Below are 57,671 nucleotides of genomic sequence, written 5' to 3' on the forward strand. Positions count from 1 at the left end.
TGCGACCTACCGCCACCCGATGGTGACAAGGACGGTATCCACGACGACGCCGATAAATGCCCCGATACGAAGGAAGGTATAAAAGTCGACGACAAAGGCTGCGACGCCATACCAGATGCTGATCGAGATGGCGTTGCCGATGCTGACGATCTTTGCCCAGAGACTGCTGCCAACACGGAAGTCAATCAGGTCGGCTGCTCCAAAAACGAGAACATCAACTTGAAAGGCGTCATATTTGAAACCGGCTCAGCAGTCCTGACTGCGGACTCATTCCCCATTCTTGATGAGGCAGCTAATACATTAAAACAACACCCCGAACTCAAAATTGAGGTGGGCGGTCACACCGACAGCAGCGGCGACAAAGCAGCCAACGAAAAACTATCCCAGTCTCGCGCAGAAGCTGTGATGAAATACTTAGTGGAAAAAGGTGCGAAAGCCGAACTCCTCAGTGCCAAAGGCTACGGCTCCAGCACCCCGTTAGCCGACAACGCCACACCCGATGGCAAAGCACAAAACCGCCGCGTCGAACTGAAAATATTAGGACAATAGTGAGCCAATACCAACAACACGCCAAAAAACGTTTCGGTCAGCATTTCCTACACGACCGCAACGTTATCGACAACATGCTCCGCGCTGTTAACTTGCAACCCACGGATCACGTCGTCGAAATCGGCCCTGGCCCCGGTGCACTCACCTTCCCGCTGCTGGAATTGTTGCCACGTCTGGATGTGGTCGAAATCGACCGCGACGTGATTGCCTGGTGGCAAGAACAGCCACAAGCCATCGGCAAATTGCACATTCACGCCCAAGACGCTCTCAAGCTGGATATTTCGGCATTGCGCGGTGATGGCGATAGGCTGCGAATTATCGGCAATTTGCCGTACAACATTTCCACTCCGCTGATTTTCCACTTTTTGGAACATCGGGCACACATCCGCGACATGCTGTTCATGCTACAAAAGGAAGTGGTGGATCGCCTCACCGCCGAACCGGACAGTTCAGATTACGGACGGCTCTCGGTGATGGTGCAATACTATTGCGAGCCGCATTATTTGCTGAAAATTGGCCCTGGCGCGTTTACCCCGCCGCCTAAAGTTGATTCAGCGGTGGTGTATCTGAAGCCGTGGGCAACGCCTCCGTACATTGCTAATGATCCGGAGCAATTCGGCAAACTGGTGCAACAAGCGTTCTCGCAACGCCGCAAAACCTTGCGCAATACGCTGAAAGGCTTGCTAACAGCAGAACAGATTGAAAGCATAGGGATAGATCCAGTACGCCGAGCGGAAACGTTAGCGGTTGAGGATTTTGTTAATTTAGCGAATTTTCTAACGGCATAATATCCCCCCTTAGTTGCAAAGAACCGAAAAATAAATACCCCCGCTATTGAGCCGGGGGTTAGAGGAGTCGAAGCATGGTCAGGCAATTTATTGTTATTGATATTTAAGCCTGCTCTCTGCCTCTTGGGGCTTGCTGATAAATTCTTTATGTTGTTTCGCTGTTCTGACTGAAAGAACTATAGCAACCGCCGTGCCAACTCCCACCAAAAAATTAACACATTGATAATCCTAGCTTTGGTAATATTTAGTAAACAACTACCAACTCACTATCCTAGCAATGCTGTCAGAAAGCGACAGGGGTTACGTCAGTGGGTGACAAATCTGCCAGTGCAACAGGCTTTCGGTATATGATTAACAGATGATTTTTCTGATTTTGACAAGGAGCCAGCCATGATCCGCTTCACCAGTCCCGCCGCCGCCAGTGTTTCCATGTTTGAAAAAGATGCGAAAGCCCTGATTCGCATGATGGGGCATAGTGGCACAATCCCCAGTGCCATCCGTACTGAAGACGTGGCAACAGCACTGCAACACCTCGAAGCCGCCTTAAAAGCGGAAGCTAGCCAAACCGACGCTTCCAACAAGCAGCCACCAGCAGACGCTGAACCAGCCGTCAGCACCAATGTCCGCGCTTACCCCTTGTTGGAATTACTGAGAGCCGCCGTTACCACACAGAAAAATGTCATGTGGGAAAAAGATACCGCATTTTTCTAAAATGACAGACAGCAAAAAGGCTCCCAACGGAGCCTTTTTGTTTTTACTGACTTGTCGAAATTCAGTGACCGCGCAACTTACCAATCCGGTGCAGCATTTCGATCTGCGCCTTCGCTGACTCCAGCTCAGTCTGGATCGCCTCATAATCGAGGTCTTCCGGATCTTTACCTTGCAGCGCGTCTTGGGCTTGCTTCATCGCTTCGCGGGCGGCGGCCTCGTCGAGGTCTTCCGCACGCATCCCGGTGTCAGCCAATACTGTCACCACGTGTGGCTGAACTTCCAGCACACCACCGGAGACGAACAGCGATGCCATCGCGCCTTCGGTGGTTTTGTACTGCAATTCGCCTGCACGCAGCTTGGAAATCAACTGCGAGTGACGCGGCATAATGCCCAAGTCACCCATTGCACCCGGTGCAATCACTTCTTCGACTGTGCCGGAGAACAGTGCTTGCTCTGCCGTCACTACGTCCAGATGAAATGTCATCGCCATGATGCCCCCTTAGAGCTTCGTAGCTTTTTCAACAACTTCGTCGATACCGCCGACCATGTAGAACGCTTGTTCTGGCAAATGGTCGTATTCACCGTTCAGGATAGCTTTGAAGCTGCTCAACGTGTCTTTCAGGCTAACGTATTTACCCGGTGAACCCGTGAACACTTCCGCCACAAAGAACGGCTGGGACAGGAAGCGTTGGATACGACGCGCACGACCGACGACTTGTTTGTCTTCGTCAGAGAGTTCGTCCATGCCCAAGATCGCGATAATGTCCTTGAGTTCTTTGTAACGTTGCAGGATCCCTTGCACGCCACGCGCAATGCTGTAGTGTTCTTGACCAACAACCAGCGGGTCGAGCTGACGCGAGGTGGAGTCAAGTGGGTCTACCGCAGGGTAAATACCCAGTTCCGCGATGTTGCGTGACAATACCAGTGTCGCATCCAAGTGGGCAAACGTGGTCGCTGGGGATGGGTCAGTCAAGTCATCCGCCGGTACGTAAACCGCCTGGAACGAGGTGATCGAGCCAGTTTTGGTGGAAGTGATACGCTCTTGCAGTGCGCCCATTTCTTCCGCCAATGTTGGCTGATAACCTACCGCAGATGGCATACGGCCCAACAGTGCTGATACTTCCGTACCCGCCAAGGTATAACGGTAGATGTTGTCAACGAACATCAAAACGTCACGGCCTTCGTCACGGAAGTATTCAGCCATGGTCAGACCAGTCAACGCAACGCGCAGACGGTTGCCGGGTGGTTCATTCATCTGACCGTAAACCAGTGCTACCTTGTCGATAACGCCGCCTTCTGTCATTTCGTGGTAGAAGTCGTTGCCTTCACGAGTCCGTTCACCAACCCCCGCAAACACGGACAAACCGCTGTGTTGCTTGGCGATGTTGTTGATCAGCTCCATCAGGGTTACGGTTTTACCTACACCCGCACCACCGAACAGACCGATTTTACCACCCTTGGCGATAGGCATGATCAGGTCGATAACCTTGATGCCAGTTTCCAGAATGTCGATACCGGATGACAATTCATCATACGCCGGTGGCGCACGGTGGATTGGCATTTTCTTTTCGCAGACAACTTCGCCTGCATTATCAACCGGTTCACCCAGAACGTTCATGACACGTCCCAATGTACCCGGACCAACAGGCACAGAAATCGGTGCGCCTGTGTTTACTGCTTGCATACCGCGCTTAAGGCCATCAGATGCCCCCATCGCGATGGTGCGTACAACGCCGTCGCCCAACTGCTGCTGGACTTCCAAGGTCAGACCTTGGTCGGCTACTGTTAACGCATCGTAGACCGCTGGCACAGCAGAACGTGGGAATTCCACATCAACAACCGCGCCGATGACTTGAACGATGTTTCCAGTACTCATTATTCAGTACCTCACTAAAAATTTAAAATCCGTAACAGCCTTAGACAGCCGCAGCACCTGCAACAATCTCGGAAATTTCCTGAGTAATCGCTGCCTGACGCGCTTTGTTGTAGATCAGCTTCAAATCACCAATCATTTTACCGGCGTTGTCGGAGGCGCTCTTCATGGCGACCATCCGCGCTGCCATTTCACAGGCAACGTTTTCGACAGCACCTTGGTAAATGATTGATTCAATGTAACGCTGCATCAAGGCATCAATAACTTCTTTCGACTCAGGTTCGTAGAGATAGTCCCAATGGTGCTTGATTGAATCCGTGCCTGTGGCAACCAACGGGATGAGCTGAGTCACCTGCGGGCGTTGCGTCATGCTGTTAACGAATTCATTCTCAACCAAGAAAAGGCGATCAATGCGACCTTCTTCGTAAGCATCCAGCATTACCTTAATTGTGCCGATCATATCCGCCACTTTTGGGGCATCGCCCATGTGGGTTTTCTGAGCGACAATCCCATAACGGCGGAAAGCCGCAGACGCTTTTGCCCCGAAAACGCAGATGTCGACTTCAACATCCTGCTTTTTCCATTCGGCAATGCTCTGCAACGCTTTCTTGAACAGGTTGACGTTCAAACCACCACACAAACCCCGGTCAGAGGACATGACGATGTAGCCAACCCGTTTCACGTTTTCGCGTATTTGGGTATAAGGGTGTTTGTACTCAAGATGACCATACGCCACATGGTTAACCACTTGACGCATTTTCTCAGCATAGGGACGGCTGGCTTTCATCCGGTCTTGCGCACGACGCATTTTGGATGCAGCAACCATTTCCATTGCCTTAGTGATCTTCTTGGTATTGCCGATACTCTTGATCTGGGTCAGTATTTCTTTACCAACTGCCATAGGAATAACCTCCCATTACCAAGTGTTGGTCGACTTGAAAGTTTCCAGTGCTTTTTTCATTGCACCAGCAATCTCGTCGTTGAAATCACCTTTCTCGTTGATCTTGTCCAGCAGTTCCTTTTGAGAAGAGCGCAGATAGCTCAGCATCGCGGCTTCAAAGTCCACAATTTTCTTCGCATCGACGTCGTCAAGGAAACCCTCGTTAGCAGCGTAGAGTGAGAATGCCATTTCTGCGACGGACAGTGGGGAGAATTGAGGCTGTTTCATCAGTTCGGTAACACGTTGACCACGCGCCAAAGACTTACGAGTACCTTCGTCGAGGTCAGATGCGAACTGGGAGAACGCTGCCAATTCACGGTACTGCGCCAATGCCAAACGCACACCACCACCGAGTTTCTTGATGATCTTAGTTTGTGCAGAACCACCAACGCGGGAAACCGACAAACCCGCGTTGATAGCAGGACGAATACCAGCGTTGAACAGGTCGCTTTCCAAGAAGATCTGACCGTCAGTGATCGAGATAACGTTGGTTGGAACGAATGCAGAAACGTCACCACCTTGGGTTTCGATGATTGGCAGCGCGGTCAATGAACCGGTTTGACCTTTCACTTCACCGTTGGTGAAAGCTTCAACGTATTCCTTATTGACGCGAGCCGCACGTTCCAGCAAACGGGAGTGCAGGTAGAAAACGTCCCCAGGGTATGCTTCACGACCCGGTGGGCGGCGCAGCAACAGGGAAACTTGACGGTAAGCCCAAGCCTGCTTGGTCAAATCGTCATAAACGATCAAAGCGTCTTCGCCACGGTCACGGAAGTATTCACCCATGGTGCAACCCGCGTAAGGCGCGAGGTATTGCATGGAAGCCGGGTCAGCCGCTGTTGCAGCAACCACAGTGGTGTATTCCAGTGCGCCGTATTCTTCCAGTTTGCGAACCACGTTGGCAACGGAAGAGGCTTTTTGACCGACAGCAACGTAAATGCATTTTACGTTTTTGCCTTTCTGGTTGATGATCGCGTCAACCGCTACTGCCGTTTTACCGGTTTGGCGGTCGCCGATAATCAGTTCGCGCTGACCACGACCGATTGGCACCATGGAGTCAAGTGCTTTCACACCAGTTTGCACTGGTTGGTCAACCGATTTACGTTCGATAACGCCCGGAGCCATACGCTCAATAGGTGCGAAACCGTCGTTGTCGACCGGACCTTTACCATCAATCGGGTTGCCCAGTGCGTCAACAACGCGACCCAGCAAACCACGACCGTGTGGTACTTCCAAGATACGACCAGTACATTTTACAGTGTCGCCTTCAGTGATACCTTTGTAATCACCAAGGACAACCGCACCGACAGAATCGCGCTCCAGATTCAATGCCAGACCGTAAGAACCGTTAGAGAATTCGATCATCTCGCCGGACATTACATCGCCAAGCCCGTGAAGGCGGACGATACCATCCGTAACGGAGACAACCGTACCCTCAGTGCGAGCTTCAGCACCGGACTCAAAGCTGCTGATGCGCTTTTTGATCAGGTCACTGATTTCAGTTGGGTTAAGTTGCATATGCTATTCCTCAATTATCGGCTGGGCTTAACGCGCCAACGCCGCCTTCATATCTTTCAGCCTGCTTTGGATTGAGCCGTCAATCACCAAGTCACCTGCACGAACAATCGCACCACCCATCAGGGTTGGGTCAACTTTAGTGACGAGCTTAATCTCACGTCCCAAGCGTTTTTGGAGTGCCGCAGCAATGGTCTGCTGCTGGTCATCGCTCATTTCCTGTGCAGAAATAATTTCCGCTTCAATCGCACCTTCCGCTTCCGCCTTCATTTGTTCAAAGATGGTGGAAATTTCAGGCAACAACACGAAACGATCATGTTCAGCCAGTGCCTTGAGCAGATTGCGACCTTGCTCGTCGAGTGCATCACCTGCAATCTCGCCGAATACTGTCGCTTTCTGTTCTTTGGTCATACGAGGATGATCCAACAAGGCAGATGAACCTTCAGCCGCGACGACCGCAGACATGGCTGCCAGTTGCGCTGACCATTCGGTCAACTTTCCGGCTTCCTGCGCCATCTCAAACACCGCACGGGCGTAAGGACGGGCAGCGGTTGTCAAATCAGACATGGTTCACCACCTTAAATTTGCGCAGCCAGTTCATCCAATGCTTTAGCGTGAGCTTTGGCATCCACTTCGCGACCAAGAATCTTCTCAGCCCCGGCAATCGCCAGTGCAGACACCTGTGAACGCAAGCTTTCACGAGCGCGGGAAACTTCCTGCTCGATGTCTGCCTGAGCTGCCACTTTCACGCGACCTGCTTCTTCCACAGCAGCATTCTTGGCTTCGTCAACGATTTCAGACGCACGCTTTTGCGCTTGTGCGACGATCTCAGCAGCTTCAGCTTTGGCTTTTTTCAATTCATCTAGTGCATGCTGGCGAGCCAATTCTTCTTCGTGCTTGCCTTTTTCGGCAGCGGCGAGACCATCAGCGATACGCGCTTTACGGTCTTCCAGCACTTTCAGCATCGGTTCCCACAGAACACCTTTGATGAACCAGATCAGGATCGAAAAAACGATCATCTGCCCAATCAGGGTTGCAGTTACGTTCATGTTAACCTCCGAATGTTAGTAACAACGTTTAACAATCGGGGAATTAACCAGCACCCATTGCAGCTTTAGCAGCACCGATGAACGGGTTAGCAAAGATGAACCACATAGAGATACCCAGAACGATCATTGGGAATGCTTCCATCAAACCACCAGTAAACAACATTTGACCGGTCAATTGCGCACGCATTTCAGGTTGGCGAGCGATGCCTTCGATAAATTTAGAACAGATCATCCCCCAGCCCAGTGCTGAACCCAGACCAGCAGCCGCGAGGATAATACCAACGCCTACAGCAGTGTAGGAATAGATCATTGCAACAACTTGTGCATCCATTGTGAAGTCTCCGAAAAGTTAAAAATCAAAAAGTAAAATCAAAAAATCTTAATGGTGTTCGTCGTTCTGGCTGGCCAGCCCCAGATACACAATGGTCAGCAGCATAAAGATAAATGCTTGCAACGGAACCACCAGCATATGGAAGATTGCCCACAATGTACCCAAAGCGATCTGAGCAGGCATTGCCCAAACTGAGAATGCCAATAGCGCAATCAACAGGAACAACAATTCACCCGCGAACATGTTTCCGAACAAACGCAGACCGAGACTGACGGGCTTCGCCACTTCCTCAATCGCCGTCATCACAATGTTAACTGGCATTAGGTAAGGTCCGAATGGGTGAAATAGGAACTGTTTGGTATAACCCCACAGGCCTTTGTGTTTAATGTTATAGAAAATAATCAGTGCGAATACACTTAAAGCCAAACCGAACGTGGTATCCAGATTGGTGGTCGGCACGACTTTCAGGTAAACATGATGCGGGTCAGCACCGAACAGGCTGGCAATGCCACCCGCTAATGCTGGTAACAAATCAACCGGCAGGAAGTCCATCGCATTCATCAGCAGCACCCAGACAAAAATAGTCAGTGCCAATGGCCCGATCAAACGGTCAGCATTTGGAAAAATATCCTTTACCTGTTGATTCACGAACTCAAGCAATGTCTCAACGACATTCTGCGCTCCGGTAGGCCTATCAGGATTCAGATTCTTGCCGATTTTCCAAGCAAAAAAAGCAAACAAACCTGCGAGTAGCACACTGAACAAAAAGACATCGACGTGAAAAACGCTGAAGTCAACAATCTTGACTTGCTCACCGTGTTCAACGCCAACGCTCCAGTTGGTCAGGTGGTGCTGGATGTACTCGACAGGACTTGAGATTGCTGGCGCATTCGATTCGCTCACAATTCACCCCGTACACTAAAGTTAAAAAATCTTGGCTGGCATCACCCGGCTTGGCGAGTTCCCATCAGCATATAAGCCAGTTGCGACACCGTAAACGTGCCTAATAAAGGCACAGGGGACAACTTCAAGTAGCCCAAACCTAAACCTAACGCAACTAACACAAATACAAATCGTTGTACCACACCAAAATACAAAGCATTCACGCTTTGCTGTGGACTGGTTTTTGCTATCTCCCCTGCTTGCACCACGCGACGCGATAACAGCAAGGTATTTGCGAGTGCAATCGCACCGCCGTAAAATGCAGGCAACAATGCTGAATCACCTTGGTATGACCACGACACCGCTACACCGGCCAACATCAAGATAAATTGAATAATGAGTATGCTTCGCATTTGTTCCTCTAGAGCAGGTTAAATTACAACCGGCTCTCGCCTAAATCCCGATGGAGTATAAATACATACTAATATACGGTCAACCACTAGGGCTTACCCTGACCCATTAAACAATAGGGGAGGATTATATATCTCTTTTGGCATATCCCGCCACAACAAAATGCCTTATATTTTGTCTACAAAGTTGAATAATGACAGCGGCTTACCCAAAGGAGGGAAATTCATGCACTCGAACAGGCATTTCACCGTCATACCATTACTAAGCCTGACACTATGGATAATATCACTGATACCTACTGCCTTCGCTGAAGAAATCATTCCCGAAACCAGCGACTTCTATGCTTTACAGCAGGAAATGAAAAGCAAAGGACTACCATTACTACTCGCATTTCGGGCAGATTACTGTGGGTTTTGCAGAAGATTAGAAACCGAGCACCTTGAACCTATGCTACGCAGTGGCAAGTACGATTCTCGCATTTTGATTCGCCGCTTTGATATAGGCGGCAATCAAACGGTTATTGATTTTAATGGTAACAAGATCAATGCAGAGGAGTTTGCGGCAAAACATCAAGCATCACTAACACCAACATTGCTTTTTTTGAATGCGGAAGGCAATGAAGTAGCAGAACGCCTACTAGGGTACAACAGCCCTGACTTCTACGGTGCTTATTTGGAAAGCGCCATTAGCACGGCACAACAAGCAGTTAATTAATCAGCAAAGATAGGGGCGTGAAGCTATCACGCCCCAAATAGGCGAAATTAACGGTTACGCACAAAACGGCGTACTTCAGCCAAGTGGCGACGACTTACTTCCAATTGATCCTTGACGTTATCCAGCACAATTTGAGTACGCCCTACGGAAGATTTCGACAGCCCCGCAATCGCACTTTTAGAAACCAGAGCATTGCGGTGGATACGAATAAAACGGTCGGCCAAGTCCGTTTCCAGTGACTTCAATGACTCTTCGATGATCACCTCGCCTTTTTTATGACGCACTGTCACGTATTTTTGGTCGGCTTGGAAATACACCACATCTTCAATGGGAATCAACTCAAGGTTCCCCCGCATTCTCGCACAAATATGCTTACGTGACAGCAAGTTGCGACCTTCACGGTTTTCGAGCGCCTCCATACGTTGCGCACGGTTCAATGAACGAGCTTGTTCCAGACTTTGTAATAATTGTTCTTGTCTAATAGGCTTCATAAGATACCCTGTTGCTTTTGTTGAAAAGGCTTCTAAAGCATATTCACCATACGCTGTGGTGAATATGACGGCTGGCGGGCTATCCATGCCCGAAATATGCCGAGCGGCCTCCAACCCATCCATACCGGGCATGGAAATATCCATGAGCACGATGTCGGGCTGATAACGTTCGGTCATAATCACTGCATCCACCCCGTTTTCGGCTTCTGCACAAACTCCGTAATCGACCTGGCTTGCCAATAACCCCTTAATGCGAGCACGCGCATACTCTTCATCGTCAACGATTAAAATTTTTAATGTCATAATTTTCTACTCCTTGGGGATGGAAAACGAAACCCGATATTGTTGTACATTCTTCTGGATTTTTAGGTTAGCGCGGTCGCCATAGGCTAGGTGCAAGCGCTTCACCATATTTTCCTGCGCAATATGATTGCCTTTGGTATGTGTACTCATACCTGAAGGTGGCAGTGGATTAGTAACAGAAACATCCAAACGATCACCAGCGTCATACAAACTGACCGTTAACAAGCCGCCATCCTGTCGCGGCTGAATTCCATGGTAAACTGCATTTTCCACCAATGGTTGCAATAAAAATGGGGGAATATCCATATCCAATGGCAAACTGTTTTGATCCATATCTAATTTAACTGTCAGGCGACGCTCTCCCAAACGCAAACCTTCCATACGCAAATACGCCAACGTCAACTCTAACTCTTCTTTGAGTGCAATCCGCGACCGTTTGTCGAGTGTAAGGCGCATAATATCGGCTAGGTCTAATAGCGCTGCCTCTGCTTTATTGGGATCAATGTGCACCAAGTGTGCAATCGTATTCAGGCTATTGAATAGAAAATGTGGGCGCATCCGAGCTTGTAATGCATCGTACTTAGCAGCCGAATCAGACTCAACTGTCTCCTCCCACTGTCCATGAATATAAAAATATCGCAGCAAAACCAAAGTGATAATCAAACTAATCACCAAGTTCTTGAACACGAATAAGGCGCTGGTTAAAATATTGTTTCCCCCTCCACTACCGCTCGACATCAACAACCCCAAGATTGAGGCAATCAATGTAAAACCAGTAACCGTCGCCAAGACAATGACGGAGGCTTGTGATACAGAAGGCTTAGTCAAAAATCGACCAACAAAACACAGCGTAAACATCGAAGCCAGCATTACCCACAATACAAACAAGGAATGCAGCCCAAAATTGACGAAGAAATCTCGCAAATCCATTGCCACCACCAACGCCAATACCATTGCCAATAATTCACCGGCTAAAACTGCACGCAATAGCACCTGAGGAACACAAAGGTTGGGCAAATAATTTAAGGTTTTTCCATTAAATGACGGCATTTTCTGCTCTCAATCAGACTTGATAACGCCTAACTTCACCGTTGTAACGTTTCATTCTGACCCAGTTGTAATTGTTTATATTTTTTATAATTCTCTGACCTGACATAGCAGGCTGAGCATTTCCTTGTATACTACTTGCAACTAACGTTGCACGAATACGACATTGAGAATTGCATTTTTTTATTCTTCCACAATGTGATAATGTTTGGCAACTTTTTTTAACAACCTGATGAAATTTCAACATTAACTCATGAGTCAACAACAATCAGACAATGCCAAGGACAAACCTTGGGGTGGACGTTTCAGCGAATCAACCGATGCATTCGTTGAAGCATTCACTGCATCCATCCCCTTTGATAAGCGCTTATACCGGCACGACATCCAAGGATCACGTGCCCATGCCCGCATGTTGGGTAAAACAGGCTTATTAAACACCACGGAAGTTGAACAAATCCTGAGTGGGTTAGATGAAATCGAACAATTGGCAGAAAAAGGCGAATTAGACTGGAAAATTTCGCTAGAAGATGTTCACATGAACATTGAAGCTCGCCTGACGGATCGTATCGGCATTGCAGGAAAAAAATTACACACAGGACGCTCCCGTAATGATCAAGTTGCCACCGATGTGCGCCTATGGTTGCGCGAACAAATGGATGGTATCAGCCACGAGTTACGTCGTTTACAACACGCCTTAGTCGATCTTGCTGAACGTGAGACCGACACTATTCTGCCGGGATTCACTCACCTACAAGTGGCTCAACCCATTACCTTTGGGCATCACGTGCTGGCTTGGTTTGAAATGCTGCAACGCGATTTTGAACGCCTGCAAGATTGCCGTAAACGTCTTAATGTCATGCCATTGGGTGCAGCGGCATTAGCAGGCACAACCTACCCCATTGATCGCCTCTACACTGCGGAATTGCTAGGCTTTGACTACCCGGCACGTAATTCATTAGATGCCGTCAGTGACCGAGATTTTGCGATTGAATTTACCGCAGCAGCCTCCCTGATCATGATGCACTTGTCGCGTTTCTCGGAAGAATTAATCCTGTGGACTTCCGCGCAATTCGACTTTATTCGCCTTCCCGACCGTTTCTGCACTGGCTCCTCCATCATGCCGCAGAAAAAAAACCCTGATGTCCCCGAATTGGTTCGTGGCAAAAGCGGGCGGGTGTTTGGACATCTGTTCTCACTCCTCACCCTAATGAAAGGCCAACCACTCGCCTACAATAAAGACAATCAGGAAGACAAAGAACCGCTATTCGACACCGTAGACACTCTATTAGGTAGCTTACGGGCTTTTGCTGACATGATGCCGCATGTACAACCCAAACCAGAAAAAATGCGTCAAGCCGCCATGCAAGGCTTCTCGACAGCAACAGATCTTGCCGATTATTTGGTACGCAAAGGCTTACCTTTCCGTGATGCTCATGAGGTTGTCGGCAAGGCCGTAGCACTAGGCGTGGAAACCGGACGGGATTTAAGTGAAATGCGTTTAGAAGAGCTTCAACACTTTTCCGACATCATTAACGCTGACGTATTTGCTGTATTAACACTAGAAGGCTCGGTTGCCGCCCGTAATCACTTAGGAGGCACTGCACCAGAACAAGTAAAACGACAAGTACAAATTGCACGTAGGCTGCTCAGCGCAAACTAAGATAACCCAAAGACAACCATGATAGGAATAGCCTCTATCATGGTTAAGCTCTTAATTTTACGCATCAAGATTCTAAGTCAGAGGTAAATAAACTCAGCAGTACCAATAAAATTGCCCCACAGGTAATCGCAATATCCGCTACATTAAAAATTGCAAAGTGATAATTCTCCATCACAAAAGGAATATCGAAATACACATCAATAAAGTCGATAACCTTACCGTACAACAAGCGATCAATCAGATTACCAATCGCACCACCTAGCACCATAGTTAACCCTACCGCCACCCATACACGACTTTTTTTCAGCTTACGCAACCAGTTAATGATAAAAGCACTGACAGCAATCGCCAAAATAGCAAAAAACCAGCGCTGAACTCCGCCCATATCAGACAGAAAGCTAAAAGCAGCGCCAGTGTTATACGCCAACGTCATATTCAAGTGTGGGAATACCGCAAATGACTCTCCGGGTTCAAGATTTGCCTCAGCCATCCACTTAGTCCACTGATCAATAAACACCAGTGCAGCCGACAGCCACAACCAACCTAACATCCCCGTATCCGCAGAAAGAGAACGAAAACTACGCATACTGACGCACCTCGCCCGTGCCTTCGATGTTCTCAATGCAACGTCCACACAGCTCAGGATGTTGAGCATGACTGCCCACATCCTCACGATGATGCCAGCAACGTGTGCATTTGCCATGTTTGGAGCGTACAACCCTCACAAACACCTGATCCAACACCTCCACTGCATCTTCTGGTACGTCGACTACATCATGTAAATGCACGCCTGACGTAATCAATACGAAACGTAATTCCTCCCCCAATTTCAGCAGCGGATCATGATTCACCTCAACACCTACTTGACGGTAATAAATTACCACCTCAGCATCTAAACCCGCGCCAATTTGCCCGGCAACGCGCACATCCTCCAGTTGCTTGCTGATCAGTTCGCGTAACGCAAACACATAACTCCACTCACCCGCAGACAGTTTGTCAGCCTCATCCAACCTAAACAGTCCATCATACCACTGGGTAAACAGCACAAAATCCTGCGACTTTTCACCCGGCAGACTCTGCCAGATTTCCTCAGCCGTAAAACTCAATACCGGATACAACCAGCGCACCATTGCATTCAAAATATGCCATGCTGCGGTCTGTGCCGAACGCCGCCCGCGACTACCCGCCTGCATAGTGTATTGGCGATCTTTGGTAATATCGAGGAATAAACTGCCCAGCTCTACCGTACAGAAGTTCAACACTTCCTGCGCAATCAAATGGAAATGGAAATTATCGTAAGCAGCCAGCACTTTATCTTGTACTTGCGCGGCTTGATCGACCGCCCAACGATCTAACGGCAACATATCTGCTGCCGCAACCAAATCAGTTGCCGGATCAAAATCATTCAAATTTGCCAACAAAAAACGGGCTGTATTGCGAATACGCCGATAAGCATCCGCAGTACGCTTCAAAATCTCATCGGAGACCGACATTTCGCGACTGTAATCGGTAGAAGCCACCCACAAACGCAAAATATCAGCCCCCAAAGAATCGGTTACTTTTTGTGGCGCAACAATATTTCCCTTGGACTTGGACATTTTCTCGCCCTTACCATCCACCGTAAACCCATGGGTTAACACAGTACGGTAAGGTGCTTCGCCGCGTGTGCCAATCGCTGACAACAACGAAGACTGGAACCAACCCCGATGTTGATCAGAACCCTCCAAATACACATCAGCAGGGAAACGTAAATCAGCTCGACGTTCCAATACCGCCGCGTGAGTAACCCCAGAGTCAAACCACACATCCAAGGTATCGCCTACCTTGTCATAGTCAACTGCATCCTTACCCAGTAACTCTTCAGGCGTTAAGCGGAACCAAGCATCAATGCCCTCTTGTTCAATACGCTGTGCCACGGCTTCAATCAAGGCAGCGGTTTGTGGGTGTAACTCGCCCGTTTCTTTGTGGATAAACAAAGCAATCGGCACGCCCCAATTGCGCTGCCTAGAGATACACCAGTCCGGGCGATTTTGCACCATGCCCTCGATCCGCGCTTTACCCCAATCGGGAATCCATTTTACGCCCTGAATCGCCTCTAGTGCCTGTTTACGCAAACCATTTTGCTCTAAGCTAATGAACCACTGCGGCGTAGCACGGAAAATCAGCGGGGTTTTATGCCGCCAACAATGCGGGTAACTGTGGCGTAATTTTTCCGCTTTCAACAATTTGCCGCGCTCGGTCAACACCTCCAACACATGCGGATTCGCTTTGTGGACTGATTCACCCGCAAACAATTCTGTATTTGGTAAGAAGCAACCATCGCCACCCACTGGGTTATCCACCGGCAAACCGTATTTCAAACCAACCACAAAGTCTTCCTGACCATGCCCCGGAGCAGTATGGACAGCGCCCGTCCCTGCCTCAGTGGTGACATGATCGCCCAAAATAACCGGTACTTGACGCGCATAAAACGGATGTTGTAACAACAACCCTTCCAGCTTGTCACCTGTGCAACGCGCCAATACCGTGTGCTCAGTCATCTCAGCACGTTGCAGCACAGACGCCAACAGGGCTTCTGCCACCAACAAGCGTTCACTCAACGTTTGCACCACCACATAATCCAACGTTGGATTCAATGCCACAGCTTGGTTAGCAGGCAATGTCCAAGGTGTAGTTGTCCAAATAACCACCGACAACTCACCTTGCCCAGCGGCTTCAGGCAAACGTTGCAGCCATTCAGCTTCGTCAGCAACTGTAAAACGTACATCAATCGAAAACGAGGTTTTATCGGCGTACTCCACCTCCGCCTCTGCCAGAGCCGAACCACAATCGGTACACCAATGCACCGGTTTTGCGCCTTTGTGTAAATGCCCATTGGTAGCAATACGCCCCAAGGCACGCACGATGTCCGCTTCAGTTTGGAACGCCATCGTCAGGTAAGGATTCTCCCAATCACCCAACACCCCCAAACGCTTGAAATCTTTACGTTGCAGATCAATCTGTTCCGCCGCGTACTCACGACATGCCTTGCGAAACACAAACGCATCAACCTTATCACCAGCTTTACCCAGCTTCTCCTCAACCTTCAACTCAATCGGCAAGCCGTGGCAATCCCAACCCGGCACATACGGCGCATCGAAACCACTCAAGGTTTTACTCTTAACAATGATGTCCTTAAGGATTTTATTGACCGCATGGCCAATGTGAATCGCCCCGTTCGCATACGGCGGGCCATCATGCAGAATAAACTTGGGACGCCCCTGTGCATGAGTACGCAATTGCTGGTAGATTTGGCGGTTTTCCCACTCTTGCAACATCCCCGGTTCACGTTTTGCCAGGTCTCCACGCATAGGAAATGGTGTGTTTGGCAGGTTGAGAGTGTGCTTATAGTCCGTCATCATTCGATCCTGTTGTCATTCAAGGCTTGTGCCATGCCATAAGTGCCGAAGAATACCAAGTTTTACCTTAAAAACCGATAGATTACCGTCAGATTAAAGTATTTTAACTCCACTGAAGGATACGCTATAGTCCCTTAGATATTTATGTTCCCCGATTTGGGCTATGATTATTTTCAATATGGGACTCAACAAAATGCGCCAAACAACGATTATTACCCGCACGTTTTTGTGCCTTGGCCTTGCCATCTCACCTAGCTTACTGGCTGAAATCAGCATCACGCCACCGCTTACACCACCAGCCACACAAACCGTCACACCACCACCTGCGGCAACAACACCAACTGACACTGCCGTCACGCCAGAATCCCCAGCCCCTACTCAGGCCGAACCAAGCGTTAGCATGACCGTCCTAGAAGACGACGTGCCACCAACTCAAGATGGCTCCGATCCACGTGCGAAAATTAAAGATGCGGTGGTCAAAGTTCATGTGGTACAACATACTTATGATACCCTATCACCGTGGAACTCTGACTCCCAGAAAGGTTCGGGTTCTGGCTTGATCATTGCCGACAACTTGATCCTAACTAACGCCCATGTTGCCTCTGACGCCACCTTCCTAGAAATTCAACGCCACAGCGAAACCAAGCGTTACGAGGCTGAAGTCGTCTATATCTCACACGAATCTGACCTTGCCATTTTGCGCACCAAAGATGCCAATGCCTATAAAAATGTTACCCCATTGGAATTAGGCGACTTGCCCAAAATGCAACAATCTGTGGAAGTGTACGGCTTTCCGATTGGTGGCAATACCCTTAGTGTTACCCGTGGCGTAGTCTCACGTATTGAAAAACAAAATTACGTGCATACCGGCGAAAACCTGATTGCCGTCCAAGTCGACGCTGCCATTAACTTTGGCAATAGTGGCGGCCCCGTTATTTCTGATGGCAAAGTTGTCGGTGTCGCCATGCAATCGGGTTTTCTCACTGAAAATATCGGCTACATGATTCCGACCCCGATTATTCGTCATGTATTAGATGATGTGAAAGATGGCAAAGTGGATGGCTACGGCTTCCACGGCTTCCTCACCCAGTCAATGGAAAACCCTGCCATGCGCCGTAAATATGGCTTAGGTGAAAACCAAACCGGCATGTTGGTATACAAGGTTTACAAAAACTCACCGGCGGATGGCAAAGTTCAGATAGATGATATCGTGACCGAAATTGACGGACATAAAATCGAAAACAATGGCACAGTGGAGTTCCGCCCAGGCGAATTCATTGATCATACGCACTACATTGACATGCACCAGATTGGCGAAAACATCACTTTTAAAATCATTCGCAATAGTCAAGAACAGATTGTCAGCTTACCATTGGACAAGCCGGGTAAAGAATACCTCCTCGTCAAACCTAATGAGTATGACAAACAGCCGACTTACTTTATTTTCGGTGGCCTTGTCTTCATGCCCCTCAATCAAAATGTCATTGATAGTATGGATGGTACGCCCGCTCGCATTGGCGCATTAACCTATGAATCACCTGAAGAGAAGCGTCGTGAAGCGGTTATTCTGACCAAAGTTCTGCCAGCCGACATTAACAAAGATTACCATCACGATAGCAATTTACTGATCGAGAAAGTCAACGGTGCAAATATCCGTGACTTCCAAGACTTTTACCAAAAAATACAATCATCCAGCACTGACTACATCACCCTAGAAACGGCTGATAACTACCAGTTAGTTATCGATCGCAAAGAAGCCATCGAGCGCCAACCCCAAATTCTAGCGCAATACGGTGTAAATGCGGATCGCTCCAAAGACCTGCAAGCCCTGACGCAAGCACCTCAACCAGCCGCTACTGCACCTATTGCAGAGCAAGCGCCTGCTGTTACTCAAACACCTGTGACCACAACCATACCAACACCAGCTCCACCCGTAACAGAAACAGCACCAATTTCTTCTGCGCCAGTAGCACCGACACCGGCTGCACCCGCAACAGAAGCAGCACCAACACCAGCTCCCGTAGCACCAATCGTTGCTCCACCGCCCGTTACGGCACCAATTGGACCGTTTGTTGCGCCACCATCTGCGCCCGTCGCTGTACCACCAACCGCGCCTGTCACTGGCAACACACAACCTTGATGCCAATACGTCAGCTTCCAGCTCATCTCATCAACCAAATCGCGGCTGGCGAGGTCGTTGAGCGCCCTGCGTCAGTGGTCAAGGAATTGCTGGAAAATGCACTCGATGCCGGGTCAACCCGCATCGAGATAGATATTGAGCAAGGTGGCAACAAACGTATTCGCATCCGCGACAATGGCAGCGGCATTCCTCACGAGGAACTCGCCCTTGCCCTAAGCCGCCACGCAACGAGCAAAATCGCCAGCCTTGATGATCTGGAACAAGTGTGCAGCCTTGGCTTTAGAGGTGAGGCTCTCCCTAGCATTGCCTCAGTTTCGCGCCTGATTCTCAGTTCTAGACACACTGATGCCTCCCAAGGTTGGCAACTATTTGGCGACGGTCAGGAAGTTTTCGATGCCCCTGCCCCCGTTGCCCATGCAACCGGCACGACCGTGGATGTAGTTGATCTTTTCTTCAATACGCCTGCACGGCGCAAATTTCTCAAAACCGAAAAAACCGAATTCGGGCATATCGAAGACATGGTGCGTAAAATCGCCCTGAGCCGCTTCGATGTGAGCTTTGAATTGAGCCACAATCAAAAAAACACCCTACGCTTACGCCCAGCGGAAGATCGCAGCGGTGCAGAACGGCGCATTGCCGAGATTTGCGGCAGTGCATTTGTCGAGCAAAGCGTGTATCTGGACTACGAAGCGGCAGGTTTACGCCTATGGGGTTGGGTTGGCCTACCTACCTTTTCTCGCTCGCAAGCGGACTTGCAATATTTCTACGTCAATGCCCGAAATGTACGCGACAAACTGATTACCCATGCGGTAAAACAAGCGTATCAGGATGTGATGTATCACGGACGGCATCCAGCTTTCGTGCTATTTCTAGAATTGAATCCGCAACTGGTGGATGTGAATGCCCACCCTACCAAGCAAGAAGTAAGGTTTCGGGAAGGGCGTTTAGTGCATGATTTTTTGTTTCGCACCTTGTATCAGGCGTTGGCTGATATTAGACCAAGCAATGTGGCCCAAGCCCCCACTCAACTTCCTGTAGGAGCTAGCCCTGCAAGCGATCTTTCTGAAAAATCGTCAGCACCACAGGCTCCCCCATCAACATCAACCAGCCGTAATTATTCCCCGCAATACCAGCAGCGCCTGCAAATGCCGGTGCGCGAACAAATGGCGGCTTACCAGCAGCTGTACCAACCGATTGTGCCATTGGAAAACGTGGGTAGTGATGTCGGGCTGAAGCGCAACCACCTACCATCGGATACCGACGACATGCCACCACTTGGCTATGCTCTTGCACAACTCCACGGTATTTATATCTTGGCGCAAAACACCAGCGGCTTGGTCGTAGTGGATATGCACGCCGCACACGAACGCATTACTTACGAATACCTCAAGCAAAGCATGGCAACCGACGCGCTGCGCTCCCAACCGCTACTAGTGCCCGTCAGTCTCAATGTGAGCCGCAAGGAAGTCGATTACGCCGAGCAACACACCGATACCTTTCGCACACTCGGCTTTGAACTGGATCTATTGGGACAAGAAATGCTCACAATCCGTGCTGTACCCAGTTTACTGAAAGAATCCGATACCGAAGCACTGGTGCGCGACGTACTGGCTGACCTGATTGCTCAAGGCACGAGCAACCGTATCCAGGATGCCATGAACGAAATCCTTGCCACTATGGCCTGCCATGGTTCAGTACGAGCTAACCGCAAACTCAGCATCCCCGAAATGAATGCCCTGTTACGCGATATGGAACGCACCGAACGCAGCGGGCAATGTAATCATGGTCGCCCGACATGGACTCAGCTATCACTAGAACAGATCGACAAACTATTCCTGCGGGGGCGTTAATGTTACCCAAAGCCATTTGCATTATGGGGCCAACAGGAACGGGCAAAACCGACCTAGCAGTGGAATTATGCAAACACTTTCCGCTGGACATCATTAGCGTTGATTCCGCCCTAGTTTACAAGGGTCTAGATATTGGTAGCGCCAAACCCGATGCTGACACATTAGCACAAGCGCCACACCGTCTAATCGACTTTCTTGACCCCGCACAACCCTATTCCGCCGCCGCGTTCCGCTCCGATGCCTTACGTGAAATGGCAGATATCACCGCACAAGGGCGCATTCCGCTATTGGTTGGTGGAACCATGCTCTACTTCCGTGCACTGGAATATGGCTTATCCGATCTACCAGAGTCCGCCCCCGACATCCGCGCCCGTTTAGAGTCTGAAGCCGCAACCCACGGCTGGCAAACATTGCATGATCGTTTGGCACAAGTTGATCCGGCGGCAGCTCAGCGCATTCACCCCAATGATCCACAACGTTTACAACGTGCACTAGAAGTGTACGAACTCACCGGTAAATCATTAACGGAATTGCAACAAGCGGCTTGGCATGAAGCCTGCCCTTATCAATTATTAAAAATTGCGTTGGTTCCAGAAAATCGCGCATGGTTACACTCACGATTAACGCAACGTTTCGATCAGATGCTAGAACGTGGGATCATTGAAGAAGTGCACCAACTCCTAGCACGCGGCGACTTAAATACTCACCTACCTGCAATAAGATCTGTTGGTTACCGGCAAATTTGGGATTATTTAATTAATGAAATAGACTACAATCAAATGCGCGATCGTGCTATTGTCGCAACACGACAGCTTGCTAAACGTCAAATGACGTGGTTGCGTTCGGAAAAGGATGTGTCTTCGTATAACCCCCAAGAACTCAACCTTTCATCGGTCATCAGCAACGTTTCAACGTTTATTGGCGGATGAACGGATACGTCCGACAAACTGGCATTCTGGTGAGACGATAGAACTGATAAGCTTTTAGGCGTCGTAGGAAACAAGCGACTGGCTCACGACCACCCCCCTAGCTTTAGGTGTGAGACCATAACAACCACAAACCCGAGAATATTTTTAGGAGAAGCTCATGTCGAAAGGGCACACATTACAAGAACCCTTCCTTAATGCTCTGAGAAAGGAACGGATTCCTGTCTCTATTTACTTGGTCAACGGCATCAAATTACAGGGGCATGTCGAATCATTTGACCAATTCGTTGTTTTGCTGGGTAATACCGTAAGCCAATTAGTGTACAAACACGCCATTTCCACTATCGTGCCAGCTCGCCCGATCAAGTTGGCATTGGCTCCAGAAGAATAAATCATTCTACTGAAATCATCAGGAAGGTTGCCGATTGGAACTATTTGAGCGCCCCGGCGGCGGTGAAAATGCCGTGCTCGTTCAAATCAGTTTCAACTCGGCAAAGACGACACAAGATGAAAAGGAATTCATTGAATTAGCTGATTCGGCTGGCGCTCAAGTGGTCGGCTTTATCAGTGGCTCACGTCAACGTCCCGACCCACGCTATTTCGTAGGCACAGGTAAAGCTGAGGAAATTCGCCAATTACGCGAAGCTCACAATGCCGATTTGGTTATTTTCGACCATTCACTTTCTCCAGCCCAAGAACGTAATCTCGAAAAGCTGTTGCAATGCCGCGTTCTAGATCGCACGGGTCTAATTCTGGATATTTTTGCTCAACGTGCACGCAGCTTTGAAGGCAAACTGCAAGTCGAACTGGCACAATTAAAACACCTTTCAACCCGCTTAATACGCGGATGGACTCACCTTGAACGCCAAAAAGGCGGAATAGGGATGCGAGGCCCCGGTGAAACCCAGTTGGAAACCGACCGGCGCTTGATTGCAGAACGCATCAAACAAATCGACAGACGCCTAGAAAAAGTACAAAATCAACGCGAACAAGGGCGTCAATCCCGCAAAAAAGCCGAAATCCCCACAGTATCACTGGTTGGCTATACCAATGCAGGTAAATCCACTTTATTCAATGCTTTAACCAAAGCAGAGGTTTACGTCGCAGACCAACTGTTTGCAACCCTCGACCCTACTTTACGTCAAGTACAATTACCTAATCAGCAAGCGATCATTCTAGCCGATACTGTTGGCTTCATCCGCAATCTACCCCACGACTTAGTTGCTGCCTTCCGCTCTACCTTGCAAGAAACCATTGATGCCGACCTATTACTCCACGTCATCGACAGCCACGACGAACAACTTGAACTATTCCGCGAACAAGTAAACAATGTCATTGCTGAAATCGGTGCAGAAAATGTACCGCAAATCGAAGTTATGAACAAAATCGATCTCGGTGGACTCAGCCCACATATCGAAGAAAGCATTGGCACAACGCCTGCCCGCATCTATATTTCTGCCCAAAACAATCTGGGGCTAGAGGCGTTACTGGGCTATTTGGGAAATTACTTTGCCGGAAACATGTTCCGAGACGCATTGACACTCAAACCCCAACATGCACGCTTACGTGCTAAGTTGTATGCTGATAAAGCGATTCAACAGGAAAGCATCACGGATGAAGGCAATTTTAGCTTGGAGGTCGTCATCGACCAACGACGGCTGGAACAGTATCTACGCGAAGAAAATCTAACAATGAAAGACCTGTAGGGGCGTATTGCATACGCCCCTACAATTTAGCCGCGACGCATCACATCAAAGAACTCACTGTTCGTTTTAGTTTTCGACAACTTATCAAACAGTAATTCCATCGCCTCCAGATCATCCATACCATGTAAGAACTTACGCAGCACCCACAACGTTTGCAGTTCGTCTTGTGTGGTGAGCAACTCTTCGCGACGTGTGCCGGAGCGGTTGATATTGATCGCAGGGAACACGCGCTTTTCAGAAATACGGCGATCCAAATGGATTTCCATATTACCCGTACCTTTGAACTCCTCGTAGATAACCTCATCCATCTTGGAACCGGTATCAATCAAAGCCGTTGCAATGATAGTTAAACTACCACCCTCTTCGATATTACGTGCTGCACCAAAGAAGCGTTTCGGGCGATGCAGAGCATTCGCATCCACCCCCCCCGTTAACACCTTGCCAGAAGATGGCACTACGGTATTGTAAGCACGTGCCAAACGCGTGATAGAGTCCAACAGGATGACCACGTCACGTTTGTGCTCCACTAAACGCTTAGCTTTTTCGATAACCATTTCAGCAACTTGCACGTGGCGAGCCGCAGGCTCATCAAAAGTGGAGGACACCACCTCACCTTGTACCATGCGCGACATTTCAGTAACTTCTTCTGGACGCTCATCAATCAACAATACGATCAAGTAGCTATCGGGGTAGTTGGAGGCAATGCTTTGCGCAATATTTTGCAGCATGATGGTTTTACCGGCTTTGGGCGGTGCGATAATCAGCCCCCGCTGGCCTTTACCGAAAGGAGCTACGATATCAATAACGCGAGCAGTAATGTCTTCACGGCTACCGTTACCTCGCTCCATCCGCATCCTCTCATCAGCATGTAGGGGCGTGAGATTTTCAAACGCAATTTTATTACGCGCACTTTCCGGTGGCTCAAAGTTGATCGTATCAACTTTCAATAGCGCAAAGTAACGTTCGTTATCCTTAGGTGGACGAATTTTACCTGATACCGTATCACCGGTGCGCAAACCAAAACGGCGGATTTGGCTAGGTGATACATAGATGTCATCTGCGCCCGCAAGATAGCTGGAATCATCAGAACGCAGAAAACCGAAACCATCTTGGAGAATTTCCAGTACACCGTCACCATGAATATCGACATTATTGGCGGCATTAGCTTTCAGCAAAGCAAAAATGATGTCTTGTTTACGAGTACGGGAGATACTCTCGATACCCATGGCTTGAGCCATTTCGAAGACTTCGGCGGCAGATTTCTTTTTTAGTTCAGACAGGTTCATAGAATAATGAGTTGATGGAGACATTAGGAGTAAACAATCAGGAAGCCCCTGCTCGATGTATGTTTCTCAATCGGGAAATATGACTGAATACCATGCAGTCACCATAAGTGAAGCGAACACCTATGACAGTCTACGCGGGTAATAATTGAGAAAACGAGACAGGATTTTCAGGAATGAATCTGGATGCAAATTCAAGTAGGTTTAAACTAGCACGTCAGTTTCATAGAGTCCAGAAAAATAATACATACAACGCCCCACAGAAGTAAAAATCTCCATGGGGCATTCAGATTACTTAAAGGCTTTGATTCAGAAATGCTGTTAACTGTGACTTGGATAAAGCACCAACCTTGGTTGCCTCCACCTCACCATTCTTAAACAGCATCAGCGTCGGAATACCACGGATACCGTAGCGCGGTGGTACAGCTTTATTGTCATCAATATTCAGCTTAGCTACTTTTAATTTGCCAGCGAACTCAGTGGCAATTTCATCTAGCAAGGGTGCAATCATTTTGCATGGCCCACACCATTCAGCCCAGTAGTCAACCAGCACTGGCACACTGGATTTCAGCACTTCTTGATCGAAAGTGGCATCGGAAAGGTAAATAATGTCATTACTCACAGAAGGGTTCTCCCTGATTTTTGAGGTGTCACGATTGCTATTCTCTAATATTTTGCGCCATCTTTGTAGTATAGCGTTTCAGAACCAACACAGCTTGCTGTAGTCTAATCAGGTCAGTAGCATTTAACCAGAAGGAAACATGCATGAAACGTTTGATTGTTGCCGCAAGCTTGGCCTTATGGGTATCAGCAGGGGCTGCGGCACCAACTGCCTTCCAGGCAAACTATACCGTCACTGCCAAAGGTATCGAGATGGGAACCATGTCTGCCAGCCTACGCTATGACGGCGATGCGTATACTTACCAAAAACTTACTAAGGCCAATGGTCTAGCCGCGTTGCTGAGTGGCGATACCCTTACCGAACGTAGTACCGGTACAAAAAAGGCTGACACGCTCATCCCGGAACACTACCTTCATCATCACCAAAACAAGCGCAAAGATAAAAAAGACCAGTTGAGCTTTACCAGCCCCACGAAAGTGGAGGGTACATTTGATGGCAACGCCTACCAACTAAACGTTCCGAAAGGCACGTTAGATATAGCTGCATTAGAATTGCATGTAATGGATGCGCTCGCAACCAATAAACCTCTCAACTACCAAGTAGTTAGCAAGGGTAAGTTACAAGATTATCGCTTACGTAAAACCGGAAAAGAAACCTTGGAGGTTCCAGCAGGCACATACGAATGCGAAAAAGTCGAAGTCATCCACAACAGCAAAGAACGTCAAACGACATTATGGCTGGCTCCCTCCTTAAATTATGCGATCGTGCAAGTGCGCCACGCAGAAGAGGGTGAAATCATTGAGACACGTCTATCGCAATACCGCTAACAGCAAGGGACGTATAATGTACACTCAACTCACGATAAATAGATATTTTTTAGACTTTTCATAGTTATGTAGCTAATATATTCGCGTATCAGTGTTTAAGCCTATAAATTTTCTGAAAAATGAACCTCATCAATCCCCCGATAAATGCTATAAGCAATCGGCAGATCCTGCTCGTCGATGATGATCTTCTGCTGCATAAGCTATTAGCGGAGTATTTGCTTGGACATCATTACCACCTTCACACTCTGCCTAACGGTGAAGGGATCAGTAACTTTTGCCAACACCAACAACCTGACATCATTTTACTTGACATTATGATGCCAGGTGAAGACGGCATACACTGGCTGAAGTGGCTAAAAGCAAATCACCCCACTATCCCCGTCATGCTATTATCCGCCAAAAAATCAGCACAAGAACGGCTACAAGGGCTAGAAGTTGGTGCTGACGACTACCTAACGAAACCCTTTCATCCGAAAGAACTGCTGATTCGTATGCACAACATCATGCGTCACCAACCCGTTAAACACATACAAACGATCAAAATTGGCAGCAATGTGTTCGACCCTGAACAAGAAAAGTTAGAACGTGATAACACCATTATCAAACTCACCGCTCAGGAAACCAGCCTACTACGCTTTCTCTGCCAGAATGCCGGACAAATTTTGACGCGAGATGCCATCTCCCATGCCATTAACGGCAACGACTATCATCCCCTCAACCGCAGCATCGACATGACCATCAATCGTTTACGCAAAAAACTAGGAGATGATGCGCATTCCCCCCAGTATTTACGCACCATTTGGCGGAAGGGCTATCGTTTAACACTGAATACATAGAGACACCGCTAATGTTCACCACTCTGACTGAAATGCTAGGTAAAGAAGCGGCACAACGTTTTCTAACCGTTGCTCAAACGCAACTTCAGCAATATCAATATGACTTACAGGCTGGTTTACAACAACAAGATTGGCACACTGCTGCTATCATTGCCCACAAACTTTCTGCCACTGCGCATCTGTATGACTCAAGTACCTTACCTGACTTATTAGCACTAATTAGCTCGCAAAATACAGAAGTTTTGCAACAAGCGAATTTCATAGACAAACTTAATCAAGAATTTCAACAAATTACCTCGAACATTTATCTTTTCATTGATGATTATCCCTAACGCCACACAGGCTGTTACATTTTTTTACAATTTTTTACGTTACAAACCCTACTAGGTTCGTTAAGGTTGTGCACAGCAATTTGATTAAATTCATTTAAAGCAACAAAATTAAGTTAATAGGGATATTGTAATCATGGTCAGCGTGCTTCGCCTCCAATTATGCCTATTTGTTGGGTGGATAGTATTCCAACCAGCAATGGCCTTATCAGAAAAAGGGACTCAAACCCTGCAACAAGCCAATAGTAGCGTCACGACAGAAGTTATTGATGTGCAAGATCCGTTAACATCACCCAGCTCAAATGATTTCTTACCAAAACTGCTTGGTTCACACTTGTATTTGTATTTTCTCCAGTCAGATCAATTCATCACCCTACAGGGAGTAGTCGAATCCCTTTGGGCAAAACACATGATAAAAAAACAGTAAGTTCTCCTTACTCGACTCACCAAGCTGCGCCAAAATTGGTGGGTTTTTTGACAGCCCTACTTACTCCCCTGTAGTTAGGGCTTTTTTTTATCACTATTGTCTCTCTGCATAATCGTGAAACCCACACACAGGATGGGTATAATCGTGCCTCTCTTATCCACGCGACACAAAAGGAACCCCGATGAGGCCAAGCGAACGCGCACCCGACCAAATGAGAACGGTCAAATTTACCCGCAACTACACCTGCCATGCTGAAGGCTCGGTATTAGTAGAGTTTGGCAACACCAAGGTGCTGTGCACGGCTACCGTAGAAGACCGCCTACCCGGCTGGTTAAAAGGTAAAGGCCAAGGCTGGGTAACTGCTGAGTACGGCATGTTGCCGCGTGCCACAGGTTCGCGCACTGCGCGTGAGGCGACCAAAGGCAAGCAAGGTGGGCGCACCATGGAAATTCAACGCCTGATTGGACGCGCCTTACGCGCCGTGGTTGACCTTGAAGCACTGGGCGAATTCCAAATCACCATCGACTGTGACGTGATTCAAGCCGACGGCGGGACGCGCACGGCTTCAATCAGCGGTGCTTACGTCGCCTTGTGTGACGCGATTACTTGGCTGCAAAAAAACCGCCGCTTGAAGAAAAACCCATTGCACGGGCAAATCGCGGCGATTTCCGTCGGCATTTTTGACGGTGTGCCAGTGCTGGATTTGGATTACGCTGAAGATTCCAAGGCCGAAACCGACATGAACGTGGTGATGAACGAAGCCGGACAATTCATCGAATTGCAAGGCACTGCCGAGGGTCACGCCTTCCGCCGCGACGAACTCGATGCCCTGCTGGCATTAGCAGAAAAAGGCATTCGGGAAATCATGCAAGCACAACAACAGGCATTGGAATCATGAGTCAACGTATCGTATTAGCCTCCGGCAATGCCGGAAAACTGCGCGAATTCAACGCAATGCTGGCGGATTTAGGCATTGAATTTGTGCGCCAAAGCGAATTTGGGGTGCAAGATGCCGACGAAACCGGTTTAACCTTCGTCGAAAACGCCTTAATCAAAGCGCGTAACGCCGCCCAACACACCGGAATGCCAGCCATGGCAGACGATTCCGGCATTGTAGTCGATGCACTGGGTGGTGCGCCGGGGTTATATTCTGCCCGTTACGCAGGAGAACACGGCGACGATGCTGCCAATAACGCCAAACTACTACAAGCCTTGCAAGACGTGCCGGATGCGCAACGCACCGCACGTTTCTATTGCTGCATCGTTTACTTGCGCCACGCTGAAGACCAATTGCCGATCATTGCCGAAGCCAGTTGGGAAGGTCGTATTCTGCACAGCTTAAGCGGGGCAAACGGCTTTGGTTACGACCCCTTGTTTTACGTGCCTACCCACGGCTGCTCGTCCGCCGAATTACCGCCGGAAGAAAAAAACCGCATTAGCCATCGCGGGCAAGCGTTACGCAAGCTACATGAATTGCTGGAGAAAGCCGGGTGAAACTCATCATCCTTGACCGTGACGGCGTGATTAACGAAGATTCCGATGCGTTCATTAAAACGGTGGACGAATGGATTCCTATCCCCGGCAGTATCGAAGCCATGGCACGCTTGTATCAAGCCGGTTACACCTTAGCCATTGCCACCAACCAGTCAGGCATTGCGCGGGGCTACTACGACGTGACCACCTTGAATGCCATGCACGCCAAGTTGCACGACTTACTCGCGCAACACGGTGGTAAAGTGACTTATATTGCCTATTGCCCTCACCTTAGCAGTGATCATTGCACTTGCCGCAAACCCAAACCCGGAATGCTGCTGACGATTGCCGAACACTTTGGCATAGTACCGCATCAAGCCACCGTTGTGGGCGACTCCTTACGCGATTGGCAAGCCGCAGCAGCCGTTGGCGCAGCGTATGCTCAAGTGCGCACGGGTAAAGGCTTACATACACTCGCGGATGGCAAATTACCGGCTGACATTCCCGTATTTAATAATCTAGCCGCTTACGCCGACTCACTTCTAGGAACAATACCTACATGAATGCACTCAACACGCTTTGGCTAGGCACTCGTGCCGCAATCTTTTGGGTAGGCTTTGCCATCAGCACCCTACTAGCAGGCTTGTTAACCCCGGTGGCATGGCTGTTTCCGCTTAAATATCACTACCCTGCCGCCACCTTGTGGAATTGCTTTAATCTCTGGTGGTTAAAGGTAACGTGTGGCGTGAAATACCAAGTCATCGGACGCGAAAATATACCAACTGAAAGTGCATTCATTATTATGTCCAATCACCAATCGACTTGGGAAACCCTAGCTATCCCCTGTATTTTCCCCCAACAATTAAGCTGGGTAATGAAACGCGAGCTATTGAAAATCCCCTTTTTCGGCTGGGGCTTACGCCTGATTCGCCCGATTGCAATTGATCGTAACGCAGGAAAGGCTGCCGTCAAGCAAATCTCCCAGCAAGGCAAAGCCTTGTTGCAAGAAGGTATTAGTATCGTCATTTTTCCTGAAGGCACACGGGTAGCCCCGAATACTACTGTACCATTTAAAATAGGTGGGGCAATCCTTGCCTCCCATTCTGGTTTTCCCGTCGTACCCGTTGCCCATAACGCTGGTCTGAGCTGGCAACGCCATGCTTGGATCAAAAAACCTGGCACTATTACCATCAGTATCGGTCCGGCCTTTACCACTCAAAAGCTAAAAACGGACGCCATTAACCAGCAAGCTCAACACTGGATCGAGACAGAAAAACGCCGTCTCCCCCCCCCTTGAAAGTAGCAGTGGCAAACGCTTTTATTCGCTTTTATTATTAAAGGACAAAGTAACCGATGAACTTACCAACCATAACGCATTACGACCTGCTCGGTGGAGAAGAAGGCGTGCTACGCCTAGTTAACCGTTTTTATGATTTGATGGATGAATTACCCGAAGCTTGGGAATTACGCAAAATTCACCCGCAAGATTTGCAATCCGCTCGTGACAAACTATTTAAATTTTTATCTGGCTGGTTAGGAGGTCCCGGTTTGTATGAAGCGGAATATGGGCATCCCCGTTTACGAATGCGCCATGCTCCCTTTCCTGTGGATATCCAGATGCGTGATCAATGGTTAATGTGCATGAATGTCGCCTTAGATGAGCAAGTAACAGATGAGTTATTCAAGATGCAATTAAAATCTGCTTTTGCCAACGTAGCCGATCACATGCGCAATCGCACAAACTGAACAATTTTTATTCTGAAAAGCACAATAAATGGATATTTTTGGCATTTCTGCTAAATTCATTTGAGCATAAACATAAATGAGGAAAATTGGATGAATAAATATTTACCTTTGGTAAGTGTGGCAATATTACTATGCAGCAATGCCGCGCTGGCGGGTTCACCTAAAGCACCTTACATCGGTGCAGGGGTAGGGATTAATACATCCGTCGATGACAATGACCTGAGTACCACTTGTGGTGTTGGTGGTGTCGCCTGCCGTGAAGTATGTGATACCGATAAAGCGGTCAATGCCTATGCGGGTTACCCGCTTAGCCCTAATTTGGGTGTAGAAATCGGTTATACCGATATGGACTACACGGCACGTATCGAACAAGAAGGTGGCGCAGTGCGTGGAGACCAACAATCTAAGGCTTTGACATTAAGCGCCGTCGGTAGGAAACCATTAACTCAAAATGTGGGGGTTTTCGGTAAAGTTGGTGCTGCGTATTGGAAAAGTGAAGTCGTGAGCACAGCAGGTAATGCAGATGACTCTGGTGTAACCCCTACCTTGGGCGCTGGTGTAGAGTATAATTTCAGCGAGCACTTCGGTGTTCGTGCAGGTGTTGACCATTTCTTCAAAATGGGCGAGCAGTCCAAGCTGATTGAATCTGGTGTTGTTGGTACGGCTGACACTGGCATTACCACTGCAACCGTTGGCCTGCATTATAATTTCTAAGTCATTAACCTTGGATTGGTTTTGATGTTTGTCTTGAGCCGGGAAATAAATTTTCCGGCTTTTTTATGCATAATCGCCCTCCCCCCCATACCGTCTTCAGATTATTTTTTGAGCTTGTCATTTATCATAAATAAAATCTATTATATGCGACAATAAAATCGACCGAACTAGCGCAATCCTGACAAGATGCACTATATTCAGACTTGGCATTGACAGGGGCGTCACGCCAAGACGCAATAACACGATGGTTGCCACTAAGAAAAAACTCAATGAATAAGAAAAAGACCCATTCATCTTTACATAGCTCCCCCCTGATTCTTCATGGGCAGATCGCGTTTTTATCGAGACATGGGTCTACTTGGTTTTTAGGAAATGCCTTTGCCGCCAGCCTGTTTATCTTATTGCGTTGGGTTGACCGCGATGAAAACATGCTATTACTAATGGTTTGGTATGCATCTATCCTTACCATGAATGTGATGCGCTGGTTATTTGGACAACGATTCTTACCCTCACAGCACTATTCGCTTGAAGAGCTACAGGAGTTTGGGCAGCGTTACCTCACTTATTCAACGCTAATCAGTGCGTTGTGGGGAGTATCCGGCTTCATCCTATTTTCACAAACGATACCCACTCAAGCAGTCCATATTTTATTATTAGCCGGTGCTATCGTTGCTGCAATGCCCGTGTTAGCGTTATCCAGTTTTGCGTTATATGTGCAAATTGGCGCTATTCTTCTACCAGTGACGCTCAATTTATTACTACTAGGTGCAGCTCCGCAACAATCACTCGCCTTAGCAACGATCCTCCTTGCGGTCTTGTTAGTGATGGCATCGCGCTCCATTACCAGTCTACTCAATGATCTTCATGCGGTACAAATACAGGTTCAGGAACAGGCTCATACTGACCCAGTCACCCAAATTTCCAACCGCCGTTATTTTGATAGCACCTTTAAAACAGAGTGGCGACGTGCTGCACGTGAAGGTAAACCACTATCCCTGTTAATGATTGATGTTGATTATTTCAAACGTTATAACGATAAGCATGGGCATCAAGCAGGTGATCAATGCTTACAAATTATTGCGCAATGCATTAAAGCAGTAGCTCGTCGTGCCTCAGATGTTGTGGCACGTCATGGCGGAGAAGAATTCGTCATTTTGTTACCTGATACCAGTTTAGAAGATGCCGTATTACTAGCTGAACGGGTACGCAAAAGCGTAGAAGACCAGCGTGTACCACATTCTGACGGCGCTATTCCTCGCATTGTTACAGTGAGTGTAGGTGTATCCAGTTGTACCCCCAATACTCCCCATAATGCTCAATCCCTACATGAGGCGAGTATTATCTACCCAGCTATGCTCATGAATGCGGCTGATAGGGCTCTGTATCGAGCGAAGCGTAATGGACGCAATCAAGTAGCAAAAGAAAGCTGTGGAGAGGGTATAATCCAGCTTAATCTGCCAAGCACTGCGGTGACTCACGCAGCGTAAGCAAGATGCTCACTTAAATACCTGTTACAACTTGTTACAAAAAGTTTTCTCTTGGTTAGCAGAAATAGCATTTTTATCGTAAAAAACATGCTATACATTACTGCCTCACCTTTTAGAAAAAACACAAGAAACAGGATTTGCTGGCTTCCATGAATATTGATAGAGAACTTGTCATTGCCGAGTTAGAGCAACTTATTACCAGCCCAAGCTTCCGTTCGAGAAAAGTTATCAAATCATTCTTACAATATGCTGTACATGAGACGCTAGCAGGCCGTGGGGATGACCTAAACCAGCAAACTATTGCGATCAAAGCATTAGGCAGACCCGCTGATTTCTCCCCACTTAACAACCCGCTGGTACGTATTGAAGCTGGTCGGTTGCGCAAATTACTTAAAGAATATTATGGGGATACCTCCAATAATAGCTCTCTCATGATCACCATGCCCAAAGGTACTTATCGGGTCGCCTTTACTCTGCGTGCCCCACATCCAAACACCTTCTTACCGGAATCAGAAAGCCTGACACCTCGTATTACTGAAGGGCCGCGCTTATTGGTGCGTTGCCAGATGCTAGAGTCTCCCCAACTCACTAACTACCCTATTTGTTATAAGCTACGTAACGACCTATTAGTGATGTTGAATCGTTTTCGCAATATTCGTATGGTAACAACGGATACACAAGAAAAACCTTACCATGTAGATTACAGTTTAAATTGTAATATTCATCAAACACCTCAGCACCTTGAGTTATTTTTTGTTCTCACACAGGCCATTAGTGATGCATTAGTGTGGGTACATACGTTCCATCTGCCCCTGCAACCTAGCCAAGATGATCTCGATGCAATCGGTTTATGTGTTGCAGCCAATACCGTTGCCGTACACTCCGGCACGATGTTATCCCATTGGGCACATTACCAACAGAGCCTGCCAACCCCCATCCCCGAGCACCACGAGGCATTAGTGCATTACTTAGCATTCCTGCATAACATTAACCGGGATAGTTTTCGTAAAGCTTTAGTGACTTGCCAACGACGTTTAAAACAGTATCCCGACGACAGTAAAGCACTGATTATCTTGGCTCGTCTGTGTGGTTATGATCATGTGCTGCAATACCACCTCATTGAAAACTTAGAAACCACGTGGACGCAAGCAGCACGTAGTGCTTTGAAGCTAGACCCTAGCAACGCCGAAGCACATTCGATCTTTGCGCATAATCGCTATTTTTTAGGGGACTATGCTCTATGTCGTGAAGAACTTGAAATTGCACGAAAGACCAATCCTTTCGACACCTCGATAGAGTACTTATACGGTTTTGGACTTTATATGATGGGCGATCAAGAAACAGGAATCAAAGCCATTCAACGCTTGATGGCTATTCCTTTTCCACAACCAGACTGGTATCACGTACTGCCGTTTATTCACGCATTCAATCATGGGGATTACCAGCAGGCATTGGCACTAGCGGAACGTATTCAACATTTTGGTTATTGGGGAGAAATGGCTCGTTGTGTCAGTTATTTTAAACTGGGTCAGACCGAACGTAGCCTAGGAGAGTATCAAGAATTATTGCGTTATAATGCGATCATTCCTACTCATTCCAACACTGAAAACCGCTCTATTTTTACACATAATGCACTAAAGACGCTCTTAAGTGTTTTACAAGAAATCAACAAATCCAACTTATCTACACTAAAAAAATAAATTAATAATAAGATAGCTATCGCTTCATTAATTATTAATCACTATCAATAAGTTTTACATATGTATTTTTAAAAAAATTGATTTAATTAATTATCGAAATCAGCATATAAATCAGCATAGTTTATCCAAATGCTGATAACGGAGAATTTTTATGAAGTGGGTTCAAGTTGTAGCAGCACTACTAACGGTCATGCCTTACGTAACAGGATGTGGCGAAGGAAGTACCGCAGCTACCTCGCAAACCAATACTGACAACAATACAGCAGCAGCCAACATGACTGTAACAGAACCCAGTCCATCAACACCTGCTGTGTCTAGTGCCAATTCGAGCACGAGCTATACTCTTGTTTCCAGTAGTGGCACAATCATCTCTCCGACAAATAATTCTGCGGCAAACAACGCTGCATCGTTTGGCTCAACCGGTACCGAAGGTCGCCTTGAAGCTGATAACGTAGATCTAACACCGCTGAGTGATGCCGAACGAGCCGCTATAAAAATTACCACACCCACCGCAACAGCACGCATCATTCAAGAATCAATACTAGGCTTTGATAGCCGCTTCCAAGTGATTCCGGCCTCTTACCCAGAACGCGCAGTGACGCTTATCACTTATAATGGCAATACCCACTGTTCAGGCTGGCTGGTCAGCAAAGACACCCTAGTAACCGCTGGGCATTGTGTTCACGGCGGGGGCAGCACCGGTCGTTGGGGTGCTCCGACTGCATTCAAGGTATACCCTGGCTTCTCTGATGGCTATGCGCCATATGGCTCCTGTACGCCCCGGGAGCTTTACTCCACTTATGGATGGATCACAAATGCTGACAGCAATGCCGATATTGGCATTATTAAATTGGACTGCACCGTTGGCAACTCAACCGGTTACTTCAGTTACGCTGTAACGGATACCATTGATAACACCGCTGTAAATATCAACGGTTATCCCGGTGACAAAGCAGGTGGCGGTCAACAATGGGGCAGCAAAGGCATTGTCTTATACGCCACGCCCACCAAAATACATTATGACAATGACACCACAGGGGGTATGAGTGGTTCGCCTGTTTGGGTACAAGACAGCACCACGGCCTGGGCATTTGGCATTCATACCAATGGCGAAAACACACTCGCCCCTGGTAGTAATTCAGGAACACGAATTTCCAAAGATGTTTTTGACCTGATCACCGCAGCGAAAGCCTTACCGTAAGTCAGCCCTGTTTCGTAAGCGACAGGTGAATCCCGCAAGGTGGCGCGTTACAATGCCCGCCTTGCTTTAATGCTTAACGCTGGATTCCTACCTGAGTGAGTACCCTCATCCAAAAACGCGCCTTGCGCCTACAAAATCTGCCCAAACCCGAATACCCGGAAGAACTGCCGGTAGCAGCACGACGCACCGAAATCATCAAGGCGATTGCCGAGCATCAAGTCGTCATTATCTGCGGCGAAACCGGCTCAGGCAAAACCACCCAACTCCCCAAAATGTGCTTAGAACTGGGGCGCGGCGTAGATGGTTTCATTGGACACACCCAACCACGCAGGATTGCGGCGCGTAGCGTTGCCGCACGCATTGCCGAAGAGTTGAAGGTGCAACTGGGGCAGCAAGTTGGCTACAAAGTGCGTTTCCACGACCGCTGTTCCCCCGACAGTTACGTGAAACTCATGACAGACGGCATCTTGCTTGCAGAAATTCAGCAAGACCGTTACCTCAAGCAATACGACACCCTGATTATCGACGAAGCACACGAACGCAGTCTCAATATCGACTTCCTGCTTGGCTACCTCAAATGGCTATTGCCCAAACGCCGTGATTTGAAAGTCATTATCACCTCCGCTACCATCGACCCCGAACGCTTTTCGCAGCACTTTGACAATGCCCCGATTATCAACGTCTCAGGGCGCACCTATCCAGTGGATATTCGCTACCGCCCACTGGTTGATGTGGATGCCGAGGAAGAATTTGAGCGTGACCAAACCCAAGCAATTTTAGATGCAGTGGATGAATTGGGGTGTGAAGCCCCCGGCGACATCCTAGTCTTCCTGCCCGGTGAACGGGAAATCCGCGAAACGGCGGAAGCCTTGCGCAAACATCACCCACCCGCCACCGAAATTTTGCCGCTGTACGCCCGTCTTTCCAACGAAGAACAGCACCGTATTTTCGAGCCGCACGGTCGCCGCCGCATTGTATTATCCACCAACGTAGCTGAAACTTCCCTCACCGTCCCTGGCATCAAATACGTGGTGGATAGCGGTTACGCCCGCATCTCACGTTACTCATGGCGTGCGGGTGTGCAACGTTTGCCCATTGAAAAAGTCTCACAAGCTTCTGCCAACCAGCGTTCCGGGCGTTGCGGACGTGTTAGTAATGGCATTGCCATCCGCCTCTACAGCGAAGACGATTACCTCAAACGACCGGTATTTACGGAACCGGAAATACTGCGAACTAACCTCGCTGCCGTCATTTTGCAACTGGCAACGATGTGGACGGCGGACGTCGAAAACTTCCCTTTCGTCGAGCCACCCGACACACGCCTGATCCGTGACGGTTACAAGCTGCTGTTTGAACTTGGCGCGGTGGATGTGGATTACAACGTCACCCCAAGTGGGCATCAACTAGCCAAACTGCCACTCGACCCGCGTTTCGGACGCATGTTGCTGGCAGCACACGATAATGGTGCATTACGCGAAGTATTGATCATCGTCAGCGCCCTCACCCTGCAAGACCCGCGTGAACGCCCACTGGATAAACAACAAGCATCCGACGAAAAACACGCACGCTTCAAAGACGAACACTCCGATTTCCTAGGTTTTCTGAAACTCTGGGATTATTTTCACGAGCAGCGTAAACACCTATCACAGCGCAAATTCCGCGAACTCTGCCAAAAAGAATTCCTCTCTTACATGCGCCTGCGCGAATGGCACGACATCCATACCCAACTGCATCAAATGGTGCTGGAAATGGGCGGCAAGGAAAATGAAACCGCAGCCAGTTACGATGCCATTCACCTCAGCCTGCTGACTGGGCTACTCAGCAATATCGGCATGAAAGACGAAGAGCGCGAATACATAGGCGCGGGTGGACGCAAATTCCACCTATTCCCCGCCTCCAACTTACGCAAAAAGCCACCTCAATGGATCATGGCTGCCGAATTAGTGGAAACGTCACGCTTATTCGGGCGCACCCTCGCTAAAATCCAACCGGAGTGGATTGAAAAACTCGCTGCCCACCTCTTGCGCCATCATTACACCGAACCGCATTGGGAACAAAAACAAGCGCAAGTTGCCGCCTTTGAACGCACCTCGCTGTATGGCATTACCATCACCCCGCGCCGCAAAGTCAGCTACGGACGCATTGATCCCGTCGTGTGCCGCGAAATTTTCATCCGCCATGCGCTGGTCTACGGCGAATACCGCACCCCTGCCCCCTTCTTCCAACACAATGCCGAATTGATCGCCGCCATCGAAACGTTAGAAGCGAAAGGCCGCCGCCGTGACATCCTCGCCGATGAACATCGCCTGTATGCGTTTTATGACGAGCGTCTCCCCGCCCACATCGTCAACGGACACTCCTTCGAGCGCTGGCGCAAAAAAGCCGAGCAGCACAACAACAAGCTGCTATACCTCAACCGCGATTACCTGATGCAGCGTGAAGCAGGGCATGAAACAAGCGGGCAATTCCCCGATACCTTGTCGATACAAGGCATGATTCTACCGTTACGCTATCATTTTGATCCCAAAGCAGAAGATGATGGCGTCACCGTGCGCTTGCCCTTGTTAGGCTTAAACCAACTGAACCCGATACGCTTTGAATACTTAGTACCGGGGATGCTAGAAGAAAAAATTACTGCATTGATTCGCGCCCTACCAAAACACATCCGCAAACAATTTGTCCCTGCTCCTGATTATGCCCGCGCCTGCATGGAAGCCATCCAACCCAGCGACACACTACCCCTGCAAACGGCGCTGGAAAAACAACTTTTACGCATGACTGGCAACCAAATTCCACCAGAAGCATGGTCAGAAGTCGCTTTGGAAACACACTTGCAAATGCGTTTTGAGATCGCCGATGAAGCAGGCAACGTTATCCGCAGCGGGCGCGATTTGGAAACCTTACGCGGCAAAGTCCGCCAACAAACCCGTGCCGAACTCGCCGCCAAACCCGTGCAATCCATCGAGCGGGTAGGCATTACCACATGGGATTTCGGTGATTTACCCGAATTCTATTGGTTGGAAACAGGTGGCACGAAATTACGCACATGGCCTGCCCTAGTCGATGCCAGCAACAGCGTCAGCATTCGCCTGTTTGATAATGAAGTCGATGCCAACCATGCGCATTGGCAAGGCGTCTTGCGCTTGTTTTGGCTCACCTTGCCTGCTGAAGTCAAAGACGTGCCTAAATATATTCCGCAAATGCAGACCTTGTGCCTGCACTACGCCGCTACTGGCAAATGCGATGAGTTGAAGGAAAGCCTTACCCGCTATGTATTCCGGCAAGTGTTTAACGATTATCTGACTATCCGTAAACAAGACAGCTTTACACACGCATTGAGTGAATGCCGCTCACAGATTTTCCCACAAACCCAAGATACAGCGCGTCTGGTTGCCCCCATACTCGCGCTTTATCACGATTTACGCAAACAACTCAAAGGCAAAGTGCAACCCACTTGGCTCGAAGCCCTCACTGACATCAGCGAACAATTGAATCATCTGGTTTATGTGGGTTTTCTGGATGAAGTATCCCCAGATGCGTTGCGGCATTTCCCGCGTTATCTCAAAGGTATTCAAAGACGTTTACAAAAATTGGCGGAGAACCCGACCAAAGACAGGGCATTACGGATACAAGTACAACCGTATTGGGATCAGTGGAAAACAGCTTCGTCTAGGAACTTAAACGAATACCGTTGGATGCTGGAGGAATTTCGGGTGTCACTGTTTGCACAGGAACTAGGCACCGCGAGGCCGGTATCGGCCAAGCGGTTGGATGAACTCTGGAAAAAGGTGCTTACTGAGTAGCTACCATGGCAGTTTGACTGCTACGCGGGTAGCGGTTCGGATAACCGTAGTACTTGTTGGATACCTCTGGTGATTTCATTTTAGTCAGCACTGCACCAATGATATTGCATTGTGCTTGCTGTAAACGCCCAACAGCATCTTTCAAATTGCGCTTGCGGGTTTGCCCATTAGCATTCACTAATACCGTATTGCTAGTACGGTTGGAAATGATCAACGCATCCGCTAAGCCCATAACGGGCGGCCCATCAATGATAATGTGATCAAACATACCTTCCACTTCACTCAACAAAGCCGTAAAGCGCTCACCAGCCAATAATTCGGTCGGGTTAGGTACAGCAGAACCGGCACAAATAGCGGACAGATTTTGTACTGTCGTCTCCTGAATCAACTCGCTAACATCTTTATCACCGAGCAGAAAATCACTAACCCCAAAACGATTCTCTAAACCCAACTTATTATGCGCTTCTGGATGGCGCATATCGCAATCAACCAGTAATACTTTTTTACCCGTATAAGCAAATACTGTTGCTAAATTAACGGCTGTCGTGGTTTTACCTTCGCTAGGTGAAGCACTGGTAACATTCATCACAAAAGCTAACCCTTGATGAGAAGGCGTCTTCATCATAATCAGATTTTCACGTAGTGACCGAAACGCCTCCAGCATGAATGAACTACCAACCTGCCCACGCAGTGCCAATACATTCTTGTTGTTACGACCTGAAATATAAGGGATAACACCCAATAAAGGTATAGATCCCAGCACACGGCGCAAATCTTCAACACTTCTCAGGCGATCATCCATTACTTCTGCTATCGTGGCAGCCAATAAGCCTAAGAGCAAACCAACAGCAACTCCCATCACCAGATTCAAGGGAATATTCGGTGAAAACGGTTTAGTAGGAACGCTGGCCTCATCAACAATAGCAACGTTACTGGCGCTACTGTCCGCAACTCGACCAATTTCATTCAAACGTTCCAGCAAGCTTTCGTAGTTATCACGGTCTGCTTCAACCTCACGTTGGCGTGTCATATAGTCAACCGACTTGTCACGATTGCCCATCAGCACCGCTTCTTGCTTTTTGACCTCAGCCTTTAACTCACCTTCCCGTTGTTTAGCTGCCTCGTACTCTGCTTGCAGCTTACTACGGGCAGTACGGTCAATACTGGATGATTCACGCTGGATTTCACCACTCAGTTGATCAATACGTGCTTGCAGTTGTTGCATTTCTGGAAAGCTCGCTTTAAACAAACGAGATTGATCACGATACTCAGCTTGCACACGCGCCAACTCTTCTTTCAAGCGCTGTACAGCTGGATTTTCCAACGTTCGATCCGCACCCGCGACATTTTTAGAACGGTTATAAGCAGCTTCAGCCGCAATTCGCGCCCCTGTTGCGTCAGTCAACGCTAGATTGAGGGAGTCAAGTACCCCTGATGCCGAAGAACGATCCCCATCCAAGGTGATAATGCCCTGCTTACGCGCGTAAGCCACTAGCTCATTTTCAGATTTTTCCAATTTACTTTTAGCTTCTTTTAATTTGGCTTCCAACGTTTCTTTCGTATTAGAAACAGCCTCATTACGCAAATTCAAACTCATCTGCTTATAATTTGCTGCTAAAGTATTGACTATCGTGGCACTTAGCTCTGGATCAGTATGATCATAGCTAATTTTAAAAATTTGAGAATCTTCAACAGGATAAATAGAGAGATTACGTCTAAAGTTTTCACCGACATCACTCACTGCATCAGGAGCCTCTCCATCACCTGCAACACTGCGTTTAACGGATGTTAACCAGCTATAGAGTTTCGTATACAAGGAAGTGTCATCTTCAAAGCGTGACGCAATCCCTAACTCCTTAATCGTTTCACTCGTCAACCGTTCACTTGCGAGTAATTCGGTTTGCGTTTGGTAAAACTCCCGCTCACTTCGTGGAGTACGTGCACCTTCAGCACCATCACCCAATGTCACTCTCACCTCTTCAGGCGTCACTTGTAAAGTAGTCGTTGCACGGTAGACATCTGGGGATAAAAAGGTAATAACAGCCGCTAGGATGAAAACGCTCAGAGCTGTTCCTAGTAACAACCATTTACGCCGCATCAACCTCCGCCATAACTCACCAAAACCCACTTCCTCGACTTGAGTTCTGGGAGCTATGTCTTCAATCGGGATATACTCAATCATTTGACTATTGCCCGCCGCTCTCACTTCGAGACTTTTTGACTGGTTTGTGTAATAGTTTTCCATCACTGCTCCTTGAGCCTTGCCGCTAACGGCTGCCTTTTGTTAATGACAAAGGTTTTTGCAATTCAACCAATAATAGTAAGTGGTGTAAAAGCACGCACATACGACTAGGCTTCGTTTCGACCATACTGATCTTCCAGACGCACAATATCGTCTTCCCCAAGGTAACTACCTGATTGCACCTCCACTAACTCCAAGGGTACTTTACCCGGATTAGCCAGACGGTGAGTGCTACCCAAGGGGATATAGGTTGACTGATTCTCGGTCAACAAAAAGGTCTTGTCACCACAAGTCACTTCTGCTGTACCCTTGACGACTATCCAGTGCTCCGCGCGGTGATGATGTTTTTGCAGGGATAGCTTTGCTCCAGGCTTGACTGTAATACGCTTGACTTGAAAGCGTTCCCCTGCATCTACCGAGTCGTAGCATCCCCACGGGCGATTAACTAAGCGGTGAATAATCGCTTCACTGCGACCTTCCGCTTCTAGCGCATTAACAATCTGCTTAACATCTTGAGCCTTACTTTTATGTGCGACTAGCGTGGCATCTTTAGTGTCAATAACAATGAGATCATCTACACCAACCAATGTGACCAACCGATCTTCAGTAAATACCAAGTTATTACCTGAACCATGGGTCATGACATTACCGCGTAACACGTTATTAGCCGCATCACGCTCACTCACTTCCCAAACAGCAGACCATGCTCCCACATCGTTCCAACCAGCAGTGAGTGGCACAGTCGCTGCATGGCGAGTGTGCTCCATAACCGCGTAGTCGATCGAATCAGAAGGGCACTCTCTGAACGCACCCGCATCCAAGCGCACAAAATCTAAATCATGTTGCGCCTGTGCCAAGGTTTTTTTGCAGGCAGCCAATATTTCAGGCTTATAGGTTTCTAATTCATGTAAAAAAGTACTCGCTTTAAACATGAAAATACCGGAGTTCCACAAGTGTTTCCCGCCATTCAAATAGGCAGTGGCAATTTCCACATTGGGTTTTTCAGCAAAAGCTGCCACTTGCCAAGCATTATCAAAGCCGATGATGGCCTCACCTTGTTCAATATAGCCATACCCTGTTTCTGGTGACAGTGGCGTAATACCAAATGTCACTAAATAACCCTGATTGGCTAAGGAAGAAGCTTGCATAATAGCCTGTTGAAAAGCACTTACGTCAGCAATCACATGGTCAGCAGGCAATACCAACATCACCGGATCTTGCCCTGTTTTCTCCAACAAGCTCAATGCGGCGACAGCTACGGCCGGAGCCGTATTGCGACCAACCGGCTCTAACAAAATGCCTTGGTGAGTCTGACCGATACTTTGCAATTGCTCTGCAACCATAAACCGGTGCTCTTCATTGCATACGATGACAGCAGGTTGCTTATCAACAATTCCCTCCAAACGCTCTAATGTCGACTGGAATAGCGTTCGATCTGCTGCAATCAACGGCAGGAATTGCTTCGGGCGCAGCTTACGGGATACTGGCCACAGGCGTGAACCAGAGCCACCAGAAAGAATGACAGGGGTTATTGGGGTTACCATCTCAAGACCTTCTTTAAACTTGTTAAGATTGACGGAAATCATTTTGGTGGCTTAAAAACCATTCATACGTTGACTTCAGCCCATCAGGTAAGGATATTTGGGGTTCCCATCCCAGACTTTTGAGACGAGAAACATCCAGCAATTTACGGGGAGTGCCATCAGGCTTACTCGCATCAAACACAATCTTTCCTTGATACCCTACAACCTCAGCCATCAATTCAGCCAGTTGAGCAATGGTGCAATCCGTGCCGGTTCCGACATTAATGTGTGACAAAGTTTGTGGAACAAGCTGCTGGTAAGCAGCATCATCCATTTCCATCACATGAATCGACGCAGCCGCCATGTCGTCTACATGTAAAAATTCCCGGAGCGGCTTTCCTGAACCCCAAACAACAACTTGGGGAGCGTTTGCCAACATTGCCTCGTGAAACCTTCGCATTAAAGCAGGAATAACGTGCGAGTTTTCTGGGTGGAAATTATCATTAAACCCGTACAAATTGGTCGGCATGACGCTACGGTATTGCGTGCCATACTGACGGTTGTAGGATTCACATAATTTGATACCGGCGATTTTGGCAATAGCGTAAGGCTCATTGGTACATTCCAACTCACCTTGCAGTAATTCAGACTCTGGAATCGGCTGTTTTGCAAACTTGGGGTAAATACAAGACGAGCCAAGGAATAGCAGGCGTTTGACACCTGCTTTCCAAGCTGAATGAATAATATTGCATTCAATCATCAGATTTTCATAAATAAAATCTGCCGGATACGTACTATTAGCATGGATTCCCCCAACTTTTGCCGCCGCCAGATAGACTTGATCAATATTTTCCGTTTGGAAGAACTGCTCAACGTCTTGTTGACAACTTAAGTTCAACTCCTGTCGGGAACGAACCACCAACTCAACCTCAGAACGCTGTTCCAATTGGCGAACTAACGCGGAACCGACCATTCCACGATGGCCTGCGACATAAATGCGGGTTTTTTTCATGCGTATTACTCGTGATAAGACATAATGCGGTGACCGTGATCCTTCAAATGCTTTTCTTTCAGCATCAATTTCAGGTCAGATTCCATCATGTCATTCACCAGTGAATTCAGATCATGCTTAGGAACCCAACCCAACTTTTCCTTGGCTTTGCTTGGATCGCCGATCAACAGCTCGACTTCAGTTGGACGGAAGTAACGTGGATCAACCGCTATCACTTCACGTCCTACTGTTAGCCCATGCTGCTCAGGTGTGCCACCTGTTGCCGTTTCGTACACATCGCGGTCAAAACCAGCAATGATGCCTTTTTCATCAACACCTTCACCATGGAAGTCAATCTTGATACCTGCACGTGCGAACGACATGCGTACAAATTCACGTACTTCGGTGGTAACACCAGTGGCAATTGCAAAATCTTCTGGTTGGTCAGCTTGCAGAATCAACCACATCATTTCCACGTAGTCCTGTGCATGACCCCAGTCACGTTTCGCAGACAAATTACCTAAATACAGGTTTTCTTGTAAGCCCAATGCAATGCGGGAAGCCGCACGAGTGATTTTACGAGTTACAAACGTTTCACCACGTAAAGGCGATTCGTGGTTGAACAAGATACCGTTACACGCAAACATACCGTAGGCTTCACGATAGTTAACAGTGATCCAGTAAGCGTATAACTTAGCCACTGCGTATGGTGAACGTGGATAGAACGGAGTGGTTTCTTTTTGCGGCACTTCTTGCACCAAACCGTACAATTCAGACGTTGATGCTTGATAAATACGAGTTTTCTTGGTCAAGTTGAGAAACCGAACTGCTTCAAGAATACGCAAAGTACCAATACCATCCGCGTTGGCGGTGTATTCGGGCATATCGAAAGAAACGTGTACATGGCTCATTGCCGCGAGGTTATAAATTTCATCAGGCTGCACCAGACCGATAATACGGGTCAGGTTCATGCTGTCAGTCATATCACCATAATGCAGCACGAACTTGCCATCAGAGGTATGCGGATCTTGGTACAAATGGTCGATACGGTCGGTATTCAGCGACGAAGAACGACGCTTGATACCATGCACGGTATAGCCCTTTTTCAACAAAAACTCGGCCAAATAAGCACCATCTTGCCCAGTGATCCCAGTAATTAAAGCCGTTTTACTCATGATTATTCCTTATTTAGATAACTTGATTGTTAGAGGTCGTTTTGCTGCGAATCAGCAAATACAAAGGGTATGAGAACCGTTTCAGATTCATCAAACCAACCGAACGTGCTGCATATACAGCCGACGATGCGGGTGAGCAAAGGCCATTTTCCACCCTTAAATTAAAGTCTTCCTTGATACCAGACAATCGCCGATTATTAGAGACACCTGTCATATCAAAGCGTGAAATGACCATATCTAAAAGTTGCATTTCCGATGGGTGTTTAAGCATTTTTACAGCTTTCACGATATAGTCATAGTCCGACGAAATTTTATACTTAAGATCGTAACGCAACCCGGCATAGCGATAGTGGAAAAACATAGACTGATGACTACAGAACATGCCTTTCTTAAGACTAATTGTATTGCTTGCTTCTTTGATTATTTGCTTACCATCAGCAAACTCTTCGCACATATGCCCGTATACGATCGCAGGTAACTGATTACCGAATGCATGAATAGCCCCATCCAATTGCTCAAGGGTTGTAGGTGCAAACAACGAATCCCCAGAGTTAAGAAAACAGAAATAATCACAAGGCTGAATACGGCTAATTCCCTTATTCATAGCATCGTAAATACCATGATCTGCTTCTGAGATTGAACGAATCTTGGTTTGTATTGCAGACAGTTGCTCTAGATAAGCTGGGGTACCATCCTTTGAACCGCCATCAATGATAACACACTCCCAATTGCTATAAGATTGCGCAAGTAAAGAATCAACAGTTCGTCTTAAACCCTGAAGATTATTATAGCAAATTGTTATAAAAAAGAACTTACTACTCATAAATATATCTCAAAACCTCACGCACCGCATTAAATTCAACCTTTTCATAAGGTTGTAGATGCTGAGTATGTCTATCAATTGCTAGAATAGCCGGTACAATTTCCTGAACATGGTCGCAAACTGCACATAATTTTTGTGACCGCACATAATTCGCTAGCTCAGCTTGGTGCTTATCCGGTCTTTCCACATTAGGAACAACTAATACTCTTTTTTTGTGTTCCAATAACATAAAAATGGTACCTGCCCCCGCATGAGTAATAAAAAAATCATAGTGTGCTAATTTATCTCGCAGGCTTTTATCGAAATCAAACCATGCTTTATATTTGGGGCGATATACACCTTCTCCGATCTGCAAAGTGATTTCATAGTTCTGTTCAAGCTCTCTACTCTCATCAATTTTTCGCACAAGAGAGTCAAACCCAGTAGTACCCGTTATGACTAGGATTCGCGTTTTTTTATTAGAGGCGTCCGGCGAACTCAGCGTCACGATATAACTCCTTCAAAGATTCATTTTGTACAAAAAATTTAGTACTGAAGGGAGAGCACGCCTTACCAGATAAGCTTTTACTGGTAAATCGACACCAATCTTCAAAAAATATACGTTTCTTAACCCCAAGAACTTTGCAAACCATAAAGACAGGAATGCAAATCCCAGGCCCAAAACCAATCACCGCGCGAGGCTTATATTGTCGCACCAGCTTTATGGTTAAGCTTACCGCTTTCAGATAAGCATTCAAGAAAGTGAGCGGATTGAAGGACTCATTTTTATGCCTAATGGGCATCACTGTATAAATATTTTCAATCAACTCAGATTTCATTGTTTCCGTATCCGTTATGTGGATGAAATCAAGTTTAGGATCAAGAGACTGCATCTGCTTCATCAGACGCATAGCCTGATCATGATGACCGCCCTCGCCGTACACAAGCAATATACTTATATCCATGGTCTACTCCTTGCAATCTAATTAATACTATTAATAATGCAAACTCTTCTGCCCCTCTGCCCAAGAAATCTCCAAATGGAATAATCATAAAATCTGCCAATAACATTGCCATCAATATAATTGAAAAATGATTGCGATATTTTTCAGCTAAACGATGCACAATCATAATCATCATAAAAACTAACGGGAAAAAGAAGATACCAAACTTAAACAATAAACCGCCCAAACCAATATCTGATACATACATGTTAATTCCGTAAACTGAACGGAACCCCTCATTAAACTGTAGGGACAATGCGCCATGAGGTAGCAGAAAGTGATTTAGTGCTTCTCCCAACATCACATGTAGTTCTCGATTACGGTGATAATCATAGAAGAACACCGGTTCATTAAATGTGTAGGCATACAAGAAATAGGACAAGTACCCTAGAATAGCCACCGCAGGCACAAGTAACATAACACCAACATTAAAATTACTCAGGCGCTGCCGCAAAATAGTTATCCACAGCAACGTCAGCACAATAGCTAAGCCCAAGCCACGAGTCTGATTGATGAACAACATATATGCTGCTAGCAATACAATGGGCAAAACAGCCTTTAAAAATTGCCCACGAGCAATCAGATAATAAGGGTAAAATGTTATAAGGAACCCCGCTTCTAAAAAGCGAGTATCAAAACGCTCATCAGTTGCCACAAAATCTTCAGCAAACTGCTCTGAGTGTACCGAAAAGGCAAAACCAGAATTACGCGGAATCAGCTCAAAGGCATTCGCAGCAGACCAAGCCAATCCCAAGTAAAACAAATACTTAAGAACAGATTCCAAATCAGCCTCACCGTATGCCTTACGCCCTCCAATCGTCAACATAATTAAAAAGTATACGAAATAAAGTAACGTCCGTCGCTCTTCTAGCAAACCATACTGTAAAGGCTGCTGATAACTGAGATAAGCAAACACTGGCGGAATAAGAAAGAGCAATAACACCATTACTAATAGATACCAATCAACAGTGTCCAACTCCTCTTTTTTTAGAACTAAAACATACCCTACCGCCAACACTGAAAGAACAATGACTCCTTCTCGCAGAAATACCAAGCCATAGCGATGGTCATCGCTCAGAAAAAACAAACCCGACACTAATGCGAATGCTGCCACCATTAAAAACTTATCGTAGGCAGAGGCTATCGCCCCGTTATAATGGGGCACTTTCAGGAATGTAGAGTTAAGCTGCATACAAATCCCCGTTACTTATTGATGACATCCAATATTTTCCTAGCATAGCCTTTATGATCAAAACTGCTAACGCGCTGCCGACCTCGCTCCGCTAGCTCAGATGCTAACGACGCATCGCGCAACAATTGCAGCATTTTATTAGCCATATCTGCGGGATCATTTGGATCAAAAATCAACGCTGCATCACCAACTTGTTCTGGCAAAGCAACCACATTAGAACAACATACAGGTACACCTAAAGCAAATGCCTCATAAATAGGTATACTTACACTCTCGAATAATGTGGGCATAACCAACATCTGCGCCATTTTGTAGAGGTAGGGAATATCCTCATAATCAATATAACCCAAGTGTTTAACGCGGTGTCCAATACCTAATTCTTGTATTTTAGCGACTAACTTAGGGTAATTGTCTTGCTGAGAACCGGATAGAATTAAGGTAACATCTTCATCCGTCTCATTCACAATAATATTAAATGCATCGACCAACTTGATATGATTTTTATGAAACCAACACTGCGCAGGATAAAACACATAGCGCTCTGGTAAACTATACTTACGTTTCACTGAGCAAAAATTCTTCTGATCAACCTCATAACTCAGTAAAAAGCTTGGCGGTGGTGATTGAATAACCGCTATTTTATTACTATCAGTGCCTAAAAAATGCATGATGTCTTGTTTGACATAATTTGATTCACAAATCACTGCATTCGCAGACTTAGTTAATGCTCGATTACGTAACTCCCGCTTGAAACGCTCAATCCATGTAAAAGCATGTGGATAATATTTTTCCTGCATATCATGCAAAGTAAAAACGAACGGCTTCCTCAAAAACAGGTGTGGGTAAACCGAAGTTGCTGGTGACATGAATAAATCAATATCAGCATAGATTTGTTTTTCGTCATTTCGCAAAAAAAATGACCAACGCAATCCCAGCAAAAGCTGAGCAAATATAATAACCTGATTGACACCAGAACGATTACAAGGATTCAGTTTCCTGACCTCTAAACCGTAACCATCAAAGCGTGTATCATTCATGTCAGCAAAAATAATATACGTATTACTCCTATCCGCAACGAGTGCATCAACCATGGATTGAATATACTGAAAAATCCCCCCTCCATGCATAGGATAGAATGTTAGTATACCTATTTTTTTCTTCATAAAAAGCAACCAGATCGTTATTTATTAATATGTTATTCAAATCGAAGTCGTAGTTTTTCCCTAAAAAGGTATAACAATGACACGCCAATAACACCTCCCAAGACGAGGCCATCTATCAAAATAATTAATAGATTATTAAGTATATAATGATGAACTTGGCTCAGGAAAAGAATAATGAGTAGCCCAAAAGTGACGAACAAACTAGTGAGCAATAAATATTCTCCGAACTTATGTCCAACATTACGTTGCACCCACCAGTAAAAGTAGGGCAACGGCAACAACAGTAAGAACAACGACATCGCAGCACCATCATGACCATAATAGTGTGTTAAGAAATACATACCGATTATGTAAGCCAAGGTTCCTAAGAAAGAACTGATTGCCGTTACCTTCGCATTACCCGAACCTTGTAATACCCAGTAAGCGACCACTGTATTGGACTGGAAAAAGAAATACAGTGCAATAATTTGTAGTGTTAACGTGCTTTTAACGGCAAATTCTGGTGATATCCATAGCTCAAGGAATGCACCACCAGATGAAATCAGCGCTACATTGATCCCCATGCTGAATAAGAAAACCAACAACATAGCGTGCTTGTACAAAGCAAGCCGCCCAGCCTGATCGTTCAAACTGGATAACTCGCTGAAGCGGGGAAATGTGATTTGACTGAGAACTTGAATGATACCGTTCGCCATTTGAGCAATCGTGTGAGGAATCTGGTAATAAGTGACAGCTTCAGTGCCTAGAATAGCCCCAATGATAAACTTATCGAGCCTTGATACCACACCACCCAAAAAGTTACTGACAAATGTATAAGCACTAAAACCTATCATTTCAGCAAAAATATGCCTATCAAATGACAGACCTAGCGCAACCCCTTTAGGTAGAATTTGTTTACCCAAAATATAACCTGTTGCCAAAGCCATCACCTGAATAATGACATACCCCCATAAAATGGTCAGCAAGTCATACCCCAGCAGTACGAGTGCTGTTGCAATAACAATTCCGGCAATATTCGCTGAATTTTGAATAACCGCTGGAATATCAAAGCGATGATAAGCCTTGAACACATTCAAGAAGAACTGATTGAGATAGCTCAGTAAAAATGCTAGGGCGGTAATGGACAAAGCCTGCGCAGCTAAGATTGCTTTTGTTGAGTCAAGTGCATTGCTGTAGATCATCCTTCCTAACGGCTGAGAAAACAGCACAACCAAAGCCGCAATGATAACCCCCAAAACAAGGTACATTAGCAATGCAATATCCAGCACAGGTTTGACTTTGACACTTTCCCCTGTTGCCTCATACTGCGAAACATATTTAACAATCGCTTGACCCACACCAAGGTCAACAAAGTTCATAAAACCAATCAACGAAATGCAAATAATGTAAAGACCATAGACATCTTCGCCCATCCCTTTGATCATCAACGGAATAGTGGCTAATGATGCCAATAGCGGCAAAATATAACCGAGACCGCTGAATACAATGTTTCTACGAATATTTTTCATTATTGACTGGCTCTGGGGTTTGGTAAATCAGGCTCGAATCCAAGCCTGATTAATACCGGCATTCTAACTTCTTATTGGAATATTTCCATACATTTCCTGACAGCCGCGCATACACGCTCGACATCACGCTTCTCCATGTCAAAATAAGAAGGAAGATTAATCCCTGTCTTATAGACTTGATACGTCATTGGCGTGGATGTACCCGGATAGTCACCCATTTCGGAGAGGGGATAAAAATAGGGACGGCTATCCACCTCAAGTTCGCGTAACTTTGTCATGAAAACGTCACGTGTTGTCTCATTTGCGCCTGCCAGCTCTGCGGTCACCATCCAATATACATTTTTAGCCCAAGGTGCTGTGCGATTTAAGGTAATACCCGCCACATCACCTAGCGATTCTTGATACCAAACAAATATTTCGTGCTTTTTATCCAAAATTTCTTCGATCCGCTCCAACTGCGCCAAACCCAATGCTGCCTGCAAATTGGTCATTCGGTAATTATAACCCACCTCGGTATGCCAATAGCGTTTGGTAGGACTCATGGCATGGTCACGTAAATATTTGGCTCTCAGATATAATGCCTCATCATCCGTCGTGATCATCCCACCTTCACCGGAGGTAATGACTTTATTGCCATAAAAACTGAAGGAGCCACAGTGTCCCCATGACCCCACTTTTTTTCCGTTCACTTCAGCACCGTGTGCTTCTGCAGCATCTTCAATGACCAGCAAGTTGTGCTTCTCCGCAATTGCCATAATCGCAGGCATATTGGCAGGATGCCCATACAGATGAACCGGAATAATAGCTTTCGTTTTCTTAGTAATCGCCGCCTCAATAGCACCCGGATCAATACACAATGTTTCGGGATCAATATCAACTAAAACTGGCACAGCTCCGACATATTTTGTTGCGTTAGCAGTAGCAATAAATGTCAAGTCTGGCATGATAACCTCGTCACCGGCCTCAACCCCCATACTTACCAAGGCCAAATGCAATGAAGTCGTTCCATTACTGCAAGTAAGTGCATACTTACTACCACAGAATTGTGCGAACTTTTCTTCAAATGCAGTGATGTACTCACCTAACGATGAAACCCAACCGGAGGCAATAGCTGCCGTCACATACTCGATTTCTTTCTTAGTAATGGTTGGCCTAGAAACAGGTAGAAAACCATTGTTCTGTTGTAATTGAGTCATTTATATTATTTCCTATGCTAAACAATCTGTTACTCAGCGAATTTTCTTTTCAAATGACGCACCCTGAAAGTATAAAGGACAAAGCCCATCAGAAAGGTCAAAAAGATAGTAACGTCTTGAAAGTGACTAACATGCATTGCTATGCCTACAACTGCAAAAAATGCCGATAAAGTGCAAATTCTCAAAAGAGCCATGCGCTTATCATCCCCGCCTTGCAATAGAATATGGTGAAGATGTGTACGATCTGCTTTCAGCGGTGATTGCCCACGCATTAATCTATCGATGATCACTCGCGCCATATCCATCAAAGGAAACGCAATCAACCACAATGCTGTAGCTGCGGAAAAACCAACCTCAGGCTTACCGTTAACTGGCTCAATTGGCTGTATTCCCTGAATCAACAACCAAACCACCGTAAATCCAATCAGCATCGACCCAGTATCACCCATAAAGATCTTTGAAAGTCGTTTATCTTTTTCTTGAACGCCCCCCGCGAGATTCGCAATGAGATAAGGAATGAGTGCACCAGAGAGAATCAAAGTCAACGTCATATTGGTTAAGTCTCCCTTGAGGAAGAACAGAATTCCCATGCCCACAAAGGTAATGAGTGACGAAATACCAAGCAATCCATCAATCCCATCAATCATATTGTAGGCATTGATAGCCGCAATGACCGCCAGTACCGTCACTGCATAGCCCAGTGCTCCCAAATTTACCTCACCAAGACCTACAATATTTCCCAAACTATGAATGTAAGTATCACTCCCCACGCACATCAGCACAGCCACCAAGCTTTGCACGAGCAATCGGAATTTAGCGGACAAATCTTTAACATCATCAGCCACCCCAAGGGCAACGATCAAACTAGTGCATATCAGATAAGTCAATGAACTAGAGCTGGGCGTAATGAAGAACGAAATGCCCATCACCAAACCTGCATAAATTGACACCCCACCAATAAGCGGTATGTTGCCATCATGAAACTTACGCTCACTGTTTGGCGCATCAACCAAACCAAATCTCATCGCAAAAGGCGTAAGCAGCAAAATAGACAATGCAGATACCAGAGAGACTAATAAAAAAATACCCGCAAAACTCATTGGAACCTCCTGTTCACAACCGTACTCACACAGTATTGACACAACATAAAAAAACAGACCCCTATACGCTACCGCCCGCTAAGGTGCAATTCTCAGCAAACCAATACGACTATCGTTAGTTATAAAATCAACCACACCGAAAAACCGATGACATTGACACAATGCACGGTATATTGAAGTGAATAACCATTTATTGAATCAAAGTCCTATGACGTAAGATGAACGATAGCTGAAAAGAATTCAGTGATTCCAATCACAGTAAAATACCTAAATGCATAAATTGATGCCATTTTGGCTCTCTCACCTCATAAGAAAACAGCCATTTCAATAAATAATTATTATCATCAAGAGCTGCGCTTGCGATCAACTTTAATCAACTTAATTTATAGTAAAGATATATTAACATGTTTGCACATAGCAACACTCTACTATCAGCAAAACTGGATAATCATATGCAACCTTGAATAACAAAGCATGAAACATTGCGCCAAATATCAAGTAAGTTTATCAAAAATACCATTTCTGCTCATAAAAAAAGCATATGAAAATAAGTAACCTTAATACCTTAGTGTCAGACTATAGTTCGTTTTCACATGATTTCTGCGAATTTTTTTACTTTTTGATTCATTTTTCTGATCATAAAAGAAGAAATGATTTTTTATTACCAAATGCCTACTGCAATGCCTATTAATCAATCTCTTTAAACATGATATCGCGAAAAATAGAAAACACTGAGAGGCACTGGAACACCTTGCGTCAAAACCGCTACACTATCACCATTTCTCATACGGCTAAAACATTGATCTTATGGAAAAACCAACATCACATATCCTCTCACCGCGCAACCATCGTGAAGAGACGTATACAGAGGAACATATTCGCCCACGCCGCTTACAAGACTATATTGGGCAGCCAGTCGTTCGCGAACAAATGGAAATTTTCATCCATGCCGCTCGCCATCGTGGAGAAGCACTGGATCACGTGCTAATTTTTGGCCCGCCGGGTCTGGGCAAAACCACGCTTTCCCATATCATAGCCCATGAAATGGGAGCTAACCTGCGTCAAACCTCAGGGCCAGTCCTAGAAAAAGCCGGGGATTTAGCCGCCCTGCTCACCAACCTCGAACCTCACGACGTATTATTTATTGACGAAATCCATCGACTTAGCCCGATGGTGGAAGAAATCCTCTACCCCGCCCTAGAAGATTTCCAACTCGACATCATGATTGGTGAAGGCCCTGCGGCACGCTCCATCAAATTGGATTTGCCCCCCTTCACCCTAGTGGGAGCAACCACGCGAGCAGGCTTACTGACCTCACCATTGCGTGACCGTTTTGGTATTGTGCAACGTCTGGAGTTTTACAATATTGATGACCTAGCTTACATCGTGCAACGCGCTTCCGGCATCATAGGTGCGCGGATTGATGGCGGTGGTGCACAAGAAATCGCCCGCCGCTCACGCGGCACACCCCGTATTGCCAACCGCCTGCTGCGCCGGGTACGCGATTACGTGCAAGTAAAAGGCACAGGGTTGATTGATAGCGAGATGGCGGATAAAGCCCTCAACATGCTCAATGTTGATAATCAAGGCTTTGATCATATGGACAGACGTCTGCTGTTGGCTGTCATGGAAAAATTTGACGGTGGCCCAGTGGGTGTTGATAGCTTGGCAGCGGCGATTGGCGAAGAACGCGGCACTATTGAAGATGTACTCGAACCCTTCCTCATCCAGCAAGGTTTCCTGATGCGCACCCCGCGTGGCAGGGTCGCCACCCGCAGAGCATGGCAACATTTTGGGCTAAACATCCCCTCACGTTTGAATCTCTCAAACGCCAATACTGACGAAGAAGGCACGAGTTTTGACCTGTTTGAATGAATTTATTCTCCCAGTGCGCGTCTACTACGAAGATACTGACGCAGGCGGCGTGGTGTATCACGCCAACTACCTACGGTTCATGGAACGCGCCCGCACCGAATGGCTACGTACCCTAGGCTTTGAACAAGACAAGTTGGCACAAGAATTAAATATTGTCTTCGTCGTGGCCGGATTGGAAATTGCCTACCGCAAACCTGCCCAGTTTAATGATGCATTGTTGGTTAGTGCTAGCATTGACACCATTGGTCGGGCAAGTATTGCATTTAAACAGGAAATTTGGCGTGAAGGCAGCAATAATTCACGTGAACTCTTGACAACTGCCAGCGTCAAAGTAGTCTGTGTCAGCACGGGCAACTTTCGTTCAACATCTATTCCAACAGCAATCAGGGAACTTCTTCAGTGACAACAGACCTCTCCATACTCAAGCTGATCATGGATGCCAGCTTGGTCGTCAAAATTGTGATGATCTTGCTGGTATTGGCTTCGCTGCTGTCTTGGACTTTAATCATGGTCAAATCCAGCACGATTAACAGCACCCAAAGCAATGTCACCAAATTTGAAGAACGCTTCTGGAGCGGTGTTTCACTGAACTCCTTATACGAAGAGTTGTCTCAGAAAGCACAGCGGCACGGGTTAGAGCGGATTTTTTATGACGGCTTCCACGAGTACAAACGTGCACTCAACGTAGACCCGACATCACGACTATCCGTAACAGATTCCGTGCAACGCTCAATGCGCGTCGCTGCTTCCAAAGAAGTGGATGATTTGGAACAAAATCTAGCGTTTCTTGCCACCGTCGGCTCGACTAGCCCATATGTTGGTTTATTTGGCACAGTGTGGGGAATCATGAACTCGTTTATCTCACTAGGACAAATGCAGCAAGCTACTTTAGGTGTCGTCGCTCCCGGTATTGCGGAAGCACTGATTGCCACTGCGATTGGTCTATTTGCTGCGATTCCAGCCGTCATTGCCTACAACCGTTTCAGTGATAAAATCGACCGTCTGGTCGTGAGTTACGACAACTTCCGGGAAGAGTTCACGGCCTTATTGGAGCGTCACGCCAATACACCAAGGAAAGCGGCATGAGCAGTTCGCGCCGTCGCCGTAAAATCATGGCAGAAATGAACGTCGTGCCGTATATCGACGTTATGTTGGTTTTGCTGGTTATTTTCATGGTCACTGCCCCCATCATGCAAACCGGTGTCACCGTGGATGCACCTGATGCGCAAGCAGAACCGTTAGATGCCAATAACCAACAAGAGCCGTTGACGATTTCCGTTGATGCCAGTGGTAAATTATTTCTGGATGATGGCACAGAAGTTCCTGCTGCCGATGTGACAGAATACGTCACCAGCCAATTGGATGCCAAAGCCGAACGCCCGGTGTATGTGCGCGCCGATAGCACCGTCGAATACCGTCACCTGATGGACGCCATGGTCGCCGTGCAGCAAGCTGGCGCAAAAAAAATTGGCCTGATGGCGGATCCCGCACCGCCTGAGCGCCCCTAACACACCAATGATCTAACAGGGCTAATGACAAGATCATGTTTAAAGAAATACGCAATAAACCACAAGCACTCTTTTGGGCTATCGCCCTGCACATCCTCATAGTGGCAGTGCTATTGCTTAGTTTCCAGCTAACCGATCGCCCGGATACCGCTGAAAACACCGCCATCGAGGTCACGCTTCCCGAAGGAACACTCCCCCCAGAAGAACCTAAAACCAGCGAACCGGAACGCACCGCCTTAACCGCAACCCAAGACACCTCTCCAGCCGAGGTTCCACCCACAACAAACACCGATACAGAGGCGGCTGAAGCAGCAGCGGCTGCAACAGCACAAGCCGAGGCACAACGTAAAGCATTGGCAGAAAGCAAAGTAGAAGCAGCACGTGAAAAAGCAGCAGCAGAAAAAGCGGCTGCCGAAAAAGCCCAACAACAAGCGGCTGCCCGCGAAAAAGCAGCGGCAGAACGCCAAGAAACGGCTGCCGAAGAACGTGCCAAAGCCGAAGCTCGCCGCCGTGCCGAAGCCAGAGCCGAAACCCGCCGCCAAGCATTAGCTGAAGAAAAAGAAGCTGAACGCAAACAAGCCCTAGCCGCCAGCAAAGCCAAGGCGGAAGCCTCTGCCAAAGCTCTTGCCGAAAAGAAAGCCCGCGAAAAAGCCAACGCCG

The 57,671-nt window shown here is 47.1% G+C and carries 56 protein-coding genes (1 of these 56 running past the window's edge); 29 read left to right on the plus strand and 27 right to left on the minus strand.

Features of this window, described 5'->3' with window-relative positions; translation table 11 throughout:
- From BLV87_RS05035 to BLV87_RS05045, 3 genes are all read left to right on the plus strand, one after another.
- A partial coding sequence (locus BLV87_RS05035; protein ID WP_093066060.1) for an OmpA family protein occupies window positions 1-549 on the plus strand: 549 nt, incomplete at its 5' end.
- The gene (gene rsmA, locus BLV87_RS05040) at window positions 549-1,337 is read left to right on the plus strand and encodes a 16S rRNA (adenine(1518)-N(6)/adenine(1519)-N(6))-dimethyltransferase RsmA (protein ID WP_093066062.1); all 789 of its coding nucleotides are present in this window, start codon (window positions 549-551) and stop codon (window positions 1,335-1,337) included. The genes BLV87_RS05035 and rsmA, both read left to right, overlap by 1 nt.
- Window positions 1,338-1,727: 390 nt before the next feature.
- Entirely contained in the window at window positions 1,728-2,048 is a 321-nt protein-coding gene (locus BLV87_RS05045) for a DUF1840 domain-containing protein (RefSeq protein WP_093066064.1), read from the plus strand.
- Window positions 2,049-2,109: 61 nt separating this feature from the next.
- Here BLV87_RS05045 and BLV87_RS05050 read toward each other — a convergent pair whose 3' ends face one another.
- The 9 genes from BLV87_RS05050 to BLV87_RS05090 are packed head-to-tail and all read right to left on the minus strand — an operon-like array spanning window position 2,110 to window position 9,051.
- Window positions 2,110-2,538, minus strand: coding sequence for a F0F1 ATP synthase subunit epsilon (locus tag BLV87_RS05050; protein ID WP_093066066.1), 429 nt, complete (start codon window positions 2,536-2,538; stop codon window positions 2,110-2,112).
- A 9-nt stretch (window positions 2,539-2,547) separates the two neighbouring features.
- Window positions 2,548-3,924 (minus strand): F0F1 ATP synthase subunit beta, encoded by a 1,377-nt coding sequence (atpD, locus tag BLV87_RS05055; protein ID WP_093066068.1) that lies wholly within the window; start codon window positions 3,922-3,924, stop codon window positions 2,548-2,550.
- A 40-nt stretch (window positions 3,925-3,964) separates the two neighbouring features.
- Complete coding sequence (atpG, locus tag BLV87_RS05060) at window positions 3,965-4,822, minus strand: F0F1 ATP synthase subunit gamma (RefSeq protein WP_093066070.1); 858 nt, start codon at window positions 4,820-4,822, stop codon at window positions 3,965-3,967.
- A gap of 15 nt (window positions 4,823-4,837) precedes the next feature.
- On the minus strand, window positions 4,838-6,379 hold the full coding sequence (gene atpA, locus BLV87_RS05065) for a F0F1 ATP synthase subunit alpha (protein ID WP_093066072.1): 1,542 nt from the start codon (window positions 6,377-6,379) through the stop codon (window positions 4,838-4,840).
- Window positions 6,380-6,406: 27 nt separating this feature from the next.
- Window positions 6,407-6,943 (minus strand): F0F1 ATP synthase subunit delta, encoded by a 537-nt coding sequence (locus BLV87_RS05070; RefSeq protein WP_093066074.1) that lies wholly within the window; start codon window positions 6,941-6,943, stop codon window positions 6,407-6,409.
- Between the two features lie 11 nt (window positions 6,944-6,954).
- Entirely contained in the window at window positions 6,955-7,425 is a 471-nt protein-coding gene (locus tag BLV87_RS05075) for a F0F1 ATP synthase subunit B (RefSeq protein ID WP_093066076.1), read from the minus strand.
- Window positions 7,426-7,468: 43 nt separating this feature from the next.
- Complete coding sequence (gene atpE, locus BLV87_RS05080) at window positions 7,469-7,756, minus strand: F0F1 ATP synthase subunit C (protein ID WP_093066078.1); 288 nt, start codon at window positions 7,754-7,756, stop codon at window positions 7,469-7,471.
- Window positions 7,757-7,804: 48 nt separating this feature from the next.
- Window positions 7,805-8,659, minus strand: a complete 855-nt coding sequence (gene atpB / locus BLV87_RS05085; RefSeq protein WP_093066080.1) for a F0F1 ATP synthase subunit A — start codon at window positions 8,657-8,659, stop codon at window positions 7,805-7,807.
- Between the two features lie 41 nt (window positions 8,660-8,700).
- Complete coding sequence (locus tag BLV87_RS05090) at window positions 8,701-9,051, minus strand: ATP synthase subunit I (RefSeq protein ID WP_093066082.1); 351 nt, start codon at window positions 9,049-9,051, stop codon at window positions 8,701-8,703.
- A gap of 223 nt (window positions 9,052-9,274) precedes the next feature.
- On the opposite strand from BLV87_RS05090, the gene BLV87_RS05095 reads away from it, so the two are divergent.
- Complete coding sequence (locus BLV87_RS05095; RefSeq protein WP_175517845.1) at window positions 9,275-9,763, plus strand: thioredoxin family protein; 489 nt, start codon at window positions 9,275-9,277, stop codon at window positions 9,761-9,763.
- 47 nt (window positions 9,764-9,810) lie between these two features.
- On the opposite strand, the gene BLV87_RS05100 is transcribed toward BLV87_RS05095, so the two are convergent.
- Window positions 9,811-10,557 carry a LytR/AlgR family response regulator transcription factor gene (locus tag BLV87_RS05100; protein WP_093066086.1) on the minus strand — a complete coding sequence of 249 codons (747 nt, stop codon included), beginning with the start codon at window positions 10,555-10,557 and terminating at the stop codon, window positions 9,811-9,813.
- Window positions 10,558-10,563: 6 nt separating this feature from the next.
- On the minus strand, window positions 10,564-11,607 hold the full coding sequence (locus BLV87_RS05105) for a sensor histidine kinase (RefSeq protein ID WP_093066088.1): 1,044 nt from the start codon (window positions 11,605-11,607) through the stop codon (window positions 10,564-10,566).
- A 250-nt stretch (window positions 11,608-11,857) separates the two neighbouring features.
- Between BLV87_RS05105 and argH the strand changes: the two genes are divergently transcribed.
- Window positions 11,858-13,264, plus strand: coding sequence for an argininosuccinate lyase (gene argH / locus BLV87_RS05110; protein ID WP_093066090.1), 1,407 nt, complete (start codon window positions 11,858-11,860; stop codon window positions 13,262-13,264).
- 64 nt (window positions 13,265-13,328) lie between these two features.
- On the opposite strand, the gene lspA is transcribed toward argH, so the two are convergent.
- A complete protein-coding gene (gene lspA / locus BLV87_RS05115; RefSeq protein WP_217629940.1) occupies window positions 13,329-13,850 on the minus strand; it encodes a signal peptidase II in 522 nt (173 codons plus the stop codon).
- Window positions 13,843-16,662, minus strand: a complete 2,820-nt coding sequence (gene ileS / locus BLV87_RS05120) for an isoleucine--tRNA ligase (RefSeq protein WP_093066092.1) — start codon at window positions 16,660-16,662, stop codon at window positions 13,843-13,845. Before ileS ends, lspA begins: the two co-directional genes overlap by 8 nt.
- 193 nt (window positions 16,663-16,855) lie before the next feature.
- Between ileS and BLV87_RS05125 the strand changes: the two genes are divergently transcribed.
- From BLV87_RS05125 to hflX, 5 genes are all read left to right on the plus strand, one after another.
- Complete coding sequence (locus BLV87_RS05125) at window positions 16,856-18,802, plus strand: S1C family serine protease (RefSeq protein WP_093066466.1); 1,947 nt, start codon at window positions 16,856-16,858, stop codon at window positions 18,800-18,802.
- Window positions 18,802-20,652: a DNA mismatch repair endonuclease MutL gene (mutL, locus tag BLV87_RS05130; RefSeq protein WP_093066094.1), complete on the plus strand. Its 1,851-nt coding sequence runs from the start codon at window positions 18,802-18,804 to the stop codon at window positions 20,650-20,652. Before BLV87_RS05125 ends, mutL begins: the two co-directional genes overlap by 1 nt.
- The gene (miaA, locus tag BLV87_RS05135) at window positions 20,652-21,581 is read left to right on the plus strand and encodes a tRNA (adenosine(37)-N6)-dimethylallyltransferase MiaA (RefSeq protein WP_093066096.1); all 930 of its coding nucleotides are present in this window, start codon (window positions 20,652-20,654) and stop codon (window positions 21,579-21,581) included. Before mutL ends, miaA begins: the two co-directional genes overlap by 1 nt.
- A 157-nt stretch (window positions 21,582-21,738) precedes the next feature.
- Window positions 21,739-21,969 carry an RNA chaperone Hfq gene (hfq, locus tag BLV87_RS05140; RefSeq protein ID WP_028490436.1) on the plus strand — a complete coding sequence of 77 codons (231 nt, stop codon included), beginning with the start codon at window positions 21,739-21,741 and terminating at the stop codon, window positions 21,967-21,969.
- Between the two features lie 34 nt (window positions 21,970-22,003).
- A complete protein-coding gene (gene hflX / locus BLV87_RS05145; protein WP_093066098.1) occupies window positions 22,004-23,284 on the plus strand; it encodes a ribosome rescue GTPase HflX in 1,281 nt (426 codons plus the stop codon).
- Window positions 23,285-23,310: 26 nt separating this feature from the next.
- On the opposite strand, the gene rho is transcribed toward hflX, so the two are convergent.
- Window positions 23,311-24,570, minus strand: a complete 1,260-nt coding sequence (gene rho / locus BLV87_RS05150; protein WP_093066100.1) for a transcription termination factor Rho — start codon at window positions 24,568-24,570, stop codon at window positions 23,311-23,313.
- A gap of 292 nt (window positions 24,571-24,862) precedes the next feature.
- Entirely contained in the window at window positions 24,863-25,189 is a 327-nt protein-coding gene (trxA, locus tag BLV87_RS05155; RefSeq protein WP_093066102.1) for a thioredoxin TrxA, read from the minus strand.
- Window positions 25,190-25,332: 143 nt separating this feature from the next.
- Between trxA and BLV87_RS05160 the strand changes: the two genes are divergently transcribed.
- The 14 genes from BLV87_RS05160 (at window position 25,333) to hrpA (ending at window position 39,732) form a co-directional block, all read left to right on the plus strand.
- Window positions 25,333-26,016 carry a DUF3108 domain-containing protein gene (locus BLV87_RS05160; protein ID WP_093066104.1) on the plus strand — a complete coding sequence of 228 codons (684 nt, stop codon included), beginning with the start codon at window positions 25,333-25,335 and terminating at the stop codon, window positions 26,014-26,016.
- Window positions 26,017-26,135: 119 nt separating this feature from the next.
- Window positions 26,136-26,852, plus strand: coding sequence for a response regulator transcription factor (locus tag BLV87_RS05165; protein WP_093066106.1), 717 nt, complete (start codon window positions 26,136-26,138; stop codon window positions 26,850-26,852).
- Between the two features lie 11 nt (window positions 26,853-26,863).
- Entirely contained in the window at window positions 26,864-27,184 is a 321-nt protein-coding gene (locus tag BLV87_RS05170) for a hypothetical protein (protein WP_093066108.1), read from the plus strand.
- Window positions 27,185-27,317: 133 nt separating this feature from the next.
- Window positions 27,318-27,608, plus strand: a complete 291-nt coding sequence (locus tag BLV87_RS05175; RefSeq protein ID WP_093066110.1) for a hypothetical protein — start codon at window positions 27,318-27,320, stop codon at window positions 27,606-27,608.
- Between the two features lie 181 nt (window positions 27,609-27,789).
- A complete protein-coding gene (gene rph, locus BLV87_RS05180) occupies window positions 27,790-28,506 on the plus strand; it encodes a ribonuclease PH (protein WP_093066112.1) in 717 nt (238 codons plus the stop codon).
- Window positions 28,503-29,102 (plus strand): RdgB/HAM1 family non-canonical purine NTP pyrophosphatase, encoded by a 600-nt coding sequence (gene rdgB / locus BLV87_RS05185; RefSeq protein WP_093066114.1) that lies wholly within the window; start codon window positions 28,503-28,505, stop codon window positions 29,100-29,102. Before rph ends, rdgB begins: the two co-directional genes overlap by 4 nt.
- A complete protein-coding gene (gmhB, locus tag BLV87_RS05190) occupies window positions 29,099-29,644 on the plus strand; it encodes a D-glycero-beta-D-manno-heptose 1,7-bisphosphate 7-phosphatase (RefSeq protein WP_093066116.1) in 546 nt (181 codons plus the stop codon). The genes rdgB and gmhB overlap by 4 nt, the downstream gene beginning before the upstream one ends.
- A complete protein-coding gene (locus BLV87_RS05195; RefSeq protein ID WP_093066118.1) occupies window positions 29,641-30,378 on the plus strand; it encodes a lysophospholipid acyltransferase family protein in 738 nt (245 codons plus the stop codon). Before gmhB ends, BLV87_RS05195 begins: the two co-directional genes overlap by 4 nt.
- A gap of 56 nt (window positions 30,379-30,434) precedes the next feature.
- Window positions 30,435-30,827, plus strand: coding sequence for a group II truncated hemoglobin (locus BLV87_RS05200; protein WP_093066120.1), 393 nt, complete (start codon window positions 30,435-30,437; stop codon window positions 30,825-30,827).
- Window positions 30,828-30,917: 90 nt separating this feature from the next.
- Entirely contained in the window at window positions 30,918-31,541 is a 624-nt protein-coding gene (locus BLV87_RS05205) for an outer membrane beta-barrel protein (protein WP_093066122.1), read from the plus strand.
- Window positions 31,542-31,810: 269 nt separating this feature from the next.
- The gene (locus tag BLV87_RS05210) at window positions 31,811-33,028 is read left to right on the plus strand and encodes a GGDEF domain-containing protein (protein WP_093066124.1); all 1,218 of its coding nucleotides are present in this window, start codon (window positions 31,811-31,813) and stop codon (window positions 33,026-33,028) included.
- A gap of 149 nt (window positions 33,029-33,177) precedes the next feature.
- Window positions 33,178-34,728: a tetratricopeptide repeat protein gene (locus tag BLV87_RS05215; protein WP_093066126.1), complete on the plus strand. Its 1,551-nt coding sequence runs from the start codon at window positions 33,178-33,180 to the stop codon at window positions 34,726-34,728.
- Between the two features lie 151 nt (window positions 34,729-34,879).
- Window positions 34,880-35,929, plus strand: a complete 1,050-nt coding sequence (locus BLV87_RS05220) for a trypsin-like serine peptidase (protein ID WP_093066129.1) — start codon at window positions 34,880-34,882, stop codon at window positions 35,927-35,929.
- Between the two features lie 95 nt (window positions 35,930-36,024).
- Window positions 36,025-39,732 (plus strand): ATP-dependent RNA helicase HrpA, encoded by a 3,708-nt coding sequence (hrpA, locus tag BLV87_RS05225; RefSeq protein ID WP_217629941.1) that lies wholly within the window; start codon window positions 36,025-36,027, stop codon window positions 39,730-39,732.
- Here hrpA and BLV87_RS05230 read toward each other — a convergent pair.
- The 12 genes from BLV87_RS05230 to wecA form a co-directional block, all read right to left on the minus strand.
- The gene (locus BLV87_RS05230; RefSeq protein WP_093066130.1) at window positions 39,722-41,977 is read right to left on the minus strand and encodes a GumC family protein; all 2,256 of its coding nucleotides are present in this window, start codon (window positions 41,975-41,977) and stop codon (window positions 39,722-39,724) included. The two genes, hrpA and BLV87_RS05230, sit on opposite strands and share 11 nt — an antisense overlap.
- A 104-nt stretch (window positions 41,978-42,081) precedes the next feature.
- Window positions 42,082-43,518, minus strand: a complete 1,437-nt coding sequence (locus BLV87_RS05235; protein ID WP_139282123.1) for a mannose-1-phosphate guanylyltransferase/mannose-6-phosphate isomerase — start codon at window positions 43,516-43,518, stop codon at window positions 42,082-42,084.
- A gap of 22 nt (window positions 43,519-43,540) precedes the next feature.
- Window positions 43,541-44,509 (minus strand): GDP-L-fucose synthase, encoded by a 969-nt coding sequence (fcl, locus tag BLV87_RS05240; protein WP_093066132.1) that lies wholly within the window; start codon window positions 44,507-44,509, stop codon window positions 43,541-43,543.
- Between the two features lie 5 nt (window positions 44,510-44,514).
- Window positions 44,515-45,663: a GDP-mannose 4,6-dehydratase gene (gene gmd, locus BLV87_RS05245; RefSeq protein ID WP_093066134.1), complete on the minus strand. Its 1,149-nt coding sequence runs from the start codon at window positions 45,661-45,663 to the stop codon at window positions 44,515-44,517.
- A gap of 13 nt (window positions 45,664-45,676) precedes the next feature.
- Window positions 45,677-46,486 (minus strand): glycosyltransferase family 2 protein, encoded by an 810-nt coding sequence (locus tag BLV87_RS05250; protein ID WP_093066136.1) that lies wholly within the window; start codon window positions 46,484-46,486, stop codon window positions 45,677-45,679.
- On the minus strand, window positions 46,479-46,973 hold the full coding sequence (gene pssE / locus BLV87_RS05255; RefSeq protein ID WP_175517846.1) for a PssE/Cps14G family polysaccharide biosynthesis glycosyltransferase: 495 nt from the start codon (window positions 46,971-46,973) through the stop codon (window positions 46,479-46,481). Before pssE ends, BLV87_RS05250 begins: the two co-directional genes overlap by 8 nt.
- Window positions 46,945-47,430 (minus strand): PssD/Cps14F family polysaccharide biosynthesis glycosyltransferase, encoded by a 486-nt coding sequence (pssD, locus tag BLV87_RS05260; protein WP_093066140.1) that lies wholly within the window; start codon window positions 47,428-47,430, stop codon window positions 46,945-46,947. Before pssD ends, pssE begins: the two co-directional genes overlap by 29 nt.
- On the minus strand, window positions 47,384-48,661 hold the full coding sequence (locus BLV87_RS05265) for a hypothetical protein (protein ID WP_093066142.1): 1,278 nt from the start codon (window positions 48,659-48,661) through the stop codon (window positions 47,384-47,386). Before BLV87_RS05265 ends, pssD begins: the two co-directional genes overlap by 47 nt.
- Before the next feature lie 11 nt (window positions 48,662-48,672).
- Window positions 48,673-49,824 carry a glycosyltransferase family 4 protein gene (locus tag BLV87_RS05270; protein ID WP_093066144.1) on the minus strand — a complete coding sequence of 384 codons (1,152 nt, stop codon included), beginning with the start codon at window positions 49,822-49,824 and terminating at the stop codon, window positions 48,673-48,675.
- A gap of 32 nt (window positions 49,825-49,856) precedes the next feature.
- Complete coding sequence (locus BLV87_RS05275; protein ID WP_093066146.1) at window positions 49,857-51,332, minus strand: oligosaccharide flippase family protein; 1,476 nt, start codon at window positions 51,330-51,332, stop codon at window positions 49,857-49,859.
- Window positions 51,333-51,403: 71 nt separating this feature from the next.
- Entirely contained in the window at window positions 51,404-52,528 is a 1,125-nt protein-coding gene (locus tag BLV87_RS05280; RefSeq protein WP_093066148.1) for a DegT/DnrJ/EryC1/StrS family aminotransferase, read from the minus strand.
- 29 nt (window positions 52,529-52,557) lie between these two features.
- A complete protein-coding gene (gene wecA / locus BLV87_RS05285) occupies window positions 52,558-53,628 on the minus strand; it encodes a UDP-N-acetylglucosamine--undecaprenyl-phosphate N-acetylglucosaminephosphotransferase (RefSeq protein WP_093066150.1) in 1,071 nt (356 codons plus the stop codon).
- An 807-nt stretch (window positions 53,629-54,435) separates the two neighbouring features.
- Between wecA and ruvB the strand changes: the two genes are divergently transcribed.
- The 5 genes in view from ruvB to tolA are tightly spaced (at most 35 nt apart) and all read left to right on the plus strand, a layout consistent with a single transcriptional unit that may run on beyond the window.
- Window positions 54,436-55,503: a Holliday junction branch migration DNA helicase RuvB gene (ruvB, locus tag BLV87_RS05290; RefSeq protein WP_093066152.1), complete on the plus strand. Its 1,068-nt coding sequence runs from the start codon at window positions 54,436-54,438 to the stop codon at window positions 55,501-55,503.
- On the plus strand, window positions 55,496-55,906 hold the full coding sequence (gene ybgC / locus BLV87_RS05295; RefSeq protein ID WP_093066470.1) for a tol-pal system-associated acyl-CoA thioesterase: 411 nt from the start codon (window positions 55,496-55,498) through the stop codon (window positions 55,904-55,906). Before ruvB ends, ybgC begins: the two co-directional genes overlap by 8 nt.
- The gene (gene tolQ / locus BLV87_RS05300) at window positions 55,903-56,589 is read left to right on the plus strand and encodes a protein TolQ (RefSeq protein WP_093066154.1); all 687 of its coding nucleotides are present in this window, start codon (window positions 55,903-55,905) and stop codon (window positions 56,587-56,589) included. Before ybgC ends, tolQ begins: the two co-directional genes overlap by 4 nt.
- On the plus strand, window positions 56,586-57,011 hold the full coding sequence (gene tolR, locus BLV87_RS05305; RefSeq protein WP_093066156.1) for a protein TolR: 426 nt from the start codon (window positions 56,586-56,588) through the stop codon (window positions 57,009-57,011). Before tolQ ends, tolR begins: the two co-directional genes overlap by 4 nt.
- 35 nt (window positions 57,012-57,046) lie before the next feature.
- Window positions 57,047-57,671 carry the 5' portion of a cell envelope integrity protein TolA gene (tolA, locus tag BLV87_RS05310; RefSeq protein ID WP_093066158.1) on the plus strand. Its footprint extends 560 nt past the window's final position, so 625 of the gene's 1,185 nt are visible here — the first part of the coding sequence; it begins with the start codon at window positions 57,047-57,049; its stop codon lies beyond the right edge, outside the window.

Source organism: Thiothrix caldifontis (genome assembly GCF_900107695.1).
In the GTDB taxonomy this organism is placed as follows: Bacteria; Pseudomonadota; Gammaproteobacteria; order Thiotrichales; family Thiotrichaceae; genus Thiothrix; species Thiothrix caldifontis.

Bases quoted from the DNA above. Each gene is read 5' to 3' on its own strand.
- rho (WP_093066100.1), bottom strand. From the start codon at position 24,570: ATGAACCTGTCTGAACTAAAAAAGAAATCTGCCGCCGAAGTCTTCGAA.
- BLV87_RS05210 (WP_093066124.1), top strand. From the start codon at position 31,811: ATGAATAAGAAAAAGACCCATTCATCTTTACATAGCTCCCCCCTGATT.
- BLV87_RS05165 (WP_093066106.1), top strand. From the start codon at position 26,136: ATGAACCTCATCAATCCCCCGATAAATGCTATAAGCAATCGGCAGATC.
- BLV87_RS05235 (WP_139282123.1), bottom strand. From the start codon at position 43,518: ATGGTAACCCCAATAACCCCTGTCATTCTTTCTGGTGGCTCTGGTTCA.
- tolR (WP_093066156.1), top strand. From the start codon at position 56,586: ATGAGCAGTTCGCGCCGTCGCCGTAAAATCATGGCAGAAATGAACGTC.
- argH (WP_093066090.1), top strand. From the start codon at position 11,858: ATGAGTCAACAACAATCAGACAATGCCAAGGACAAACCTTGGGGTGGA.
- BLV87_RS05265 (WP_093066142.1), bottom strand. From the start codon at position 48,661: ATGCAGCTTAACTCTACATTCCTGAAAGTGCCCCATTATAACGGGGCG.
- BLV87_RS05160 (WP_093066104.1), top strand. From the start codon at position 25,333: ATGAAACGTTTGATTGTTGCCGCAAGCTTGGCCTTATGGGTATCAGCA.
- BLV87_RS05070 (WP_093066074.1), bottom strand. From the start codon at position 6,943: ATGTCTGATTTGACAACCGCTGCCCGTCCTTACGCCCGTGCGGTGTTT.
- BLV87_RS05195 (WP_093066118.1), top strand. From the start codon at position 29,641: ATGAATGCACTCAACACGCTTTGGCTAGGCACTCGTGCCGCAATCTTT.
- BLV87_RS05090 (WP_093066082.1), bottom strand. From the start codon at position 9,051: ATGCGAAGCATACTCATTATTCAATTTATCTTGATGTTGGCCGGTGTA.
- BLV87_RS05175 (WP_093066110.1), top strand. From the start codon at position 27,318: ATGGTCAGCGTGCTTCGCCTCCAATTATGCCTATTTGTTGGGTGGATA.
- BLV87_RS05230 (WP_093066130.1), bottom strand. From the start codon at position 41,977: ATGGAAAACTATTACACAAACCAGTCAAAAAGTCTCGAAGTGAGAGCG.
- BLV87_RS05095 (WP_175517845.1), top strand. From the start codon at position 9,275: ATGCACTCGAACAGGCATTTCACCGTCATACCATTACTAAGCCTGACA.
- fcl (WP_093066132.1), bottom strand. From the start codon at position 44,509: ATGAAAAAAACCCGCATTTATGTCGCAGGCCATCGTGGAATGGTCGGT.
- rdgB (WP_093066114.1), top strand. From the start codon at position 28,503: ATGAGTCAACGTATCGTATTAGCCTCCGGCAATGCCGGAAAACTGCGC.
- BLV87_RS05050 (WP_093066066.1), bottom strand. From the start codon at position 2,538: ATGGCGATGACATTTCATCTGGACGTAGTGACGGCAGAGCAAGCACTG.
- BLV87_RS05280 (WP_093066148.1), bottom strand. From the start codon at position 52,528: ATGACTCAATTACAACAGAACAATGGTTTTCTACCTGTTTCTAGGCCA.
- BLV87_RS05200 (WP_093066120.1), top strand. From the start codon at position 30,435: ATGAACTTACCAACCATAACGCATTACGACCTGCTCGGTGGAGAAGAA.
- BLV87_RS05205 (WP_093066122.1), top strand. From the start codon at position 30,918: ATGAATAAATATTTACCTTTGGTAAGTGTGGCAATATTACTATGCAGC.
- pssD (WP_093066140.1), bottom strand. From the start codon at position 47,430: ATGGATATAAGTATATTGCTTGTGTACGGCGAGGGCGGTCATCATGAT.
- miaA (WP_093066096.1), top strand. From the start codon at position 20,652: ATGTTACCCAAAGCCATTTGCATTATGGGGCCAACAGGAACGGGCAAA.
- gmd (WP_093066134.1), bottom strand. From the start codon at position 45,663: ATGAGTAAAACGGCTTTAATTACTGGGATCACTGGGCAAGATGGTGCT.
- wecA (WP_093066150.1), bottom strand. From the start codon at position 53,628: ATGAGTTTTGCGGGTATTTTTTTATTAGTCTCTCTGGTATCTGCATTG.
- BLV87_RS05250 (WP_093066136.1), bottom strand. From the start codon at position 46,486: ATGAGTAGTAAGTTCTTTTTTATAACAATTTGCTATAATAATCTTCAG.
- ruvB (WP_093066152.1), top strand. From the start codon at position 54,436: ATGGAAAAACCAACATCACATATCCTCTCACCGCGCAACCATCGTGAA.
- atpD (WP_093066068.1), bottom strand. From the start codon at position 3,924: ATGAGTACTGGAAACATCGTTCAAGTCATCGGCGCGGTTGTTGATGTG.
- lspA (WP_217629940.1), bottom strand. From the start codon at position 13,850: ATGCGTAGTTTTCGTTCTCTTTCTGCGGATACGGGGATGTTAGGTTGG.
- hfq (WP_028490436.1), top strand. From the start codon at position 21,739: ATGTCGAAAGGGCACACATTACAAGAACCCTTCCTTAATGCTCTGAGA.
- rph (WP_093066112.1), top strand. From the start codon at position 27,790: ATGAGGCCAAGCGAACGCGCACCCGACCAAATGAGAACGGTCAAATTT.
- mutL (WP_093066094.1), top strand. From the start codon at position 18,802: ATGCCAATACGTCAGCTTCCAGCTCATCTCATCAACCAAATCGCGGCT.
- BLV87_RS05045 (WP_093066064.1), top strand. From the start codon at position 1,728: ATGATCCGCTTCACCAGTCCCGCCGCCGCCAGTGTTTCCATGTTTGAA.
- BLV87_RS05275 (WP_093066146.1), bottom strand. From the start codon at position 51,332: ATGAAAAATATTCGTAGAAACATTGTATTCAGCGGTCTCGGTTATATT.
- BLV87_RS05170 (WP_093066108.1), top strand. From the start codon at position 26,864: ATGTTCACCACTCTGACTGAAATGCTAGGTAAAGAAGCGGCACAACGT.
- ileS (WP_093066092.1), bottom strand. From the start codon at position 16,662: ATGACGGACTATAAGCACACTCTCAACCTGCCAAACACACCATTTCCT.
- BLV87_RS05125 (WP_093066466.1), top strand. From the start codon at position 16,856: ATGCGCCAAACAACGATTATTACCCGCACGTTTTTGTGCCTTGGCCTT.
- atpG (WP_093066070.1), bottom strand. From the start codon at position 4,822: ATGGCAGTTGGTAAAGAAATACTGACCCAGATCAAGAGTATCGGCAAT.
- BLV87_RS05220 (WP_093066129.1), top strand. From the start codon at position 34,880: ATGAAGTGGGTTCAAGTTGTAGCAGCACTACTAACGGTCATGCCTTAC.
- atpA (WP_093066072.1), bottom strand. From the start codon at position 6,379: ATGCAACTTAACCCAACTGAAATCAGTGACCTGATCAAAAAGCGCATC.
- BLV87_RS05270 (WP_093066144.1), bottom strand. From the start codon at position 49,824: ATGAAGAAAAAAATAGGTATACTAACATTCTATCCTATGCATGGAGGG.
- BLV87_RS05100 (WP_093066086.1), bottom strand. From the start codon at position 10,557: ATGACATTAAAAATTTTAATCGTTGACGATGAAGAGTATGCGCGTGCT.
- BLV87_RS05105 (WP_093066088.1), bottom strand. From the start codon at position 11,607: ATGCCGTCATTTAATGGAAAAACCTTAAATTATTTGCCCAACCTTTGT.
- atpE (WP_093066078.1), bottom strand. From the start codon at position 7,756: ATGGATGCACAAGTTGTTGCAATGATCTATTCCTACACTGCTGTAGGC.
- BLV87_RS05215 (WP_093066126.1), top strand. From the start codon at position 33,178: ATGAATATTGATAGAGAACTTGTCATTGCCGAGTTAGAGCAACTTATT.
- BLV87_RS05075 (WP_093066076.1), bottom strand. From the start codon at position 7,425: ATGAACGTAACTGCAACCCTGATTGGGCAGATGATCGTTTTTTCGATC.